The organism is Kitasatospora sp. NPDC004723 (genome assembly GCF_040609255.1).
Lineage (GTDB): Bacteria > Actinomycetota > Actinomycetes > Streptomycetales > Streptomycetaceae > Kitasatospora.
Genome location: NZ_JBEXJT010000024.1, coordinates 53621 through 109933 on the forward strand (window position 1 = coordinate 53621; position 56313 = coordinate 109933).

The 56313-nt window shown below is 75.1% G+C and carries 46 protein-coding genes and 2 tRNA genes (1 of these 48 running past the window's edge); 26 read left to right on the forward strand and 22 right to left on the reverse strand.

What is annotated here, in order from left to right; translation table 11 throughout:
- Window positions 1–42: 42 nt before the first annotated feature.
- Complete coding sequence (locus tag ABZW10_RS22605; protein WP_355368729.1) at window positions 43–1575, forward strand: AMP-binding protein; 1533 nt, start codon at window positions 43–45, stop codon at window positions 1573–1575.
- Window positions 1576–1593: 18 nt separating this feature from the next.
- Here the strand turns inward: ABZW10_RS22605 and ABZW10_RS22610 are convergent, their stop codons facing one another.
- A complete protein-coding gene (locus ABZW10_RS22610) occupies window positions 1594–2379 on the reverse strand; it encodes a LuxR C-terminal-related transcriptional regulator (protein ID WP_355368731.1) in 786 nt (261 codons plus the stop codon).
- Between the two features lie 215 nt (window positions 2380–2594).
- Here ABZW10_RS22610 and ABZW10_RS22615 point away from each other — a divergent pair, with 215 nt between their 5' ends.
- Window positions 2595–3425, forward strand: a complete 831-nt coding sequence (locus tag ABZW10_RS22615) for a TIGR03084 family metal-binding protein (protein ID WP_355368733.1) — start codon at window positions 2595–2597, stop codon at window positions 3423–3425.
- Window positions 3426–3611: 186 nt separating this feature from the next.
- Here the strand turns inward: ABZW10_RS22615 and ABZW10_RS22620 are convergent, their stop codons facing one another.
- The 4 genes from ABZW10_RS22620 to ABZW10_RS22635 all read right to left on the reverse strand — a co-directional run bounded on the left by ABZW10_RS22620 (window position 3612) and on the right by ABZW10_RS22635 (window position 10522).
- Complete coding sequence (locus ABZW10_RS22620) at window positions 3612–4037, reverse strand: hypothetical protein (protein WP_355368735.1); 426 nt, start codon at window positions 4035–4037, stop codon at window positions 3612–3614.
- A gap of 472 nt (window positions 4038–4509) precedes the next feature.
- The gene (locus ABZW10_RS22625) at window positions 4510–7800 is read right to left on the reverse strand and encodes an error-prone DNA polymerase (RefSeq protein WP_355368737.1); all 3291 of its coding nucleotides are present in this window, start codon (window positions 7798–7800) and stop codon (window positions 4510–4512) included.
- 57 nt (window positions 7801–7857) lie between these two features.
- On the reverse strand, window positions 7858–9831 hold the full coding sequence (locus tag ABZW10_RS22630) for a DNA polymerase Y family protein (RefSeq protein WP_355368739.1): 1974 nt from the start codon (window positions 9829–9831) through the stop codon (window positions 7858–7860).
- 1 nt (window position 9832) lies between these two features.
- The gene (locus ABZW10_RS22635) at window positions 9833–10522 is read right to left on the reverse strand and encodes a hypothetical protein (RefSeq protein ID WP_355368741.1); all 690 of its coding nucleotides are present in this window, start codon (window positions 10520–10522) and stop codon (window positions 9833–9835) included.
- Window positions 10523–10934: 412 nt separating this feature from the next.
- On the opposite strand from ABZW10_RS22635, the gene ABZW10_RS22640 reads away from it, so the two are divergent.
- Window positions 10935–13097 carry a serine/threonine-protein kinase gene (locus tag ABZW10_RS22640; RefSeq protein WP_355368743.1) on the forward strand — a complete coding sequence of 721 codons (2163 nt, stop codon included), beginning with the start codon at window positions 10935–10937 and terminating at the stop codon, window positions 13095–13097.
- 142 nt (window positions 13098–13239) lie between these two features.
- Here the strand turns inward: ABZW10_RS22640 and ABZW10_RS22645 are convergent, their stop codons facing one another.
- Entirely contained in the window at window positions 13240–16245 is a 3006-nt protein-coding gene (locus ABZW10_RS22645; RefSeq protein WP_355368745.1) for a BTAD domain-containing putative transcriptional regulator, read from the reverse strand.
- Window positions 16246–16431: 186 nt separating this feature from the next.
- Here ABZW10_RS22645 and ABZW10_RS22650 point away from each other — a divergent pair, with 186 nt between their 5' ends.
- Together ABZW10_RS22650 and ABZW10_RS22655 are read left to right on the forward strand one after the other, a co-directional pair.
- A complete protein-coding gene (locus ABZW10_RS22650) occupies window positions 16432–16863 on the forward strand; it encodes a carboxymuconolactone decarboxylase family protein (protein ID WP_355368747.1) in 432 nt (143 codons plus the stop codon).
- An 85-nt stretch (window positions 16864–16948) separates the two neighbouring features.
- Window positions 16949–17569 (forward strand): DinB family protein, encoded by a 621-nt coding sequence (locus tag ABZW10_RS22655; RefSeq protein ID WP_355368749.1) that lies wholly within the window; start codon window positions 16949–16951, stop codon window positions 17567–17569.
- Here the strand turns inward: ABZW10_RS22655 and ABZW10_RS22660 are convergent.
- A complete protein-coding gene (locus ABZW10_RS22660; RefSeq protein WP_355368751.1) occupies window positions 17560–18588 on the reverse strand; it encodes a WYL domain-containing protein in 1029 nt (342 codons plus the stop codon). The two genes, ABZW10_RS22655 and ABZW10_RS22660, sit on opposite strands and share 10 nt — an antisense overlap.
- Window positions 18589–18704: 116 nt before the next feature.
- On the opposite strand from ABZW10_RS22660, the gene ABZW10_RS22665 reads away from it, so the two are divergent.
- Window positions 18705–19127 (forward strand): DUF3224 domain-containing protein, encoded by a 423-nt coding sequence (locus ABZW10_RS22665; RefSeq protein ID WP_355368753.1) that lies wholly within the window; start codon window positions 18705–18707, stop codon window positions 19125–19127.
- A 44-nt stretch (window positions 19128–19171) separates the two neighbouring features.
- Here ABZW10_RS22665 and ABZW10_RS22670 read toward each other — a convergent pair whose 3' ends face one another.
- Entirely contained in the window at window positions 19172–20008 is an 837-nt protein-coding gene (locus tag ABZW10_RS22670) for a class I SAM-dependent methyltransferase (protein WP_355368755.1), read from the reverse strand.
- Between the two features lie 114 nt (window positions 20009–20122).
- The gene (locus ABZW10_RS22675) at window positions 20123–20524 is read right to left on the reverse strand and encodes a YciI family protein (RefSeq protein ID WP_355368757.1); all 402 of its coding nucleotides are present in this window, start codon (window positions 20522–20524) and stop codon (window positions 20123–20125) included.
- A gap of 168 nt (window positions 20525–20692) precedes the next feature.
- On the opposite strand from ABZW10_RS22675, the gene ABZW10_RS22680 reads away from it, so the two are divergent.
- Entirely contained in the window at window positions 20693–21625 is a 933-nt protein-coding gene (locus ABZW10_RS22680; protein ID WP_355368758.1) for an oxygenase MpaB family protein, read from the forward strand.
- Between the two features lie 211 nt (window positions 21626–21836).
- On the opposite strand, the gene ABZW10_RS22685 is transcribed toward ABZW10_RS22680, so the two are convergent.
- Entirely contained in the window at window positions 21837–22274 is a 438-nt protein-coding gene (locus ABZW10_RS22685; protein WP_355368760.1) for a MarR family transcriptional regulator, read from the reverse strand.
- Between the two features lie 108 nt (window positions 22275–22382).
- Here ABZW10_RS22685 and ABZW10_RS22690 point away from each other — a divergent pair, with 108 nt between their 5' ends.
- The 3 genes from ABZW10_RS22690 (at window position 22383) to ABZW10_RS22700 (ending at window position 26123) form a co-directional block, all read left to right on the forward strand.
- Entirely contained in the window at window positions 22383–23498 is a 1116-nt protein-coding gene (locus ABZW10_RS22690) for an ABC transporter substrate-binding protein (protein ID WP_355368762.1), read from the forward strand.
- A gap of 151 nt (window positions 23499–23649) precedes the next feature.
- Complete coding sequence (locus ABZW10_RS22695; protein WP_355368764.1) at window positions 23650–25107, forward strand: APC family permease; 1458 nt, start codon at window positions 23650–23652, stop codon at window positions 25105–25107.
- On the forward strand, window positions 25104–26123 hold the full coding sequence (locus ABZW10_RS22700; protein ID WP_355368766.1) for an acetamidase/formamidase family protein: 1020 nt from the start codon (window positions 25104–25106) through the stop codon (window positions 26121–26123). The genes ABZW10_RS22695 and ABZW10_RS22700 overlap by 4 nt, the downstream gene beginning before the upstream one ends.
- A gap of 7 nt (window positions 26124–26130) precedes the next feature.
- Here ABZW10_RS22700 and ABZW10_RS22705 read toward each other — a convergent pair whose 3' ends face one another.
- Window positions 26131–26601, reverse strand: a complete 471-nt coding sequence (locus ABZW10_RS22705; protein WP_355368768.1) for an SgcJ/EcaC family oxidoreductase — start codon at window positions 26599–26601, stop codon at window positions 26131–26133.
- 416 nt (window positions 26602–27017) lie between these two features.
- Here ABZW10_RS22705 and ABZW10_RS22710 point away from each other — a divergent pair, with 416 nt between their 5' ends.
- Together ABZW10_RS22710 and ABZW10_RS22715 are read left to right on the forward strand one after the other, a co-directional pair.
- Complete coding sequence (locus tag ABZW10_RS22710; RefSeq protein ID WP_355368770.1) at window positions 27018–28049, forward strand: 2-oxoglutarate and iron-dependent oxygenase domain-containing protein; 1032 nt, start codon at window positions 27018–27020, stop codon at window positions 28047–28049.
- Between the two features lie 134 nt (window positions 28050–28183).
- Window positions 28184–28933, forward strand: a complete 750-nt coding sequence (locus ABZW10_RS22715) for a MerR family transcriptional regulator (protein ID WP_355368772.1) — start codon at window positions 28184–28186, stop codon at window positions 28931–28933.
- On the opposite strand, the gene ABZW10_RS22720 is transcribed toward ABZW10_RS22715, so the two are convergent.
- From ABZW10_RS22720 to ABZW10_RS22735, 4 genes are all read right to left on the reverse strand, one after another.
- Entirely contained in the window at window positions 28934–31111 is a 2178-nt protein-coding gene (locus ABZW10_RS22720) for a 3-hydroxyacyl-CoA dehydrogenase NAD-binding domain-containing protein (protein WP_355368774.1), read from the reverse strand.
- 47 nt (window positions 31112–31158) lie between these two features.
- Window positions 31159–32373, reverse strand: coding sequence for an acetyl-CoA C-acetyltransferase (locus ABZW10_RS22725; protein ID WP_355368776.1), 1215 nt, complete (start codon window positions 32371–32373; stop codon window positions 31159–31161).
- Window positions 32374–32445: 72 nt separating this feature from the next.
- Complete coding sequence (locus tag ABZW10_RS22730; protein WP_355368778.1) at window positions 32446–33588, reverse strand: acyl-CoA dehydrogenase family protein; 1143 nt, start codon at window positions 33586–33588, stop codon at window positions 32446–32448.
- Between the two features lie 29 nt (window positions 33589–33617).
- The gene (locus ABZW10_RS22735; RefSeq protein ID WP_355368780.1) at window positions 33618–34796 is read right to left on the reverse strand and encodes a CaiB/BaiF CoA-transferase family protein; all 1179 of its coding nucleotides are present in this window, start codon (window positions 34794–34796) and stop codon (window positions 33618–33620) included.
- Window positions 34797–35131: 335 nt separating this feature from the next.
- Between ABZW10_RS22735 and ABZW10_RS22740 the strand changes: the two genes are divergently transcribed.
- From ABZW10_RS22740 to ABZW10_RS22755, 4 genes are all read left to right on the forward strand, one after another.
- Window positions 35132–36172 (forward strand): hypothetical protein, encoded by a 1041-nt coding sequence (locus tag ABZW10_RS22740; protein WP_355368782.1) that lies wholly within the window; start codon window positions 35132–35134, stop codon window positions 36170–36172.
- A gap of 113 nt (window positions 36173–36285) precedes the next feature.
- Complete coding sequence (locus tag ABZW10_RS22745) at window positions 36286–37401, forward strand: hypothetical protein (protein WP_355368784.1); 1116 nt, start codon at window positions 36286–36288, stop codon at window positions 37399–37401.
- Entirely contained in the window at window positions 37398–38696 is a 1299-nt protein-coding gene (locus ABZW10_RS22750) for a histidine kinase (protein ID WP_355368786.1), read from the forward strand. Before ABZW10_RS22745 ends, ABZW10_RS22750 begins: the two co-directional genes overlap by 4 nt.
- Before the next feature lie 71 nt (window positions 38697–38767).
- Entirely contained in the window at window positions 38768–39460 is a 693-nt protein-coding gene (locus ABZW10_RS22755) for a response regulator transcription factor (protein ID WP_355368841.1), read from the forward strand.
- A gap of 74 nt (window positions 39461–39534) precedes the next feature.
- Here ABZW10_RS22755 and ABZW10_RS22760 read toward each other — a convergent pair whose 3' ends face one another.
- On the reverse strand, window positions 39535–39906 hold the full coding sequence (locus ABZW10_RS22760; protein WP_355368843.1) for a toxin Doc: 372 nt from the start codon (window positions 39904–39906) through the stop codon (window positions 39535–39537).
- Window positions 39907–39949: 43 nt separating this feature from the next.
- The gene (locus ABZW10_RS22765) at window positions 39950–40162 is read right to left on the reverse strand and encodes a hypothetical protein (RefSeq protein WP_344322900.1); all 213 of its coding nucleotides are present in this window, start codon (window positions 40160–40162) and stop codon (window positions 39950–39952) included.
- A 236-nt stretch (window positions 40163–40398) separates the two neighbouring features.
- Here ABZW10_RS22765 and ABZW10_RS22770 point away from each other — a divergent pair, with 236 nt between their 5' ends.
- On the forward strand, window positions 40399–41862 hold the full coding sequence (locus ABZW10_RS22770; protein ID WP_355368789.1) for a S41 family peptidase: 1464 nt from the start codon (window positions 40399–40401) through the stop codon (window positions 41860–41862).
- Window positions 41849–43279: a S41 family peptidase gene (locus ABZW10_RS22775; protein WP_355368791.1), complete on the forward strand. Its 1431-nt coding sequence runs from the start codon at window positions 41849–41851 to the stop codon at window positions 43277–43279. The genes ABZW10_RS22770 and ABZW10_RS22775 overlap by 14 nt, the downstream gene beginning before the upstream one ends.
- A 66-nt stretch (window positions 43280–43345) precedes the next feature.
- Here ABZW10_RS22775 and ABZW10_RS22780 read toward each other — a convergent pair whose 3' ends face one another.
- Complete coding sequence (locus ABZW10_RS22780; RefSeq protein ID WP_355368793.1) at window positions 43346–44953, reverse strand: ABC-F family ATP-binding cassette domain-containing protein; 1608 nt, start codon at window positions 44951–44953, stop codon at window positions 43346–43348.
- 439 nt (window positions 44954–45392) lie between these two features.
- Here ABZW10_RS22780 and ABZW10_RS22785 point away from each other — a divergent pair, with 439 nt between their 5' ends.
- From ABZW10_RS22785 to ABZW10_RS22800, 4 genes are all read left to right on the forward strand, one after another.
- A complete protein-coding gene (locus tag ABZW10_RS22785; RefSeq protein WP_355368795.1) occupies window positions 45393–46685 on the forward strand; it encodes a hypothetical protein in 1293 nt (430 codons plus the stop codon).
- 109 nt (window positions 46686–46794) lie between these two features.
- The gene (locus tag ABZW10_RS22790) at window positions 46795–48432 is read left to right on the forward strand and encodes an ABC-F family ATP-binding cassette domain-containing protein (RefSeq protein ID WP_355368797.1); all 1638 of its coding nucleotides are present in this window, start codon (window positions 46795–46797) and stop codon (window positions 48430–48432) included.
- 78 nt (window positions 48433–48510) lie between these two features.
- Window positions 48511–49200: a nitroreductase family protein gene (locus tag ABZW10_RS22795; protein WP_355368799.1), complete on the forward strand. Its 690-nt coding sequence runs from the start codon at window positions 48511–48513 to the stop codon at window positions 49198–49200.
- Between the two features lie 73 nt (window positions 49201–49273).
- Complete coding sequence (locus tag ABZW10_RS22800) at window positions 49274–49933, forward strand: GNAT family protein (RefSeq protein ID WP_355368801.1); 660 nt, start codon at window positions 49274–49276, stop codon at window positions 49931–49933.
- A 66-nt stretch (window positions 49934–49999) separates the two neighbouring features.
- Here ABZW10_RS22800 and ABZW10_RS22805 read toward each other — a convergent pair whose 3' ends face one another.
- Together ABZW10_RS22805 and ABZW10_RS22810 are read right to left on the reverse strand one after the other, a co-directional pair.
- The gene (locus ABZW10_RS22805) at window positions 50000–50956 is read right to left on the reverse strand and encodes an aldo/keto reductase (protein WP_355368803.1); all 957 of its coding nucleotides are present in this window, start codon (window positions 50954–50956) and stop codon (window positions 50000–50002) included.
- Window positions 50957–51046: 90 nt separating this feature from the next.
- Window positions 51047–51712, reverse strand: a complete 666-nt coding sequence (locus tag ABZW10_RS22810; RefSeq protein WP_355368805.1) for a GDSL-type esterase/lipase family protein — start codon at window positions 51710–51712, stop codon at window positions 51047–51049.
- Window positions 51713–51918: 206 nt separating this feature from the next.
- Between ABZW10_RS22810 and ABZW10_RS22815 the strand changes: the two genes are divergently transcribed.
- From ABZW10_RS22815 to ABZW10_RS22830, 4 genes are all read left to right on the forward strand, one after another.
- Window positions 51919–53442, forward strand: coding sequence for a carbohydrate binding domain-containing protein (locus tag ABZW10_RS22815; protein WP_355368807.1), 1524 nt, complete (start codon window positions 51919–51921; stop codon window positions 53440–53442).
- 149 nt (window positions 53443–53591) lie between these two features.
- A tRNA-Gly gene (locus ABZW10_RS22820) sits at window positions 53592–53663 on the forward strand.
- A 7-nt stretch (window positions 53664–53670) separates the two neighbouring features.
- Window positions 53671–53743: transfer RNA gene (locus ABZW10_RS22825), tRNA-Ala, on the forward strand.
- A 56-nt stretch (window positions 53744–53799) separates the two neighbouring features.
- Entirely contained in the window at window positions 53800–55197 is a 1398-nt protein-coding gene (locus ABZW10_RS22830; protein ID WP_355368809.1) for an SDR family oxidoreductase, read from the forward strand.
- 19 nt (window positions 55198–55216) lie between these two features.
- Here ABZW10_RS22830 and ABZW10_RS22835 read toward each other — a convergent pair whose 3' ends face one another.
- Both ABZW10_RS22835 and ABZW10_RS22840 read right to left on the reverse strand, forming a co-directional pair.
- Window positions 55217–56092, reverse strand: a complete 876-nt coding sequence (locus ABZW10_RS22835) for a hypothetical protein (protein WP_355368811.1) — start codon at window positions 56090–56092, stop codon at window positions 55217–55219.
- 51 nt (window positions 56093–56143) lie between these two features.
- Window positions 56144–56313: the 3' portion of a DUF6191 domain-containing protein gene (locus ABZW10_RS22840; RefSeq protein WP_355368813.1), read on the reverse strand. 145 nt of this gene lie beyond the right edge of the window; the window shows 170 of its 315 coding nt (coding positions 146–315); the start codon falls outside the window, past its right edge; its stop codon occupies window positions 56144–56146.

Consider the following 56313-nt stretch of genomic DNA (forward strand, 5'->3'; position numbering starts at 1 on the left):
CGGGGGTGTGCAGGGCGAGGCGGGCGGAGGACAGTGGGCCCCATGCAGATTCCACTCTCCGTGATGGACTTCCTCGACCGGGCCGAGCTGGTCTACGGCGACCGGGTCGGCATCGTCGACGAGCCGGTGCAACCCGCCGAACCCTGGACGGATCTGACGTACCGTCGGATCGCCCGACTGGCGCGGGCGCAGGCGGCCGGTCTCGACCGGCTCGGCGTCGGCCCCGGCGAGCGGGTGGCGATCGTGTCGCACAACTCGGCGCGACTGCTGACCTCGCTGTTCGGCGTGAGCGGGCACGGCCGGGTGCTGGTGCCGGTGAACTTCCGCCTCAAGGCGGAGGAGGTGTCGTACATCGTCGAGCAGAGCGGCGCCTCGGTGCTGCTGGTCGACCCGGAGCTGGCCGAGCCGCTGGCCGGGGTGGTCGCCGAGCACAAGTTCGTGATCGGCACCGACAGCGACGCGCTGCTGTACGACTTCGGGAACGCGCCGCGCCGTTACCCGATCGACGAGAACGCCACCGCGACCATCAACTACACCAGCGGAACCACCGCCCGCCCCAAGGGCGTTCAGCTCACCCACCGCAACGTCTGGCTGAACGCGACGCTGATGGCCCTGCACTTCGGGGCGAGCGACCGGGACGTCTACCTGCACACCCTGCCGATGTTCCACGCCAACGGCTGGGGCCTGCCGTTCTCGCTCACCGGGCTGGGCGCGCAGCACGTGGTGCTGCGGAAGGTGGACGGCGCCGAGATCCTGCGCCGGGTCGAGCGGCACGGGGTGACCTTCCTGTGCGGCGCGCCCGCGGTGGTGCAGATGGTGCTGGACGCGGCGGCCGAGTGGGACGGCCCGGTGCCCGGCCGGGACCGGGTGCGGATGGTGGTGGCCGGCGCGCCGCCGCCGACCTCGGTGGTGCAGCGGATGGAGTCCGAGCTCGGCTGGGAGTTCATGCAGATCTACGGCCTGACCGAGACCTCGCCGGTGGTGACGGTCAACCGCACCCGCGCCGAGTGGGACGAACTGCCCGCCGAGCGGCGGGCGGAGAAGCTGGTGCAGGCGGGCGCCCCGGCGATCGGCAACCAGGTGCGGGTGGACGAGCAGGGCGAGGTGCTGGTCCGCTCCAACGTCGTGCTGGATGGCTACTGGCAGCAGCCGGAGGCCACCGCGGAGGCGCTGCGGGACGGCTGGTTCCACACCGGCGACGGCGGCGTCCTGGAGGACGGCTACCTGACCATCTCGGACCGCAAGAAGGACGTCATCATCAGCGGCGGGGAGAACGTCTCCTCGATCGAGGTGGAGGACTGCCTGTACGACCACCCGGCGGTGGCCGAGGTCGCGGTGATCGGCGTGCCGGACGCCAAGTGGGGCGAGACGGTCAAGGCGCTGGTGGTGCTGAAGCCGGGTGCGGAGCTCACCGAGGCGGACCTCATCGCGCACTGCAAGCAGCGGCTGGCCGGCTACAAGTCGCCCACCTCGGTGGAGTTCCGGGACGCGCTGCCGCGCACCACCACCGGGAAGCTGCAGAAGTTCCGGCTCCGCGAGCCCTACTGGTCGGGGCGGGAGCGGAAGGTCAACTGAAACGCCTGGTACGGGGGTTCAGTCGAGCAGGCCGGACTCCCGGGCCGTGACGGCGAGTTCGGTGCGGTTGCGGACGCCGAGCTTGTGCATCGCGCTCTTCAGGTAGCCGGTCACCGTGTTGCAGGTGAGGCCGAGCTGGGCGGCGATCTCCGGGTTGGTCCGGCCGGTCGCCGCCCAGCGGAGCACTTCGTGCTCGCGCCGGGTGAGCGGGGCGGGCGGGGTGCACGGAGGTCTTCGCGCACCGGTGGGACCCACCGCGGGCGCCCCCGTCCCGCGCCAGGCGTCGGCCCCGGCCAGGGCCCGGGTGGCGGCCTCGGCGAGCCTGGCCACGGCGGCGATCCGGACGTCCCCGAACGGGACCACCGCGCGCAGCGAGGCGTACACCACGCCGTGCACCATGCCGCCGTGCAACAGCGGCACGGTGAGCATCGCGTAGAGGTCCTCGGCGATGACCGCGGCGTCGTAGTGGTGCGAGATGGTGGTGTCGGCGCGGTAGTCGGGCGCCCAGCTCGGCGCCCGTTCGGCCAGCGCCCGGCCGCCGAGACCGGTGCCGGCCGGCACCGGGAGGTCGTGCAGCAGCTCGGCCCGGGTGCCGGCCCAGTGCCGCAGCACCATGCCCTCGCCCCCGGCCGCCGCCACGCCCGGCTCGGGCACGCCGACCAGGCCGACGTCGGCGCCGCAGTCGGCGACCACCCGGCGGGCGAGGTCGCCGAGCACGGCGTCCCTGACCAGCTCGGCGGCCCGGTCGGCGAGGTCGTCCGGGGCCTCGGCACCGCGCTTCGGCGCGGTCGGGGCGGTCGTCATCGCGCGATTGTCACACGAGGTCGCGGCGCTGGGGAGGGGTCGCGAACGGGTTCGGTGTGCGTGTCCCGGGGAGTTGTGCGGAGTTCCGGGTGGAGGCGCACGCGGCGGCGTAGGGTGCGGGCGCGAGGTTACCGGCGGGTCACCACGCGGACCGCTGCGGACCGCCGGGGTTTCCGATGTTTCCCAGGTTTCCGAGCATGACGAAGGGGAGATCCATGGTGGATCCCAAGGTTCCCGGGGGCTCGTCCGTTCCGGCCGGGCTGCTGGCCGACCTGCGGGCCGAGAGCGAGGCGCTGGACGGGCTCGTCGCCGGGCTGGAGCCGGACGGCTGGGCCCTGGACACGCCCGCGCCGGGGTGGACGGTGGCGCACCAGATCGCCCACCTGGCCTGGACGGACGACTGGTCGGAGCTGGCCGCCCGCGATCCGGAGGCCTTCGTCACGGAGTCCCGCCGGGTGTTCGGCGAGCTGGTGGCGGCCGGCACCGACCCGGTGGAGGACGGCGCGGCGCGCGGAGCGGCCGAGGAGCCGGACGCGCTGCTGGCCCGCTGGCGGGCCGGCCGGGAGCGGCTCGCGGACGCGCTGGCGGCGGTGCCGCCCGGCGCCCGGCTGCCCTGGCTGGGCCCGCCGATGAAGGCCGCGTCGATGGCCACCGCGCGGCTGATGGAGACCTGGGCGCACGGGCAGGACGTGGCGGACGCGCTCGGCGCCGTCCGGGAGCCGACGGCGCGGCTGCGGCACGTCGCGCACCTGGGGGTGCGGACCCTGGGGTTCGCGTTCACGGTGCACGGGCGGCCCGCTCCGCAGGCCCCGGTACGGGTGGAGCTGACCGCCCCGGACGGCGGGTCGTGGACGTGGGGGCCGGCCGACGCGGCGGACCGGGTGACCGGCCCGGCCCTGGACTTCTGCCTGCTGGTCACCCGGCGCCGGCACCGGGACGACCTCGGACTGACCGCCGTCGGCGAGGTGGCGACGGCGTGGCTGCCGATCGCCCAGGCCTTCGCGGGCCCGCCCGGGACGGGCCGGGAGGCGAGGTCGTCCCGCTAGCCAGGCGGGGCCGTCGCGCGAGGTGCACCGGCCGCGGAGGCTGGTTCCCTGTCACCAACCTCCGCGGCCGGTACGCCGGTCACCCGGTCGGCCACGAGCCGGACCGCGGCCGGAGGCCGGGGCGCGGCTTCGTCCGCACGGTGGCGGCATGAGCGTCGGCCCGGCCGGGCGGACCGACCGGGCGGCTCAGCAGACGGCCGGCACCGTGACCGTGGCGCTCGCCACCGGCTGACCCATCCTGGTGGTGACGAAGCTCGCGATGATGCCCTCGCCGCACGGGACGGTGCTCACGATCGGACCGACCGTGATCCCCTTGGACCCCACGACGGCGCCGAGGCTCTCGCGGTCCAGGCTGTGGCCGGCGGTGGTGCCGAGATCCAGCACGAACGAGGCCATCTGCGGGGGGCCGCCGGCCGATCCCACCCAGCCGGTGGCGGACGCGACGCGGCCGTTGAGCGTCAGGCAGACCTGGGTCCCGATGCCGTAGCCGCAGGTGGTCGTCGACGAGATCGTGGTCGTGCCCGAGGGAAGGGCGGTGGCCTGGGTGGCGCCCGCGACGCCGAGCCCGGACAGCGCGGCACCGACCGCGAGGATCGCAACGAAACGCTTCATCGGAGTTCTCTCCTTCGAGGACAGGAGGTGCTGGAAGGTTGTGCCATGTCACGCTTCACATGGCAGATGCTTCCACGCACTCCGGCCGGTATTCCCGACCGGACCGCAATCCCTTCAGGCGCACCGGAATTGACCCCTCGATGGCGCGAATCCATACGGCGGGCGCGACAGGCGTCCAGGACAATCGGGCGACTCTACCGATTCAGCCGACTATTCGTCAAATAGTCCAGGTTATCCGGCAAACCACACGTTTCAGCGATATACAGGATTCGTCGGCGCATGATGGACTTCGGACATGACGCGGATGAACCACGCGATCCGGGCGATCTGCGGATCGTCGAGCTGAACGACCGGCCCGGCACGGACTCCGGCGCGGCGCAGGCACCCCCCACGACTGCGCCGCGCCGGCCACTTCCCGCCGTCGCGCAGGAGCAGCAGCCCGCGGCCCCGCTCCAGGGCGCCCGCCGTCCCGTCACAGCCCGATCCGCAGCGGGGTGAGCCGGGTGGCGACCAGATTGGTGGCACCCCGGTCCCGTTCGACGTGCCCGTGCACCAGCAGCCCGGCCCGGTCCAGGGCGGTGCGGCGCTGGGACTCCCAGACCGGCCGGCCGCAGATCACATTGATCAGCCCGGTCTCGTCCTCCAGGCTGAGGAAGAGCACCCCGCCCGCCGTCGGCGGCCGCTGCCGGTGGGTGACCAGGCCGCCGACCACCACCGCCGTCCCCGGCGGCACGTCCGGGAGTTCGGCGGCCGAGAGCGCGCCGCCGCGCTCCAGGTGGGCGCGCAGGTGCTGGAGCGGGTGGCTGGTCGCGGACGTCCCGGTGGCCCAGAGGTCGGCGATGGTCTCCTCGACCGGGGTCATCGCGGGCAGCTCCGGCGCCTCGGTACCGGGCGTGGTGCCCGGGATGAGGTCCGCCGAGACGCCCGCGAACGCGCCCGCCGCCCAGAGCGCCTGCCGCCGGCCGAGCCCGAAGCAGCCGAACGCGCCCGCCGCGGCCAGCGCCTCCAGACCGGCCGCGGGCAATCCGGTGCGGCGGGCGAAGTCCTCCAGGTCCGCGTACGGCTGCCCGGCCGCGACGGCCTCGGCCTGCGCGGCGCCGATGCCGCGCACGGTGTCCAGGCCGAGCCGGATCGCGGGCTGCGGCTTCCCCGCGGTCAGCGGCGGCCTGGGCGTCGGCCCCCGGTACGGCTCCAGGGTGGGCCCGGCGCCGCTGGCGTTGACGTCCACCCCGCGCACCCGCACACCGTGCCGCCGGGCGTCCGAGATCAGGCTGAGCGGCGAGTAGAAGCCCATCGGCTGGTTGGCCAGCAGGGCGCAGGTGAAGGCCGCCGGGTAGTGGTACTTGAGCCAGGCGCTGGCGTACACCAGGTAGGCGAAGCTGATCGCGTGGCTCTCCGGGAAGCCGTAGTTGGAGAAGGCCTCGATCTTGGTGTAGACGTCCTGCGCCACCTCCTCCGGGATGCCGCGCTCGGCCATGCCGCCGAGCAGCCGCTCGCGCAGCCGGGCGACCCGCTCGTGCGAGCGCTTGGCGCCCATCGCCTGGCGCAGCCGGTCCGCCTCGGCCGGGGTGAACCCGGCGCAGTCGATGGCGAGTTGCATCATCTGCTCCTGGAACAGCGGCACCCCGAGGGTCTTGCCGAGGGCGTTCTCCATCAGCGGGTGCGGGCAGCCGGCCGGCTCCACCCCGGCGCGGCGCCGCAGGTACGGGTGGACGGAGCCGCCCTGGATCGGGCCGGGCCGGATCAGCGCGACCTCGACGACCAGGTCGTAGAAGTGGTCCGGCTTGAGCCGGGGCAGGGTGGCCATCTGGGCGCGCGACTCGACCTGGAAGACGCCGACGGTGTCGGCCCGCCGCAGCATCGCGTACACGCCCGCGTCGTCGTCCGGGATGGTCGCCAGGTCGTAGCGCTCGCCGTGGTGCCGGGCGACCAGGTCGCAGGTGTCGTGCAGCGCGGCGAGCATGCCGAGGCCGAGCAGGTCGATCTTGACCAGCCCGGCGCCGGCCACCGACTCCTTGTCCCACTGCAGCACGGAGCGCCCCGGCATCCGGGCCCACTCGGTCGGGCAGATCCCGGCGATCGGCTCCCGGGTGAGCACCATGCCGCCCGAGTGGATGCCCAGGTGGCGCGGCAGGCCGTGGAGCTGTCCGGCGAGCGCGAGCACGTCGGCGGGAACGACGGCGTCCGCGCCGGGCGGCGAGCGGAAGTCGGCCTGCCGGCTGAACGCGTCCACCTGTCCCTGCGGATAGCCGAGCACCCGGGCGGCGTCGCGCAGGGCCAGCCGGGGCCGGTAGGTGATCACATTGGCGACCTGGGCGGCGTGCTCGCGCCCGTACCGGCGGTAGACGTACTGGATGACCTCCTCGCGGCGGCGGTTCTCGATGTCCAGGTCGATGTCCGGCGGCCCGTCGCGGGCGGTGGAGAGGAAGCGCTCGAAGAGCAGCTTGTAGTGCACCGGGTCGACGGCGGTGATCCCGAGCGCGAAGCAGACCGCGGAGTTGGCCGCCGAGCCGCGGCCCTGGCACCAGATGGACTCCCGGCGGCAGAAGTCGACGATGTCGTGGACGATCAGGAAGTAGCCGGCCAGGTCGAGTTCCTCGATGACGTCCAGCTCGCGGGCGAGCTGGCGGCGGGCCGGGCCGTTGCCGGGCCCGAACCGGGCCGGGCCGCCCTCGGCGACCAGTTCGCGCAGATGGCTGATCTCGGTGTGGCCGGGCGGGACGGGGTAGCCGGGCAGCTCCGGGTCCAGGGTGGCGAAGTCGAAGGCGCAGGCCCCGGCGAGGTCCACGGTGGCCTCGCGGACGCCCGGGAAGCGGGCCAGCCGGGCCGCCATCTCGCGGCCGGAGCGCAGGTGGGCGGTGCCGGCGGCGTGGGTCCAGCCCACCGCCTCGGCGAGGGTGCGGCGGTCGTGCAGGGCGGCCAGGCTCTGGGCGAGGCGGCCCTCGGCGGGGCTCGCGTGGTGGGTGTTGGTGGAGGCGACGGTGGCCAGACGCAGCCGGGCGGCGAGCGCGGCGAGGGCGTCGTTGCGCAGGTCGTCGCCGGGGAGCCACTGGTCGATCAGCTCCACGTGGACGTTCTCGCGGCCGAACGCCTCGCTGAGGGTGCGGAGTTGGTGCTCGGGGTCGACGGCTGGTCCGGCGCCGGGGGCACCCGCGGCGGCGGCCAGGGCGGCGGGCACCCGGCCGAGGCGGCAGCCGGTGAGCACCGCCCAGTGGCCGTCGTGCGCGTCGGCGAGGGCCTCGAAGTCGTAGACCGGATTCCCCTTGGCGCCGCCCGCGAGCTGGGCCGCGCCGATGACGGCGGAGAGGCGGCGGTAGCCCTCCGGGTCGCGGGCCAGTACCAGCAGGTGCTCAACGCCTCCCCGCTCATGACGGAGTGTCAGTTCGGCTCCGAAGACGGTGGACACGCCCGTGCCGCGGGCCGCCTCGGCGAACCGGACCGCGCCGTAGAGGCCGTCGTGGTCGGTGAGCGCCAGGGCCTCGACGCCCAGCCGGGCCGCCTCGGCGACCAGCGCCTCGGGGTCGCTGGCGCCGTCGAGGAAGCTGAAGGCGGAGTGGACGTGCAGCTCCGCCCAGGGCGGTCCGGCGGGCCGCTGCCCGGCGGGGCGCCCGGCGGGCCCGTCCGGACCGTCCGATCCGTCCGGTCCGTCGCCGGGGCGCAGCGGGACGACGTCGCCGCCGACGTCGCCACTGCCGCTGCCACTGCTGGACAGGCGCCGGTGCAGTTCGCTCCAGGGGAGGGAGGGATGACTGGTGAATCCCATCGGGGTGGTGCCTTCGGTCTCTCGCTGGTCTCCTACCCCCCTCGGTCCTGCCGGCCGTCAGTCGTATCCGGCCTCCACGAACCAGGCACCCCCCTCCACCGTGAGCAGCAGCGCCCGCCCGTCCGCCACCGTCACCTGGAACCGGGCCCGGCGGCGGGCGCGCGCCTGGTCCCACCAGTACTCGACCGCCGGCCAGGGACCGGTCCAGCCGTCCACCGCCAGTTCCCGCCCGCGCACCGCCACGGTGGACGGCCGGGCCGACACCCCCGCCCGGCCGTCCACCGTCACCGGCCGCCCGTCCGCGTCCAGCACCGCCGCCGGCACCGGGACGCGGTGCACCACGGCCGGCCAGACGTCCCGCAGCCCGCCGACCCGCCCCGGCCAGGGCGCGTCGGCGGGCGCCGCCGGGTCGTACGGCTCGCCCCACGGCACCCGGACCACCTGGTCCTCCGGCCCCCGGCCGCCGGCCGGCTCGATCCGGCGCAGCCCGGCGTGCCCGAGCACCGCCTGCACCCGGGCCACCGCGCGCTCCACCCGGTCGTCCGCCACCGCCTGCCCCCAGAGGGCGAGTTGACGGCCCTGGTCGGGAGTGAGGTCGTCGGGGACCAGGCGCAGCGCGGTGAACCCGCCCGGCTCGGGGTCGTGCGGTCCCCCGGCTCCGCCGCTCCGGTCGAAGGTGCCGGTGCCCTGCCAGGCCTGGAGCTGCCAGCGGACGCGTTCGGCGAGCGCCGTCGCCGAGAGCCGGCCCTCGTGCCGCCAGAGCCGCGCGACCGTCCGGCCGTCGGCGCACTCCACCTCGACGGCGACCCGCTGACAGGTCAGCCCCGCCCCGGCGAGCCGCTGGTGCAGCCGCTCGGCCAGGGTGCGGGCGACGAACACCAGCGGCTCGGCGAGCGGCTCGGGCGGGTCGAAGCGCTGCTCGACGGAGAGGTCCGGCCCCTCGGTGCGCGGCACCAGCGGGCGCGGCTGGAGACCCCGGGCCAGCCGGTGCGCCACCGCGCCGGCCGGGCCGAAGCGGTCGGCCACCGACTCGGCGGGCAGCGCGGCGAACGCCCCGACCGTGGGCAGGCCCAGCCGGTCCAGCAGTTCGGCCAGCTCGGCGTCGCCGAGCGCGGCCACCGGGTAGGGCGCGAGGAACTCCGCCGTCCGTCCGGCGGGGACCAGCGCCCCGGCGCGGGCGGCGAGCACGGCGGCGAACAGGCCGTCGGCCACGCCGACCTGGCCCAGCGGCGGCGGCGCGGCGGCCGGGGACGCGGCCCCGGGGCCGGGGGCCGGCGGGTAGGCGGGCGGGCGGGCGAAGCCGCCCCGGGCGCCGTCCCGGGCGGCGGGTGCGGCGGCGAACAGCTCGTCCACCCCGGCGGTGCGGCGCCGGGCGGCGGGCCGTTCGGCATCGGCGGGGTGCAGCGGGACGACCTCGGCCAGGCCCGCGCCGTTCCCGGTCCCGGTCCCGGTTCCGGTGCTCCCGGTGCCACTCTCGGCGTTCCCGTCGCCGTCATGGCTCCGGGCCCGCTCCGCGTCCGCCGGGTCCGCCGGGTGCGCCTGAGCGGCTGCGGCCGCGGCCTCGGCCTCGGCCGACACCGCCAGGGCGGCCGTGACCGCCCCCTGGACCTTCGCCGCCAGGGCCTCCTCCCCGCCGAAGTAGCGGGCCGGCCCCTTCACCGGGATCGCGCACAGCCCCGGACGCAGCACCTCCACCCGGGGGGTGAACGCCTCCACCGCCGCGACCACCGGTTCGAACCGCCGGACCTCCGCCTCCGGGTCGCGGTCGCGCAGCTCCAGCGCCGGGCAGAGCCGCTGGGCCAGCTTGAGCCGCTGCCCCTGCCGCACCCCGGCCGCCCGGGCCGCCGTCGAGCAGGCCAGCACCCGGCCGCCCTCGACCACCGCCACCGGAATGTCCCGCTCCTCGCCCTCCCGCCCCTCCGCCGGGCGTTCGACGGCCACCACCGGCCAGTCCGGACACCACACCACCAGCACCCGGGGGGTGACCGCGCCACCCGCCCCGGTGAACCCGGCAACCTCGCCGCCGGTCATCTCACACCACCGCCATGCGGTCGAGGCCCGCCCCGGCCCCCGACACCGCGCCCTCCCCCACCGCGTCCACGTCCACCGTCCCGGCGCCGACCGTCTCCTCCACGGTCCGCACCGCGCCGTGCGCGTCCGGCAGCCAGAGCCGGGCCGTCCGCCCGCGCCCCGCCGATCCGCGCCCCTCGGCCACCACCTCCACCTGCCGTCCGGTGAGCTGCCCGTGCCCGTCCCCCAGCCCGAACCAGCGCCCGGAGCGCACGCCCAGCCGCAGCCCGGCCCCCGGCCACGGCCCGGCCACCAGCAGCACGCAGCCGCTGCGCCGCAGCACGGCGGCCAGCCGGGCGGCCAGGTTCGGCGGGACCGGGCCGTCCGGGCGCAGCATGATCAGTTCGACGGCGCCGGCCAGGACGGAGACCACCTCGGCCCAGTGCGGTCCGGGGTCGTCGGCCACCAGCAGCCGCCGCAGGTCGAGCCCGTACCCGGCGGCCGCGGCCAGCCCGAGGTCCGGCAGCCCGACCGCCGCGGCCCAGCCGCCCTCGGTCTCCCGCACCCCGGCGGCCAGCGCCAGCAGCAGCCCGGCGTCCCCGCCCGCCACCGACACCGCCGCGCCCCGCCGCAGCCCGCCCTCCGGCAGCAGCCCGCTCAGCGCGGGCACCACCGGCAGCAGCCCCCGCGCGGGGGCAGCGGTCGACGCCACCGGTCGGAGCGCGGGCTTCCGCTCGACGGTGGATTCGAAAACAGATTCGAAAACGGGCACACCCCCAGGATCGAACATCCGTTCGTAAAGATTCAAGTCCGAATCGTCCGCTTCCGTGTTGTCACTCTCCGTGTTCGACCGGAGAGGCGCGTCCGCATGCGCGCCGGACCGCGGCGACACCGGCGACCCGCCCCCGTCCGGGCGGAGACCGCCACGGCCTGATGCCGCGTCACCGTCCCGCTGCACCCAGGGTGTCGATAGTCCGTTGAACGGAGTGTTGGCGCCCGGGCGGGGGTTTCAGTGCCCACGCCAAGCCGTCGTTTATTGCCGGCTGGCAGGGTCTGCCGGTGCGACCGAGGGCCCGTCCGGCCCCGGCGGCGGTCGCGACGAGGAAACGAGGTCGAGGAGAATCATGCGTGGCACCACGCTCGGTGACCGCTACCGTCTGGACGAGTGGCTCGGCGGCGGCTCGATGGGCGATGTCTGGCTCGCCCGGGACCAGGTGCTCGACCGCCGCGTCGCCGTCAAGGTCCTGAAACCCGCGCTGCTGGACGAGCCCGGCTTCGCCGAGCGGTTCCACGACGAGGCCCGGGTGATGGCCAGGGTGCAGCACCCCGGCATCGTCGGCGTGTACGACTTCGGGCCCGGCCGCACCACCGACGACGTCCCCTCCTGGGGCGCGCCGCAGACCCCCGCCGCCCACCCGGTCGCCTACCTGGTCATGGAACTGATCGAGGGCGATCCGCTGAGCGCCGTCCTGGAACGGCGGGGCCCGCTGACCGTCCCGGAGTCCCTCGGCCTGGCCATGGAGGTGCTGGCCGCCCTCCAGGCCGCCCACGAGGCCGGGATCGTCCACCGGGACGTCAAGCCGGCCAACCTGATGATCCGCGGCGACGGCCAGGTCGTCGTCACCGACTTCGGCATCGCCCGCCCCGGCTGCGACCCCCGGCTCACCGTGCCCGGGATGGTGCTCGGCACCGCCGCCTACCAGGCGCCCGAACAGGCCTCCACCGGCACGGTCACCGCCTCGGCGGACCTGTACGCGCTCGGGGTCGTGCTCTACGAATGCCTGTCCGGACGGCTGCCGTTCGAGGGCGAGACCGCCCTGGAGCTGATCCTCAAGCACCTGACCGACCCCGTGCCGCCGCTGCCGGACGACGTCCCCGCCCCGGTCCGGGCCCTGGTCGAACGGGCCCTGGCGAAGGACCCGGCCCTGCGCTGGCCGGACGCCGCCGCCATGGGCGCGGCCGTCGTGGCGGCCCTCGCCGGCGAGTCGGCCGAAGGCCCGGCGGGCGGGCCGTCCTGGGCGGCGGTGGTCCGCTCGACCGGTGCGCTGGCGGCGCTCCGGTCCACCGGATCGGCGGCACGGCCGGTGGTCGTGACAGGGGGCGGGGGCGGGGCCGCCGCTCCGTCGCCGCGGCGCGCGGGCGGGTGGCGGGCGGCGCTGTTCGGCAGCCGGCGCCGGACCCTGCTCGTGGCGGGCGCGACCGCGCTCTGCTGCGTCGCCACCGCCACCGCAGCCCTTGTGCTGCACCGGCCCGGTGAGCCGGTCCGGTCCCGGACGGCCGACGTGGCGGTGGCGGGCGTACCGCTGACGGCCCCCGTCGGCCTGCTCCCCGAGGCGGGCGCACCGTCCCCCTCCCCCGACGCGCCGACCCCGTCCGGGGCCCCCTCGCCGACCGGGCCGGTGGTCCCGGGCGCGCCACTCCCCGGCGGCGGGAGCGTCGGCGGCGGGGAGATACCGGGCGGCGGGACGGTGGGCGGCGGAGGTGCCCCGGGCGGTCCGACCGGCCGGGACGGCGCGGCATCGGGCTTCCCCGCGAACCCTCCGGCCGCCGCGCCCGCCCCCGGGGGCGCGGACACCCCCGCCGGCTCCCCGGCCCCGGGCGGCCCGGCCGTCCCGCCCGGCCCCTCACCGGCACCCGGGCAGCCGTCGACGCCGGGCGACCCCGTCTACACGGCCGCCCCGCCGCCGGGCGTCCCGGCCTACACCGCCGCCCCCTCCCGAACGGTGCCCCCGGCCCCGGACTACACCTACGCGCCCAAGCCGACCTACACCGCCTCCCCTCCGCCGTACACCGCCTCGCCGCCCCCGCCGCCGCCGCCCGGCACCATCCCGACGGATCCGCCCATCAAGCCCCCGACCCAGCCGGGCCCACCGCTGCCGCCGCTCGCCCGGCTGTCCAACGGCGGGGCCGTGCTGTACGACCAGGCCTCGCTCAACCGGCCGGGCAACCCGGTGGTCCTGTCCTCGGACGACGGCGGCCCCGGCGGCGTCTGGCAGCTGACCCCGTACACGGAGGGCGGGTACGCCCTCTCCAACGGCGCCACCGAGTACTCCAAGGTCCTGAACCTGGAGGAGGCCCGCGCCCAGACGCAGCTGGCGTACCGGCCGGTGCCCCCCGCCACCGCCCCGACCCAGGTCTGGTCGTTCTTCCCGGTACCGGGGGGCTACGTGGTGACCGTCGCCCGGGACCCGCGGCGCTGCCTGTCCGCCGTCGGCCCGGGCGCGCCCGCCACGGTCCGCACCTGCGCGGGCACGGCCGACCAGGTGTGGACGGTCTCCGCCGCCTGACCGGCCCCTGTGCGGACGGCCGGCCCCGGCCGTCCGCACAGGGGCCGGGGCCGGGACGGCCGGCGTCGAGCAGAGGCGGCGGACGCTCCGCCTCCGCCGAACCGACCAGGGACCCCGGTGCCCGGCCGCTCCACCCGCAGGCTCAGGCCGGGAGCCAGGACGGCCAGCGCTGACGAGCCGGCCCCGCCGGGTGGCCGGCGCCGAGCAGGGGGGCCAGGCGCTCGGCCTCCGGTGAGCCGATCGGGGCCAGGATGCCGTGTGCCTCGGCCCAGCAGGCGCGGGCGCGTTCCGGGTCGCCCGGGGGGTGGTCCGCCAGGGCGTCGCCGAGTGCGGCCAGGGCCAGGCCGCGGCCCCGGTGGTCGCCGTCCAGGGTCAGCGCGTCGACCGCGCGTTCCGCCGCCTCGGCCGCCTCCGGGCCCCGCCCGGCCGCGCGCAGCGACTCGGCGAGCCGCAACAGGATGCGGCCGGTGCGCCGGTGGTCGTCCGGGTCGGTCAGGGCGAGGGCGGCCCGCCGGTGGGCGACCGCCTGGTCGTGGCGGCCGAGGTCGTGGGCGATCGAGCCCAGCGAGTCGCGGGCGCGGGCCTCCAGCTCGTGGTCGGCCAGGTCGTGGCCGATGAGCAGCGACTGGTCGACCACCCGGCCCGCCGCGCCGAAGCGGCCCTGCCGGGCGAAGGCTCCCGCCAGTTCCAGCAGTTCGGCGGCCAGGGCGCGCCGGTCGCCGATCCGCTGCCAGACCGCGACGGCGGCCGAGAATCCGGCCACCGCCTCGTCCGGGCGGCCGAGTTGGACGAAGCAGGCGGCGAGCGAACCGTGCGTGAGCGCGAGCAGCGGTTGCGGCAGTGCGTGCGCGGTGCACAGGTCACGGGCCCGGAGCAGCTCGGCGAGGGCCGACGACGCGGAGCCGACCTCGGCCAGCAGCCGGCCGAGCACCAGGCGCGCCCGCGCCTCGGCGGTTCGGTCGCCCTCTTCCAGGGCGGCCCGCAGCAGGGCGTTGGCGGCGTGCCCGAGCGGCCGGGTGGCGCGCCCGGAATCCGCCGACAGACAGACGCCCAGCAGGAGTTCGGCGAGCCGGTCGAGGCCGGGCGCCACCCCCGGGGAACGGTCCGGGAGCTCCGCGCACTGGCGCACCAGCGCCCCGACGGCCACGTAGTCCCCGACGGTCCGGGACGCGGCCCGCGCCGCCGGGGAGCCGGGCGCCGCCGCCACCCCCGCGTGGTGGTGGCCCACCAGCCGGGCCAGCGCGGCCGCCCGCTCGCCGTCGACCTCCGTCTGATCGCGCGGGCCGCCCGGGCAGAACCGGTCGACCCGCTGGGCGAAGGCCCGCAGCAGATCGTGGTAGCGGTAGCGGTCGGGACTCGCCGCGACCTCCAGCATCGAGCAGTCCACCAGGGACTCGGCCAGCGCCTCGGCGGCCGGCTCCGGCCGGTCCAGGACCGCCGCCACCTCCGCCGCCGACAGGTCCGGCACCTCGGGGACGGCCAACAGCCGGAAGGCGCGTGCCTGTTCCGCGTCCAGCAGGTCGAAGCCGAAGCGGAACGAGGAATCGACGGCGAGGTCGCCGCTGCGCAGCGCGTCCAACCGGTAGCGCTCGCCACCCAGTTGCTCCACCAGTCGGGCGACGCTCCAACCGGGCCGGCAGGCCAGCCGCGCCGCGAGGATCCGCACCGCCAGCGGCAACTGCCCGCAGAGCCTGATGAGTTCACGGGCGGCCGGCTCCTCGGCCGCCACCCGCCCGGCGCCGACCACCCGGGTCAGCAGGGTGACCGCCTCCTCCGCGGGCAGCACCGGCAGTTCGGTGAAGCGGGCGTTGGGCAGCGCTCCGATCCGGGTCCGGCTGGTGACCAGGACGGCGCAGCCCGCGCCGCCCGGGATCAGCGGCCGGACCTGCTCGGCGTCGCGCGCGTTGTCGAGCAGGACGAGGACCCGCCGCCCGGCGAGCAACGACCGGTAGCGGGCCGCCCGTTCGGCCGGGTCCGCCGGGATCGACTCGCCGGGAACGCCGAAGGAGCGCAGGAAGACCGCCAGCGCCTCCTCGGGGCGGGTCGGACGACCGTCCGCGCCGTGCAGGTCGAGGTAGAGCCGGCCGTCCGGGAACTCGTCGGCGAGGCCGTGCGCGACGTGCAGGGCGAGCGCGGTCTTGCCGACTCCGCCCATGCCCGCGACCGCCGCCACCGGCACCCGGCCCGGCTCCCGCAGGGCGGCCCGCACCGCCTCGACCTCCGCCGTTCGGCCGGTGAAGTCGGCCACGGCTGCCGGGAGTTGGTCGGGCCTGAGGAAGGCGGCCGGTGGCCCCGCCGCCACCGGGGGCGCCGCGGACGCCGAAGTCGCCGAGGACACGGAGGACACCGCGGACGCGGGAGCGGCCGGAGCCGCCGGGGCGGGCGCCGCCAGGGTCTCGTCCGCCGCGAGGATCCGCCCGTGCAGGTCCCGCAGCCCCGGGCCGGGGGCGACGCCCAGTTCGGTGCGCAGCCGACGGTCCGCCGCCCGGTACACCTCCAGCGCGTCCGCCTGCCGTCCGGAGCGGTACAGCGCGAGCATCAGCAGCTCGACGAGGCGCTCGCGCAGCGGGTGCTCCTCGGACAGGGCCGTCAGCTCGGCGACCGACTCCGCCGACCGGCCGCCCTCGCCCTCCGCCTCCAGACACGCCTCCAGGACCGCGAGCCGGCGCTCCTCCCACTCCCGGCGCTGGCGCCGCACGTAGGGACCGGGCACGCCGGACATCGGCTCGCCCCGCCACAGCTCCAGCGCCGCCCGCAGGACGGCCGCCGCCTCGGCGTGCCGCCCCTCGGCGCGCAGCGCCCGCGCCCGGGCCTGCCGTGCCTCGCACCGCCCGGTGTCCAGGCCCTCGGGGTCGGCGACCAGCAGGTACCCGCCGCCGAGCGAGGTCAGCGCGTCGGGCCCGAGGACCCTGCGCAGCCGGTGCACATAGGTGCGGATGACGCCGTGGGCGCTGGCCGGCGGGTCCTCGCCCCACAGGTCGTCGATCAGCTGGGCGCCGGACACCTGCCGGCCCGCCCGGAACAGCAGGGCGAGCAGCAGCCCCTGCTGCTGCGGCGAACCGAGCGCCAGCTCCACCCCGTCCCGCAGGCCCCGTACGGGCCCCAGTACCTCGAACCGCAGCCCTCCCGGCCGCGCCTCCCGGTCCATCGATCGACTCCCCCATGTCCGTACAACTCCCCCGTCCGCATGATAACCACCGGCATTCCCGCTGCTCAGCTCCGGTGGAGCGGCATCGCTGCGGCCGGGGTGGGAGGGTTTGACTTCGAGTGAACTCCAACTCATAGCCTCGACGGGACGACGCACCACGCACGACCAGCGATCGGAGAACCTCCCATGAGCACCAGCAGGAACGACGACGCCGCCACCACGCGACAGGAGCGGTTCGAGCGGGGGCTGGCCGTCCTCACCTCCGTCGACGGCGAGGCCGGGCAGCGGGTGATCGACTCGCTCGCCGACATCCACCCCGAACTCGCCCACCAGGTCGTGGCCTGGGGCTTCGGCGAGATCTACAGCCGGCCCGGACTGCCGCCGCGCGACCGGCAGTTGGTGACCCTGGGCATGCTCACCGCGCTCGGCGGCTGCGAGCCGCAGCTGGAGGTCCACCTCAACGCCGCCCTCAACGTCGGCCTCACACCCACCGAGATCACCGAGGCCCTGCTGCACTCCGCCGGGTACTGCGGCTTCCCCAGGGCCCTGAACGCCACCTTCGTCGCCAAGAAGGTCTTCGGCGAGCGCGGTCTGCTGCCGACGGACTCCGCGGCCTGAGCCCCGGCCCTGGCCCTGGCCCTGGCCCCGGCCCTGGCCGGAAAAGGTGGTGAAGGACGGGACCGGCGGCGGCAGACTGACCGGCATGACCGAAGAGACGCCGAAGACGCTCGAAGCGTTCAAGAAGGACCTGCTCATCTATCTGCAGGACGCCCGGGACGCCCTGCTGTGGAAGCTCGAAGGGCTCTCCGAGTACGACGTCCGGCGGCCACTGACGCCGACCGGCACCAATCTGCTGGGGCTGGTCAAGCACACCACGGCGGCGGAGGCGATGTACTTCGGCGAGGCCTTCGGGCGGCCGTTCGACGCGCCCCGGCCGTGGATCACGGGGGACGCCGAGCCGAACTCCGACTTCTGGGCGACCCCGGAGGAGAGCCGGGAGCAGATCGTCGACGGGTACCGCGCGGCCTGCGCGCACGCCGACGCGACGATCGCCGCGCTGCCGCTGGACGCGGTCGGCCGGGTGCCGTGGGGCAATCGCGCCCAGGTGACGCTGCACCACGGCCTCGTCCACATGACCGCCGAGACCCAGCGGCACGCCGGGCACGCCGACATCGTCCGCGAACTCGTCGACGGCGCGACCGGCCAGCGGCGGGACGGGGCGAACACGGCCCCCGGTGACGAGGCCTGGTGGGCCGGGCACCGGGCCCGGGTCGAACGCGCCGCCCAGGAGGCGGCCCCGGCACGGCAGAACGCTCAGGCGTAGCGACGGGCCAGGGCGGTGGCGGCGGCCGCGACGGCCTCGCGCAGATCGGGCGGGCCGAGCACCACGGCTCCGGGGCCCAGCCGCAGGAGGTCGCCGACGGCCACCGCCGTGCTCTCGACGGCGAGGTCGACCTCCGCCCAGCCGTCGGCGTCGGGCGGCCCGGCGGTGGCCAGGGCCCGGGCGCCGGCGGCGCCGAACTGCATCGGGAGCAGCCTGCGGGCCTCCGGGGAGAGCCGCAGCCGGGCGGTCTGCTGGTGGAGGGCGGCGGTCAGCCGGCGGGCGGTCTCCGTCCAGTGGGCGGCCAGGTCGAAGCCAGCGGGGCGCTCGAAGGTCTCGTCGGCGACCTCGACCGCGAGGAGCCGGGAGACCCGGTAGGTGCGGGCGGCCGACTCGGGGGAACCGGCTCCGGCCGAACCGACACCGGCCGAACCGGCTGCGGCCGCTGTCGCGGCACCGACCGCAGCCGCGACCAGGTACCAGATGCCGCCCTTGAGGACGAGGCCCAGCGGGTGCAGCTCCCGGTGCACCTCGCCGCGCCAGCGCCGGTAGTGGACGCGCAGCACCCGCTGCTCCCAGACCGCCCGCGCGACCGGGGCCAGGTGGTCGACCGGGTCGGCGTCGCGGAACCAGGCCGGCGCGTCGAGGTGGAAGCGGTCCTGGACGCGGCGGGTGCGGTCGGCGAGTTCGGCGGGCAGCGCCGCCTGGAGCTTGAGCTGGGCGGTGGTCAGCACGGCGCCGAGGCCGAGGTCGCGGGCCGGTCCGGGGGCGCCGGTGAGGAACAGCGCGTCGGCCTCCGCGTCGGTGAGGCCGGTGAGCCGGGTGCGGTAGCCGTCCATCAGCCGGTAGCCGCCGTCGGGCCCCCGGTCCGCGGTCACCGGGACGCCGGACGCGGCCAGCGCCTCGACGTCCCGGTAGACGGTGCGGACCGACACCTCCAGCTCGGCGGCGAGTTCGCCGGCGGTCATCCGGCCGCGGTTCTGGAGCAGGAGCAGCAGGGCGAGGAGCCGGTCGGCGCGCATGGAGCCATTCTGGCGCCCGTACCTGACAGAAGGTGTCAGGTACGGGCGCCAGAGTGATCACCGAGCGCACGGCACACCCGCCGTACGCCGGCCCGGGCACCACCCTGAGGACGACCATGAGCACAACCACCCCGTCCACCACCGTCACCGGCAGCTTCGGCTACGCCGACTGGACGGAGACCGCGATCGGCCCGGCGGAGACCCTGCCCCGGCTGGCCCGGGCCTCCGTCGTCAACGCCTTCACCGGCGGCATCGAGGCGGCGGCGACCGTCTGCGAGTACGTCTTCCTCTACGCCACCGAGAAGACCGGCACCTTCACCGGCCTGCAGCAGCTCACCGGCCGGCTGGACGGCCGCACCGGCGGCTTCACCGTGGAGGAGCGCGGCACCTTCGAGGAGGACGGCACCGTCCGCTGCACCTTCGAGGTGGTCCCCGGCAGCGCCACCGGCGAGCTCACCGGTCTGCGCGGCACCGGCGGCTACCTCTACCACCCCGGCGAGTCCCCCGTCCCGTACACCTTCTCCTACGAACTCGGCTGAGCCCGGCCGGGCGTGGGACGGGGGTCCACGCCCGGCCGGCGGCCCTACGCCAGGCCGGTGAGCAGGGAGACCCGGATGTGCTCCGGGTAGCCGGCGGCGGTGCGCGGGGCGGGGAGGGCGGCGAGCAGGCGGGCGGCGAAGGCCGGCCGCTCGGCGGCGGAGGGGAGCTCCGGGGCGGGGATCGCGGAGTAGAGGGTGCCCAGGAGCTGGTCGGGGGTCAGGACGTCCTCGTACTCCACCACCGTCTCCCGCACGTCGGTGAAACCGGCGTCCGCCAGCGCGGCGGCGTACTGCTCGCGCTCGGCGGCGTCGGTGCCGCAGGAGGCGTTGACCGGACGGCCGAAGTGCTCCTCCAGCCCGGCCCGCAGGGCGCGCGACCAGTCGGTGTCCTGGGCCCAGAGCGGCGCGCCGTTGGCGATCACGGCGACGCCGCCGCCCGGACGGGTGAGCGGGCGCAGCGCGCGGAACAGCTCGCCGGGGTTCATCCAGTGCAGGGCGTTGCCGATCACGGTGAGGCCGAGCGGGCGCTCGCCGGGCGCCAGGGCCGCGAGCCCGGGGACGTCCGCGTCGGTGCCGAGCAGCCACAGGGCGTTGCGCACGCCCGACCGTTCGGCGGCGGCCCGGGCCTGGAAGAGCATGTCCGGCTCCGGGTCCAGGCCGATGACGGTCCGCACGTGGGCGGCGAGCGGGAGGGCGAGCTGTCCGGTGCCGCAGCCGAGGTCGAGGGCGAGGTCGCCGATGCCGGGGTGGGCGTCCAGGCCGAAGGTGCGGTCGAGGACGTCGAGGACGGCCGGCGGATAGCCTCGGCGGTACTCGGCGTAGTGGGCGGCCACCTCGCCGGAGAAGTCCGGGCGGGCGGCGGGCGGGGAGGTTGCGGTCATGGCCGGGAACCTGCCCCACGCCGGACGGGCGCAGTCCGCTGATCGCTGTCGGCGGACGGCCCGCGGCGGGCCGCCGGGGTCCGGGCAGGTCCGGCGCCCGGACCCCGGTGGGCGTCAGACCTCGACCGGCGGCTCGGACATGATCCGGCGCACCTCGACCGGCATGGCGAGCGGCCTGCCCTCCGGGCCGGGGGCGGCGGAGACCTTGGCCGCGATCTCGACGGCGCGCGGCTCGCCGGCGCAGTCCACGATCCACCAGCCGGCCACCCACTCCTTGGTCTCCGGGAACGGGCCGTCGCTGACCACCGGCGCGCCGTCGCCGTGCCCGCGGACGATCCGGGCGGTCTCCGGCGCCGCCAGGCCCTGGGCGTCGACGAGTTCGCCGGTGTCGGCGAGCTCGGCGTTCAGGTCCCGCATGTACCGCACATGGATCCGGACGTCCTCGGGCCGCCACTCCTCGACCTTCGGGAAGTCGACGTCCTTCTCGCCGAACTGCATCAGCAGCATGTACTTCATCGTCGCGCTCCTTCGTCGTCCGCGGGCTCTCGCGGGGAGGTCGGAGCAGGCCTCGCGATCTCGACGTCCCCGGCGGAAATTCCGGGAGGAACGTTAGCGGCTCCTCCGCCGGGCCCCGGGAGGCGCCGCCGTTGACCGGGTCCCGGGCGGCCCCTAGGGTCGGGATCCGTGCAGCGATACGACTGGCTGAAGAAGATTCAGCGCATGGACCCGGAGACCGAGTTCACCGAGATCTACCGGATCAGCAGCTGGTACGAGTTCCCCTGGGACTACACCCAGTCGCTCAGCTTCGCGCTCTACCGCACCTACGCCGTCCCCAGCATCGGCGGGCTGCTCGCCCGGACCGGCGAGTTCACCGGCCGCACCCAGAAGCGCTACGACGACACCGTGCTGATCCTGGAGGCGGTGATCGAGCACGGCTTCGACTCCTCCCAGGGGCGCGAGGCGATCCGCCGGATGAACCGGATGCACCGCCGGTACGACATCACGAACGACGACTTCCGGTACGTGCTCGCCACCTTCGTGGTGACGCCCAAGCGCTGGATGGACGACTACGGCTGGCGCCGTCTGTCCCCGCACGAGATCCGGGCGTCGGTCAACTACTACCGCGAACTGGGCCGGCACATGGGTCTGAGCGGCATACCGGAGACGTACGAGGAGTTCGAGCGGCTGCTCGACGACTACGAGCGCGAGCACTTCGCCTTCGACCCGGGCAGCCGGGCGGTCTCCGACGCCACGCTCGGCCTGATGGCCTCCTGGTACCCGGCGCCGCTGCGGCCGTCGATGCGGACCTCCTCGGTCTGCCTGCTCGACGACCCGCTGCGCGAGGCGTTCGGCTACCCGGCCCCGCCGGCCGCGCTGCGGCGCGCCGTCCGGGCGGGGATGCGGCTGCGCGGGCGCTTCGTACGGCTGCTGCCGCCGCGCCGCAGGCCGCACCTGGCGCGGGACGGCCGGCAGGTGCGCGGCTACCCCGGGTATCCGTACGGCTACCGGATCGGCGACCTGGGGACCTTCGAGGAGAAGGCCGACACCGGGTCCGCCTCCGGCGGCTGCCCGTTCCCGCACGCCGCGGCGGCGACGGGCGACGAGGCCGGCGACTGAACCCTGACGGGGGAACGCGGTCCGGCCTGCGTCCCGGCCCAGGGCGTGGCTAGGGCGTGTCTGACAATTCGCGTCGGATCAGCGGGCGGCGTCAGGGTGCGTGCATCGCAAGGCGGAGGAGGGAGTCCATGCGGAGCATCGGCGACCGACGACAACGCGGCGAGGTGCGTGCCCTGACGCCGCCCGCCCGGCGGGAATTGTCAGACACGCCCTAGGCCCCGGTGAGGTGGCGCAGCAGCGGGCCCGGGTCGTGACTGCCGCAGGCCGTGCGGACGGCGGCGTCATGGGCGGCGGCGAGGGCGTCGAGCCGGGTGAGGCGGGCGTGGCCGACGCGGGACAGGTGGGCGGTGACGCGGCGGCGGTCCCGCTCGTCCTGGCGGCGGTAGACCCAGCCGGCCTCGGTGAGGGCGTCGACGATGCGGCTGAGGCTGGCCTGCGGGATGAGCAGGGCCTGGGCGAGTTCGCCCATCGAGCGGCCGGTGCCCTCGGCGAGGGCGCGCATGACGCGCCACTGGTCGAGGGTGCAGCCCTCGGCCTCCAGGCGGGCGGCGAGGTCACGGGCGAGGCGGCGCTGGGCGACGGTGAGCAACTCGATCAGCAGCGGCTGGTCGACGGAGACGGCCTCGGGGGCGGTGGCTGGTGGTGTCATGGCCGTGTCTCTTTTCCCCGTCGCTGGTCCCGGTCGCCGGTTCCGGCCGTTCGGTCCTCGTTCGGTCCCGTTTGGCCGGATCGGCTGGCATGACGATACTCGCAAGCGATGACCGCCGACGTGAAGCTGCTGGAGCCGCTCGACGCGCGGTACCTCCCCCGGGAGGCGCCGGCGCTGCGGGTGGGCCTGGTCGTGCCGCAGTCCGGCACGCTCGGCCTGACCGGGCCCTCGGCCCTGGACGGGGCGCTGCTCGCCGCGCACGAGGTGAACGCCGGCGGCGGGGTGCGCGGGCTGCCGCTGGAGCTGGTGCTGGTGGACGGCGGCGGCACGCCGGCGGCGGTGTCCCGGGAGGTGGAGCTGCTGCTGGACGCCGGGGCGGTGGACGCGGTGGCCGGCTGCCACTCCAGCGATGTACACCGGGCCCTGGAGGCGGTCACCACCGGGCGGACGGCATACGTGTACACGCCGCCGCACGAGGGCGGGGCCCGGCTGCCGGGCGTGTTCTGCACCGGGGCGGACCCGGCGCGCCAGCTGGACGGGGTGGTGGAGCGGCTCACCGAGCGGCACCGGCTGCGCCGCTGGGCGCTGGTCGGCAACGACTACATCTGGCCGTACGCCATGCACCGGGCGGCCGGGGAGGCGGTGGCCCGGGCCGGGGCGCGGGTGGTGCTGGAGCGGCACCTGCCGTTCGGGACGGCGGACCGGACGCTGGAGCCGCTGCTGGACGCGCTGCGCGCGGAGCGGGCGGACGCGCTGCTGCTGAGCCTGATCGGCGCCGACCTGGTCCGGTTCAACCGGGCGCTGCGCCGCACCGGGCTGGACCGCCGGCTGGTGCGGCTGTCCGTCGCGCTGGAGGAGAACAGCCTGCTCGCGTACGGCGGGGACGGCACCGGCACGCTGTACGCCGCGATGCCGTCGTTCGTCTCGCTCACGGAGGAGCGGCGGATGCGGCTGGCGGAGCAGCACCGGGCGGTGTTCGGGCCGTACGCGCCGGTGCTGGACGCCTACGCGGTCGGGTTGTACGACGGGCTGCACCTGCTGGCGGCGCTGGCCGCGCGCGGGGAGCTGGTCGCGGACGGCGGGCTGGGGCGGTCGGCGGCGCGGCTGCTGCGGGGGGACGGCGCGGCGGTGCGGCGGGCGTGGGCGCGGGCGCCGCTGGGCCCGGCCCGCGACGGGGTGCACCTGGCGCGGGCCGACGGACTCGGGTTCACGGTCCTGCCGTAGCGCCTCCCACCAGGCGCGATGGCCGCCGGGTGCGCTGCCCGCCAGGTGGACTGGATGCGCAAATCCCTTCCATTTGGAAATAACTGGCTCTAGTGTCTCCCCACCACCTCGGGTCGCCCCGCCACGGGTCGTCACGGAAGAGAGCCCCCACATGTCCGAAGCACCCGCCTCACCCACCGGTACCGGCACCGGGACCGGCACCAGCACCGGCATCGAGAGCTACGGCTACAAACAGGAGCTGCGCCGCTCCCTGCGCTTCACCGACCTGCTGGTCTACGGCCTGGTCTTCATGGTCCCGATCGCCCCCTTCGGCATCTTCGGCAGCGTCTTCCAGGGCTCCGGCGGCATGGTCGCCCTCGCCTACGTGCTCGGCATGGTGGCGATGATGTTCACCGCCCTGTCCTACGCCCAGATGTCCCGGGCGTTCCCGATGGCCGGCTCGGTGTACACCTACGCCGGGCGCGGCATCGCGGCTCCGGTCGGCTTCCTGTCCGGCTGGATGATCCTGCTGGACTACGTGCTCGTCCCCGGCCTGCTCTACCTGATCGCCGGCGTGGCGATGAACTCGCTGGTGCCGGCGGTGCCGGTCTGGCTGTGGCTGGTCGGCTTCGTGCTGCTGAACACCGCCGTCAACTACCTGGGCGTCGAGATGACGTCGAAGGTCAACAAGGCGATGCTGATCGGCGAGCTGATCGTGCTGGTGGTGTTCATCGGCTTCGGCCTGGCCGCGCTGGCCTCCGGCAAGGGCCGCGGCTTCGACTTCACCCCGGTCTACAACTCCCAGACGTTCTCCTGGAGCCTGGTCTTCGGCGCGGTGTCAGTGGCGGTGCTGAGCTTCCTCGGCTTCGACGGCATCTCCACCCTCTCCGAGGAGAACCGGGACTCCGCCAAGGCCGTCGGCAGGTCGATGATCGCCGCACTGCTGCTGGCCGGCTCGCTGTTCATCGTGCAGACCTGGATCGCCTCGCTGCTCGTCCCGGACCCGGCCGCGCTGATCGCCGACGGCGACCCGGACGGCACCGCCTTCTACGACGCGGCACGCGTCGCCGCCGGCGGCTGGCTCGCCACCGTCACCGCCGCCGCGACCGCCGTGGCCTGGGGCTTCGCCAACTCCCTGGTCGCCCAGGCGGCCACCTCCCGACTGCTGTTCGCGATGGCCCGCGACCGCCAGCTGCCCGCCTTCCTCGCCAAGGTCCACCCGCGCCACCGCGTCCCGGTGAACGCGACCCTGCTGACCGCGGGCGTCTCGCTCGTCCTCGGCCTCTACACCGCCTCGCGCGAGGACGGCATCACGCTGCTCTCCACGCTGGTCAACTTCGGCGCGCTGACCACCTTCCTCGTCCTGCACGTGTCCGTGGTGGTGCACTACGTGTTCCGCCGCCGCAGCCGCGACTGGTGGCGCCACCTCATCGCCCCCGCCCTCGGCTTCGCGATCCTGGCGTACGTGGTCGTGAACGCGGACATCGCCGCCCAGCGCCTCGGCTTCGTCTGGCTGGCGATCGGCGGACTCGTCCTGACCGGGCTGCTGCTGTCCGGCCGCCGCCCGAACCTCGCCGCGGTGGCCTCCGACGCCACCCCCGATTCCTCCCCCGGCAAGGAGACCCCGTGAACCTGCCCGACGTCGTCACCCTCTCGCCCAAGCCCGAGGACTACGCCTACACCTTCGGCGGACGCACCCCGCTGGTGACCGTCCAGCCCGGCACGGTGGTCGAGCTGACCACCGAGGACTGCTTCGGCGGCCGGGTCCGCGGCTTCGCCGACCTGCCGAGCGCGGTCTGCGAGTTCCCCTACCTCAACCCGGTGACCGGACCGATCGCGGTGGCCGGGGCCGAGCCCGGCGACACCCTGGCCGTGCACTTCGTGGAGATCACCCCGGCCCGCGACTGGGGCGTCTCCAGCACTTTCCCGCACTTCGGCGCGCTCACCACCACCCACACCACCGCGATGCTGCACGCGCCGCTGGAGGAGCGGGTCTGGGTGTACGAGCTGGACACCGCGGCCGGCGTCTGCCGGTTCCGGGCCCGCAACAGCGACTTCACCGCCGACCTCCCGCTGGACCCGATGCACGGCACCGTCGGCGTCGCCCCCGCCGGCGGGGAGACCCTGATGTCGATCACCCCGGGCGCGCACGGCGGCAACCTCGACACCCCCGAGATGCGGGCCAGCACCACCGCCTACTTCGGCGTCAACGTGCCCGGCGGACTGCTCGCCATCGGCGACGGCCACGCCCGCCAGGGCGAGGGCGAGGTCTGCGGAACGGCCGTCGAGGCGGCGATGCGCACCACGGTGGTGGTCGACCTGATCAAGGGCGGCGGCCCGGCCTGGCCCCGCCTGGAGAGCGACCACCACCTGATCTCCACCGGCTCGGCCCGGCCCCTGGAGGACGCCTTCCGGATCAGCCAGCACGACCTCGTCACCTGGAGCGCCGAGCTGCTCGGCCTGGACCTGCTGGACGCCTACCAGCTGGTCAGCCAGGCCGGCCTGGCCCCGGCCGCCAACGTGTGCGACACCAACTACACGATGGCCGCCAAGCTCCCCAAGTCCCTCCTCGGCCGCACCCGCGCCTACGACGGCCTGCACGACCACCTCCGCGCGACCGCCGCCGCCTACCTGAAGGGCCGTTGAAGAGCGGTCAGGATCCCCGGACAACGGTGTTCTGGCAGGCCGTGAGGAGCCATCGGCCGTCCTCCTTCGCCATGACGTAGAGCGGGCTGCCCTCCTCCCCGACCTGCCCGCCGCCGCCGTCGAGGTAGCGCTGGCGCACCTTGACGGCGGCGACGTCGGGGCGGAGGAAGAACACGTGGACCACCTCGTACACGGCCGTGCTGCCGCTGCCCACGACGGCCCCGGGCAGCACCGTGCGGGTGAACTCGGCGATCTCCTCCCGGCCGCGCAGCAGCTTGCCGTGGCCGGTGGTCCAGATCGCGTCGGCACGGAAGAGGCCGACGAACTCCTCGACCAGCTCATTGGCCTGCGCGTGCTGGACGGTGGCGACCACCTGCTGGATCGCGGCGATCTCGGCTTCGGCGGAGCCGGCGTCCAGGAGGGCGTTCCCGGTGCGGGCCGTGCCCGCGGTGATCGTGGTGTTCGCATCGGTGTTCATGCCGACCATGATCGAATCTCAAGTCCGCTTCAGGTCAAGGCCTGCGGCGGTCCGGACTTGAAGCTGCCGCAGCGGCAGCCTCCGACGTCGTGATCAGGGCCGGCGGAACCGGCCCCGGTGGGAGACGTGAGGGGCACCGGATGGTTGCCTGGCCGATCGCGGACATGGCGCGGATGGCCGGGTGATCTAGGCTGGTGGGGTGCCTCTTCTCGTTCGCCGCCGCCACGTGGACCTGCTCCGCGTGACCAGCATGTCCTGTCGACGCTCCGGCTGAACCTCGTACCCCTCCCCTCAGCGCGGCCCGCAGCGGCCGCGTCCCCCTCCCGGCCCCGGGCACAGCCGCCGCACCAGGCGCGTCCCCGGCGTTCCCGGTCACCACCGGAGTCGGCCGGGACGAGACCCAGCGGATGTCACCCATGACCCAGCAGCACCAGCCCACCCTCGAAGCCCCCGTCGACGCGCTTCCGGTGATCGACCTCTCGCTCGCCGACGGCGGCCCGGCGGACCGCACCCGTCTGCACGACGAGCTGCGGACCGCGGCCACCGGCGTCGGCTTCTTCCAGCTCGTCGGCCACGGGATCACCCCGGCCGAGACGGCCGCCCTCACCGACGCCATGCGGGCCTTCTTCGCCCTCCCCGAGGCCGAGCGCCTCGCCGTCGCCAACCTCCATTCCCCGCACTACCGCGGCTACACCCGCACCGGCGACGAGCGCACCGGCGGCAGCCGGGACTGGCGCGACCAGCTCGACATCGGCGCCGAACTGCCCCCGCACGTGCCCGCCGCCGGCGAGCCCCCGTACTGGTGGCTGGAGGGCCCCAACCAGTGGCCCGCCGCGCTCCCCGGGCTGCGCACCGCGGCGCTGGCCTGGATCGACCGGCTCGGCGCGGTCGCCCGCACGCTGCTGCACGAACTCCTCTCCGCGATCGGCGCCCGTCCCGACTTCTACGACCCCGCCTTCGCCGGGCACCCGCACCTGCGGCTCAAGCTGGTCCGCTACCCGGGCACCGCACCCGACGGCGCCGCCCAGGGCGTCGGCGCGCACAAGGACTACGGCTTCATCACCCTGCTCCTCCAGGACACCGTCGGCGGCCTCCAGGTGCAGCGCCCGGACGGCTCCTTCCTGGACGTCCCGCCGCTGGAGGGCGCCTTCGTCGTCAACCTCGGCGAACTGCTGGAGGTCGCCACCGACGGCTACCTCAAGGCCACCAGCCACCGCGTGGTCAGCCCGCCCGGCGCCCGCGAGCGCTTCTCCGTCCCGTTCTTCTACAACCCCCGCCTCGACGCCCACGTCGAACCGCTGGACTTCCCGCTCGCCCACCACGCCCCCGGCGCCACCCAGGACCCGGCCAACCCGCTCTACGCCGACTTCGGCTTCAACGAGTGGAAGGGCTACACCCGCGCCCACCCCGAGGTCACCCGCCGCCACCACCCCGACCTCGCCGCCTGACGCACCCACCGCCCACGGGCCCGCGCTCCCCGCCGGAGCGCGGGCCTGCCCGCGTTCCGCGCGTGGACCCCGGTGGGACAGCGGTGTCACACTCCTGGTGTCACAGTGCTGGTGTTACGAGGTGGGAGGCGGGGGTGGAGGTGCGGCTGACGGTGGACGAGTTGGCGGCGCGGGCGGGGGTGACGGTGCGGACGGTGCGGTTCTACGGGACGAAGGGGCTGCTGCCGCCGCCGGTGCTGGGGGCCCGGCGGGTCGGATGGTACGGGGCGGAGCACCTGGACCGGCTGGGGCTGATCGAGGAGTTGCAGCGGCAGGGGCTGACGCTGGCCGCCATCGGGCGGTACCTGGCGCGGCTGCCGCGCGAGACCACGCCGCTGGACCTGGCGATCCACCGGGCGCTGGTGGCGTCGTGGACGCCGGAGGCGCCGGAGGAGGCGGGCCGCGAGGAGGTGGAGCGGCGGGCCGGGCGGCGGCTGTCGGAGGAGCAGGTGGACCGACTGGCCGCGATGGGGGTGCTGGAGCGGACGGCGGACCCGGAGGTGTTCCGGGTGGACCCGGGGCTGCTGCCGCTGGGCGTGCGGATCCTGGACGTGCCGATCCCGCCGGAGACGCTGGTGGCGGCACGCGCGGTGGTGGTGGAGCACAGCCGGGCGACGGCGCGGGAGCTGCAGCGGCTGTTCCGGGAGACGGTGTGGAAGCCGTACCGCGAGAGCGAGCCGGCGCCGGACGACGTGGAGCGGATGAAGGCGCTGACCGACCACATCCAGCCGATGGTGGCGCAGGCGCTGGTCACGGCGTTCCAGCGCTCCTTGCGGGAGGAACTGGGCGAGGAGCTGGGCGAGGCGTCCGCCGAGGAGCGGCGGACCGCCCCGCCCGAGCGGTGATCAGTCCGTGAAGGTGCCGCCCTCGGCGGCGATCCGCTCCAGCAGGGCGGGCGGCGCGAACCGCTCGCCGTACGCGGCGGCGAGTTCGCGGGCACGGGCCGCGAAACCGGCCGGACCGCCCGGGTAGCCGTTGATGTACTGGAGGACACCGCCGGTCCAGGCCGGGAAGCCGATGCCGAGGATGGAGCCGACGTTGGCGTCCGCGACCGAGGTGAGCACCCCCTCCTCCAGGCAGCGCACCGAGTCCAGGGCCTCGCTGAACAGCATCCGCTCCTTGAGGTCCTCGAACGGCACGGCGGCGTCCGCGCGCGTGAAGTGCTCGCGCAGGCCCGGCCACAGACGGCCGCGCACCCCGTTCTCGTCGTACTCGTAGAAGCCGGCGCCGCCGCTGCGGCCGGGGCGGCCGAACTCGTCGACCATCCGGTCCACCACCGCGTCCGCCGGGTGGGCGGTCCACTCGCCGCCGGCGGCCTCAACGGCGCGCCGGTGCTCGTCACGGATCCTGCGCGGCAGGGTCAGGGTCAGCTCGTCGAGCAGCGAGAGCACCTTGGCCGGGTAGCCGGCCTGCGCGGCGGCCTGCTCGACACTGGAGGGATCGACGCCCTCGCCGATCATGGCGACGCCCTCGTTGATGAACCGGCCGATCACCCGCGAGGTGAAGAAGCCGCGCGAGTCGTTGACCACGATCGGGGTCCGGCCGATCTGGCGGACCAGGTCGAAGGCGCGGGCCAGCGCCTCGTCCCCGGTCTGCGGGCCGCGGATGATCTCCACCAGCCGCATCTTGTCGACCGGCGAGAAGAAGTGCAGGCCGATGAAGTCGGTGGTGCGCTCCACCCCCTCGGCGAGCAGACCGATCGGCAGGGTGGAGGTGTTGGAGCAGAGCAGCGCGTCCGGCGCGACGACACCCTCGATCTCCTGGAACACCTTGTGCTTCAGCGCGGGGTTCTCGAAGACCGCCTCGATCACCGCGTCGCAGCCGGCCAGGTCGGCGGCCTCGGCGGTGGGGGTGATCCGGGCGAGCAGTTCGTCGCGCTGCGCCCCGGTCCGGCGCCCGCGCGCCACGGCCTTCGCCAGCAGGCCCTCGGAGTAGGCCTTTCCGCGCGCGGCGGCCTCGACGGTGACGTCCTTGAGCAGCACCTCGATGCCGGCCTCGGCGCAGACGTGGGCGATGCCGGCGCCCATCATGCCGGCGCCGAGCACCGCGACCTTGCGGACCGTCCGCTTCTCCACCGAAGCGGGCCGTCCGGCACCGGAGTTGACCGCCTGGAGGTCGAAGAAGAGCGCCTGGATCATGTTCTTGCTGGTCTGCCCGCAGGCCAGCTCGGTGAAGTAGCGGGCCTCGACCACCATCGCGGTGTCGACGTCCACCTGGGCGCTCTCGACGGCGGCGGCGAGCACGTTGCGCGGCGCCGGGTAGGGGGCGCCGGCCAGCTGCTTGCGCAGGTTGGCGGGGAAGGCGGGCAGGTTGGCGGCGAAGGCCGGGGTGCTGGGGGTGCCGCCGGGGATCCTGTGACCCTTGACGTCCCAGGGCTGGACGGGGGCCGGGTTCGCCTCGATCCAGGCCCGCGCCCGGGCGGTCAACTCCTCGGGGGTGTCGACGAGTTCGTGCACCAGACCGTGTTCGAGGGCCTGCGCCGGGCGGTACTGGCGGCCCTGCAGCAGGAACTTCAGCAGGGCGTCGGTGATGCCGAACAGCCGCACGGTGCGGACGATCCCGCCGCCGCCGGGGAGCAGGCCCAGGGTGACCTCGGGCAGGCCGATCCGGCTCGCGGGGGTGTTCAGGGCGATCCGGTGGTGGCAGGCGAGGGCGAGCTCCAGGCCGCCGCCGAGCGCGCTGCCGTTGACGGCGGCGACGACCGGCCTGCCGAGCGTCTCCAGGGTGCGCAGGGCCCGCTTGATCCGCATCGACTTCTCGAAGACGGCGGCGGCGTCCTCGGGGCCGGCGGCGGAGAGCATCCGCAGGTCGCCGCCGGCGAAGAAGGTCTTCTTGGCCGAGGTGACGACCACGCCGCGCAGCCCGCCGTCGGCGGCGAGGCCGGCCAGCCGGGCGACGACGGCCTCGAAGTCGGCGGTGAACGCCTCGTTCATGGTGTTGACGGACTGGGTGGGGTCGTCGAGGACGAGGGTGACCACGCCGTCCTGGTCCTGCTCCCAGCGGATGGTGGTGGTGTCGCTCATGGGTTCGGATCTCCGGAGGAGGGTGAGGAGGAGGGCGGAGGACGGGGTCAGACGCGCTCGACGACGGTGGCGATGCCCATGCCGCCGCCCACGCAGAGGGTGGCCAGGCCGTAGCGCAGCTCGCGCCGCTCCAGCTCGTCGACGAGGGTGCCGATCAGCATCGCGCCGGTGGCGCCCAGCGGGTGGCCGAGGGCGATCGCGCCGCCGTTGACGTTCACCTGCTCCGGGGAGAAGCCCATCTCGCGGATGAAGCGCAGGGCGACGGCGGCGAAGGCCTCGTTGATCTCGACCAGGTCGATGTCGGCGGCGGTCAGCCCGGCCTTGGCGAGCGCCTTGCGGGTGGCGGGCGCGGGGCCGGTGAGCATGATGGTCGGCTCGGAGCCGGAGACGGCGGCGGAGACGATCCGGGCGCGCGGCCGCAGCCCGTAGCGCTCGCCGGTCTCCCGGTTGCCGATGGCGACCAGCGCGGCGCCGTCGACGATGCCGGAGGAGTTCCCGGCGTGGTGGACGTGGTCGATGGCCTCCACCCAGTGGTACTTCTGCAGGGCGACGGCGTCGAAGCCGCCGGCCTCGCCGATCGCGGCGAAGGAGGGCTTGAGCCCGGCCAGCGTCTCGACGGTGGTGCCGGGGCGGATGAACTCGTCGCGGTCCAGTACGACCAGGCCGCTGCGGTCGCGGACCGGGACGACCGAGCGGTCGAACAGGCCGTCGGCCTGGGCCTTGGCGGCGCGGGCCTGGGACTCGGCGGCGAAGGCGTCGACGTCGGTGCGCGAGAAGCCCTCGATGGTGGCGATGAGGTCGGCGCCGATGCCCTGGGGCACGAAGTTGGTCTCGTAGGCCGTCATCGGGTCGGCGAACCAGGCGCCGCCGTCGGAGGCCATCTTCACCCGGGACATCGACTCGACGCCGCCGGCCAGGACGAGGTCCTCCCAGCCGGAGCGGACCTTGGCGGCGGCCAGGTTGACGGCCTCCAGGCCGGAGGCGCAGAAGCGGTTCTCCTGGACGCCGGCGACCGTGTCGGGCAGGCCGGCGGCGATGGCGGCGATCCGGGCGATGTCGGAGCCCTGGTCGCCGACCGGGCTGACCACGCCGAGCACGATGTCGTCGATCGCCGCCGGGTCCAGGCCGGGGAAGCGGCGGCGGATCTCGTGGATCAGGCCGACGACCAGGTCGATCGGCTTGGTGCCGTGCAGGGAGCCGGTGGCCTTGCCCCGGCCGCGCGGGGTGCGGATCGCGTCGTAGACGTACGCTTCGGTGGTCACGGTGGGGAGCCTTTCGGGGCAGGGGGTTTGACGCCGGAGAGCAGCGGGAGACCAGCGGAGGACCAGCGGGGATCAGTCGAGCAGGGAGCGGCCCACGATCTCCTTCATGATCTCGGTGGTGCCGCCGTAGATGGTCTGGATGCGGCCGTCGGTGAACGCCCGGGCCACCGGGTACTCGGCCATGTAACCGTAACCACCGTGGAGTTGGAGGCAGCGGTCGGCGGTGCGCTTCTGCAGCTCGGTGGCCCACCACTTGGCCATCGAGGCGTCCGCCGGGGTGAGCGCGCAGCGGTTGTGCTCGGTGATGCAGCGGTCGACGAAGGCGCGGGTGACGGCGCACTCGGTGGCCAGTTCGGCGATCTCGAAGCGCACGTGCTGCAGCTTGGCCAGCGGCCGGCCGAACGCCTCGCGCTGCTTGACGTAGGCGGTGGTGATCTCGACCAGGTGCTCGGCACCGGCGATCGCGGCGGCGGCGATGGTGAGCCGCTCCTGGGCGAGGTTGCGCATCAGGTACAGGAAGCCCTGGTCCGGCTCGCCGAGCAGGTTCCGCTTGGGGACGCGGACGTCCTGGAAGAACAACTCGGCGGTGTCCTGGGCCTTCTGGCCGATCTTGTCGAGGTTGCGACCGCGCTCGAAGCCGGGCATGCCGCGCTCGACGACCAGCAGGCCGAGGCCGTGCGCGCCGCCCTCGGGGGTGGTGCGGGCGACCACGACCACCAGGTCGGCGAGGATGCCGTTGGAGATGAAGGTCTTGGCGCCGTTGAGCAGGAAGTGGTCACCCCGGTCGACCGCCCGGGTGCGGATGCCCTGGAGGTCGGAGCCGGCGCCGGGCTCGGTCATCGCGATGGCGGTGATCAGCTCGCCGGTGCAGAAGCCGGGCAGCCAGCGGCGCTTCTGCTCCTCGGTGGCGAGCGAGGTGAGGTAGGGGCCGATGATGTCGTTGTGCAGGCCGAGCGCCAGGCCGGAGGCGCCGGCCCGGGTGAACTCCTCGGCCAGCACGGCGGCGTAGCGGAAGTCGGCGGTGCCACCGCCGCCGTACTCCTCGGGGACGGCGAGGCCGAGCAGGCCCTGCCGGCCGGCGGCCCGCCAGGCCTCGCGGTCGACGATGCCGGCCTTCTCCCAGCGGTCGTAGTGCGGCAGCACCTCCTTGGCGAGGTAGGCCCGGACGGTGGCCCGGAAGTCCTCGTGCTCGTCGGTGAAGAGGTCGCGTTGCACGGCAATCTCCTTGGCGGGGTGAGGGGGGGTCAGGCGGTCGGCGGCGAGGCGAGGCCGGGAACGCCCCAGTCGGCGGCGACCTCGGCGGTGTCGGCGCCCGGCCGGCCGGGCGGGCGGCGCAGCGCGCCGGGGGTGGCGGAGAACCGCGGGGCGGGGGCGGGTTGGGTCACGCCGTCCACCTCGACGTACGTCCCCCGGGCCGCCAGGTGCGGGTGGGCGTGCGCCTGACGTATCGTCAGCACCGGTTCCACACAGGCGTCGGACCCGGCGAAGACGGCCTCCCACGCGGCGCGCGGCCGGGTGGCGAAGCGTGCGGCGATCCGGGCGCGCAGTTCGGGCCAGCGGGCGGTGTCCCACTGGCCGGGCGCGTCCGGGCCCAGCTCCAGCAGCCGGGCGAACTCGGCGTAGAACTGCGACTCCAGGGCGCCGACCGCGAGGTGGCCGCCGTCGGCGGCCGGGTAGACGGCGTAGAACGGCGCGCCGCCGTCGAGCAGGTTGACGCCGCGCCGCTCCTGCCAGCGCCCGCCGGCCAGCAGGCCCTGGAGGACGGCGGTGAGGTGGGCGGCGCCGTCGACGACGGCGGCGTCGACGACCTGGCCGGCGCCGGTGGCGCGGGCGTGGTGCAGGGCGGCGAGCAGGCCGACGACCAGGTAGAGCGAGCCGCCGGCGTAGTCGCCGAGCAGGTTGGCGGGGAGGGCGGGCGGCTCCTCGGGGACGTCGGCGGCGGTGGCGGGCGCGGCGGGCGCGACCAGGCCGAGCGCGCCCGACACCGCCGTGTACCCGATGTCGTGCCCGGCCCGGGCGGCCAGCGGTCCGTCCTGGCCCCAGCCGGTCATCCGGCCGTACACCAGCGCGGGGTTGCGGGCGAGGCAGGCCTCGGGCCCGACGCCGAGGCGCTCCGCGACGCCGGGCCGGTAGCCCTCGATCAGCAGGTCGGCGCGGGCGGCCAGGTCGAGCACCAGGCCGGGGCCGCCGGGGGCCTTGAGGTCAACTACCACCGAGCGCTTGTTGCGGCCCGCGACGTCGTACGCCGGCTCGATGCCGAGCGGCGAGGGTTCGGGCCGGTCGACCCGGACGACGTCGGCTCCGAGGTCGCCCAGCAGCATCGCGGCGAACGGCCCGGGGCCGATCCCGGCGAGTTCGACCACCCGGACCCCGGCCAGCGGGCCGCCGCGCCCGGCCCCGACGCTGTCACGTTCGGACGCCACTTCCCCTCCGGGGGTCCACGAAGTCTGACAGTAAAGCTGTCACACTCGCGATAATAGGGAAGCGACCGTTCAGTAACAAGACCCTCGCCTCCGACGCACCCCTGGTGACGCGTCCGCGCCGGCTCGACCACGGAGGGTGCGTCGGTACACCGACAGACCCTCCGGGTACCGTCGTGCCCGGCGGGGGGCTGCTGACCTTCCGTCGTATCCGGAGGCGGCGTCACCACGGCACTGCTGAACGAGGTCGACAAGAGCTACCGGACCGGCGTCGACAACGCCTACCGCCAGGCACTCGGACGGGACTGATGAACGAACCGACGAAGGAACACCAGCCCGTGAGCGACCGGGTCGACGCGGCACTGAGCAGGCGCGGGTTCACCACCCGGGCGCTGCGGCTGCGGGCGGCCGGGGTGCTGCTGGCGATCACGGCCGGGGTGTCCGGGGTGCTGCTGTCCAGGTACACCAACGTCCTCGGGCCGGACAGCGTGTGCGGGGGCGCGGCAAGCGCCGACGCCGTGCACGCCGCACTGGGGCCGGGGCGGATCAGCGAGGAGAAGTCCGCTGACTACTCGCCCACCGCGGTGGACCGGAACCAGTACTGCAGCGCCAAAGTGAGCTTCGGCCTGTTCGGGGACACCGAGCAGAGCGTCAGCTTCGGGATCTCCGTGGTCCGGAGCGTCGGTGCCGAATCCCGCCCCGGGGCGCGGCTCTTCGCCGAGCACGGTGCGGTGGGTGCGGTGACTCCGGGTGGCGCGTGGGCGCTGCTTCCGGAGGGCTGCCCCGCCGGCTTGCGGGCCTCGGTCGGCACCGGCCACGACGGGAAGGACGGCGACCACGCGGAAGGTGTCGCCCGCCTCGCCGTCGGGCTCGCCGGCCTCGCCGCGAAGGACCGCAACTGCGGCAGCACCCCGCCCGCGCCGAGCACGCTGTCCCCGGCGGGCGCGGAGCAGCCGGTCGACTGGAACAACCTCTGCGGCCTGCCCGGCATGACGGTCACCAGGGCACCCGACGCGGACCACGAGGACTGGTACCGCCAGCAGGCCACCACGGCCTTCTCCCCCGTCTGGTCCTGCGACGTGACCGACAAGCCGACCGGGAGGCCCGTGGCATCGTTTGCCGTCGTCACCGATCCCCGGGCGGTGGACCTCCCGCCGGAGGGGGAGCACTCCACGGCGTTCGGCCGGAGCACGTGGGCCGGCAGCTCGAACGAGGACGTGGTGGCCCTCTGCCAGGGCCGGAGGACGTACTTCCACTACGAGGAGCGCCCCGCCCCGGCCCTCAGGAGCCAACGCCTGCTTCCCGACACCGAGGCCGTCTGGACGCGGTTCCTCTCCGCCGCCGGCACGGCGATCGGCTGCGAGCCGATCATCCCCTAGCCGCCCCTCCTCCCCGAGGACCGCCGCCTCCCCCTCCGGTTCCCCCCGGCGGGGGAGGCGGATCCGGTTGGCGGAGGACGTGCGGGCGGGCGGGTGCGCGGGAGTGTGGGCGCATGACCTCGACGCTTCCGCTCCTGCCCACGGCCCCGACCGCCCCGACCGCCCCGGCCGCCGTCCCACCGGTACCCGCACCTGTCGGCCGGGTGCGGACCGCCGCGGCCTGGACGGCTGTCGCGGCGACCGCCCCCTACCTCACCCTCAAGCTGCTCTGGCTGACCGGCCACCCGGTCGGGGCCGGGGACGCCGAGGCCATGGACGACCTGTGGCTCCTCAACCTGCTCACCTTCGGCATGGACGCCATCGCCGTCGTCCTGGCGCTCGCGTTCGTCCGGCCGTGGGGGCGGCGCGCGCCGGCCGGTCTGCTGGCCTTCCCGATGTGGGTCGCGACCGGACTGCTCGGCACCATCCTGGTCGCCCTGCCGCTCTTCCTGCTGTCCTCGCTGGTGCTCGGACCGGAGGCCGCGCGGCCCGGAAGCGACGAAGGGCCGAGCGGCTGGGTGTTCACCGTGGTGTACGGCGGCTTCGCCGTCCAGGGGCTGGCGCTGATCACCGGGTTCCTGCTGTACGCCCGGGAGCGCTGGGCCGGGCTGCTGCACCGCGACCGGATCGGCGACCTGCCGCACTCCCCCACGCTGACCACCCAGCGGGCCTTCGCCTGCGTCGCCGCGCTGCTCGCCGCCGGGGTCGCGGCGGCCCGGCTGTACTGGGCGTTCGGCGGGGCCGCCGGGCTGCCGGTGACCTGGCAGGAGCAGCGCGGCCGGAGCGTGGCGATCATGGACGCCGTGACGGCCGTGATGGCGGTGACCGCGGTGGCGGCGCTGCTGGTGCTGGTGTTCCGGCGCCGGCCGGAGTGGCGGCTGCGCGGCCCGCTGGCGGTGCTGTGGACCGCGGCCGGCTCGGTGTTCGCCTGGGGCTCCTGGCAGTTGGTGGCGTTCGGGACGTCCGTCACGGCCCCCGCCGACCCGCGCGCGGCGGTGCCGGGGCTGCTGCCGCTGGTGGAGTCGGTGCAGGTGGTGACCGGGCTGCTGGTGCTGGCCGTGGGCGCGGTCGCGCTGGTCGAGCGGGCCGCGGCGGGCGCCGTCCGGGACACCGCCTGGGCCGCGGCGACCGGCCCGGCCTCCGGAACCCCCGAGGCCCCCGGCGGCGCTGACGTAGAGTCTGGGAAATGATCACGGGGGCGGGTCGGGAACCGGACGGGAGCGGTGGCGCGCTGCGGCGGGCCGCGGGTGCGCTGTTCGGGCGGCGGGCCCGGCTGCGCTGGGTGCACCTGGTGCTCGGCGGCGCGCTGCTGATGCCGTACTGGATGCTGGCGACGGTCGTGCTGGGCGCGCTGGACCCGCGCAAGGGCTCGCTGCTGCAGCTGCTGCTCTACTTCGCCGCGCTCGCCGTCTCGCTCCCGATGGCCGCCGTCACCGCCCTGGTCCCGACCGTCCGGGCGTTGGAGGGCGCGGCGGCCCTGGCGCTGTGCACGCCCCGGCGGGCGGCGGAGGTGGTCACCGGCCCGGCCCGGTCCTGGGCGGCCCGGCGGCGGACGGCCGCGTGGTTCGTCCTGCACCTGCTGTTCGGCGGCGTGGTCAGCGGGATGACGCTGGCCGGTACGCCGTTCGCGGTGGTGCTGATCCTGCGGCCGACCGGCTTCGAGGAGGCGGTGCGGTTCTGGGAGGACCGGGGTGTGCCCGGCTGGCTGCCCGGTCCGCTGCTCGGCGCCGCGCTGCTGGCGCTGATCGTCGGCACCAGCGCCGGCCTGGGCGGGCTGCTGGCACGGTGGGCGCCGGTACTGCTCGGCCCGACCCCGGACGAGCGGCTGGCCACCGCCGAACGGCGGGCCGCCGTACTCGCCCAGCGCAACCGGCTGGCCCGTGAGCTGCACGACTCGGTCGGCCACGCGCTGAGCGCCGTCGGCATCCAGGCCTCGGCCGCCGCCCGGGTGCTGCGCTCCGACCCGGAGTTCGCGGCGGAGGCGCTGGCCGCCATCGAGGAGACCGCGCGCGGCGCCGTCGCCGAACTGGACGCGGTGCTGGGGCTGCTGCGCGAGGAGGACGGCGACGCGGCCGGGCCCGCCGGGCCGACCCTCGCCGGGCTGGACGACCTGCTGCGGCAGCTGGCCCGCACCGGGCTGGCGGTGGACGCCGAGCTGGCCCCCGGGCTGGACCGGCTGCCGGCCGCGTTCTCCCGCGAGGCCTACCGGATCGTCCAGGAGGGCCTGACCAACGTCCTGCGGCACGCCGGCCCGGACGGCTCCGAGCCCGCGCGGCTGCGGGTCGCGCCGGCCGGCGGGCGGCTGGAGATCGAACTGACCAACCCGCTCGGCCGGTCGCGGCCCAGCCGGCCCGGCGGCGGGCGCGGGCTGCGCGGGATCGGCGAACGCGCGGCGGCGCTGCGCGGGGGCTGCGAGGCCGGGCCGGCGGACGACGGGACGACGTGGCGGCTGGCCGTCTGGCTGCCGGTGGGAGGAACGCGGTGAACGACGGGGGCACGGTGAACGAGGGGGGCGTGGTGAACGACAACGGGAACGTGGCGGAGGCCTCGGGGGCCATGGCCGGCGGTCCGGTCCGGGTGGTGATCGCCGACGACGAGCGGCTGGTGCGCACGGGTCTGCGGGTGGTGATCGACGCCGAACCGGACCTCACCGTCGTCGGAGAGGCGGCCGACGGCGCCGAGGTGGTGCCGCTGGTGCGCGAACTGCGGCCGGACGTGGTGCTGATGGACGTCCGGATGCCGGGGATCGACGGCATCCGGGCCACCGAGCAGCTGGTCGGCGGGATGGCCGACCCGCCCCGGATCCTGGTGGTCACCACCTTCGAGCACGACGACCACGTGTACGACGCGCTGCGGGCGGGGGCCGCCGGGTTCCTGCTGAAGCGGGCGCGGGCCGAGGAGATGGTGCAGGCGGTGCGGCTGATCGCGCGCGGCGACTCGCTGCTGTTCCCGGCGGCCGTACGCGAACTGGCCCTGCGGTACGCGGCCCCGGGTGGCGGGCCGGGCGCCGCCCGGGCCGGCCGCCAGGCGTCCGACCGGGGCCCGATCGGACGGCTGACCGGGCGGGAGGCGGAGGTGCTGCGGCTGATGGCGGTCGGGCTCAACAACGGGGAGATCGCCGCGGAACTCGTGGTCAGCCAGGAGACGGTCAAGACCCACGTGGGCGGCGTGCTGGCCAAGCTGGGCGCGCGGGACCGCACCCAGGCGGTGATCACGGCGTACGAGTCGGGCTTCGTACTGCCGGGCTGAGCACCGCCCCCGAACCCCCGACACCCCCGGGCCCCCGACACCCCCGCGCTCAGGGGCTTCCCGGCGCCCGGTGCTCAGATCCGCCAGAGGCGGATCCGGTCGGCCGCCGCGAACACGTCCGCCCGCCCCTCGGCGATGTCCCGGGCCAGCTCCACCAGCGCCCCGTACGGCGGGTCGATGCCCTCCCCGGCCGCGTGCATGTACGCCGCCGTCGTCATGCAGGCGTACAGGTTGTTGCGCACCGGGAGCGGCCGCAGCAGCACGATCGTGTGCATCAGGGTGGCCGCGCACCAGGCCGGATCGGCGTCGTGGCCCAGCTGCGCGGTGTTCACCCGGTGCCGGGCGACGGCCGCCTGCAGCGCCGAGTAGTCCCGCACGCTGAGGTCTTCCGGCGAGGCCAGCTCCTGGACGTCGAGCAGCCAGCGCAGATCGACCCGCAGCAGCATCATCGCGGCACCCTCATCGCCCCCGCCCCCGCGTCCGCCCCGTTCAGGCGGCCGGCGCGTCCTCCGGGAACTCCCGGTCGAACTCCTCGCGGTGCGCGTTCCAGAATGCCACCGCGTGGGAGACGAACACCCGGCGCTGCTGCTCCCGCACACTCAGGTCGTGCACATAGGCCTTGACGCTCTTGCCGTCGGCGGCGGCCGCCTCGCGAATGGCGGCGAGTTCGTGCTCCGTGTACTCGATGTTGAGTGCTGGCATGGCGCCGATGGTACTGGAGCACAAGGGAGTTGGACACCGAGATGGCATGCCCGAGACCACCCCGGGCGGGCGTACGCCGCCGGTCGGATCCGGGCCCCGCCGGTGTACCTCCCTGGTCGGGGTACGGACCGCTCCACAGGCTGACGTCCGGTGGCCGGACCGCTCCGTACCGTCAACTCATGGGCGGCGGAGGGGTTCCGCGGGGGAGGCCCGGAGCTGGAGGCACAGGACACGGCATGGGCATCGGACACAGGACATCGATCGGCCGCGCGGCGGGCGTCGCGGCGGTCGCGCTCGCACTCACGGCGGGGACGGCGGGCGCGGCCGGGGCGGTCGGCGGCGCGCCGGACGGGGACGGCGCGGCGCGACGGCCGGGCGTCAACCGGCTGGAGGGCGTCTGGCAGACGGACGGGTACGGCACGATCGTCGAGATCCACGGGGCCACCTTCACCACCTACGACGTGACCCGGATCAGCTGCACCCCGGGCTTCCTGAGCGGCACCCAGGTGGGCGCGCCCGGGCACGACGGCGCCGTCCGCTACGGCCGGGCGGGCAAGACGTACGCGGAGCTGACGCTCACTCCCCAGGGGCGCAACCGGGCGGTGTACCGGGAGGACTCCTCCGTCGGGACCAGGAACCTCTCCCGGCTGCCCGGCGGACTGCCGGCCCGGTGCACGCGGCCGGCGCCGCAGGACGCGCTCGCGGTCTTCGACCGGTTCTGGGCGGACTTCGAGGAGAACTACCCCTTCTTCGCCGCCAAGGGCATCGACTGGCAGGCCCGGGGCGCGCAGGCGCGGGCGGGGATCACCCCGCAGACCGACACCGACACGCTCCAGGGGATCCTCACCGGCCTCCTGGAACCGCTCGGCGACGCGCACACCGTGCTGGGACGCAAGCGCGCCGACGGCGGGTTCGGCCTGGTCTTCGGCGGGCAGCGCCCGGGCACTCAGGATCCCGACGACGAGACCCGGGAGCAGGCGGGGCGGGCGGTCGCCGCCCAGCTCGTCGCCCCCGAGCAGACCTTCGGCCGCGGCCGGCTGGGTGTCGGCGAACTCCCGGGCGGCATCGGCTACCTGCGGGTGAGCGCCTTCGACGGGTACGTCGCCGACGCCCCCTACCAGGCCAAGGAGGCCGAGCTGGACCGGGCACTGGACGCCCTGCTGGCCCACCCCGACCGGCTGAACGGCCTGGTGATCGACCTGCGGCTGAACGGCGGCGGCTCGGACGCGCTGGGGCTGCGGATCGCCTCCCGGCTCACCGACCGGCCGTTCCTCGCCTACCGCAAGGTGGCGCGCAACGACCCGGCCGACCCGACCGCCTACACCCGGCCGGACCCGCTCACCGTCCGGCCCACCGCCGGGGCCACCCGCTACACCGGGCCGATCGCCCTGCTCACGGCCGGCTCGACGGTGAGCGCGGGCGAGACCTTCACCCAGGCGATGGCCGAACGGCGCCCGGCGCCGGTGCGGATCGGCGAGAACACCCAGGGCGTCTTCTCCGACATCATGATCAAACTTATCTCCGACGACCTGCTCATCGGCCTGCCGAACGAGAAGTTCCTCACCCGCGACGGCAGCACCTTCGACGGCCCGGGCATCCCGCCGGACGTCCGCACCCCGGTCTTCACCCCGGAGGAGCTGAGCCAGGGCCGGGACTCCGCTCTGACCGCGGCCCGCGGGATCCTCGGTGCGCAGCGCTGACCGGCCGGCCCGTGCCGCGGCCGTGCTCGCCGTCGCCCTCGTGGTGACGGCGGGCACGGCCGTGCCCGCCCTGGCCTCCGGGGGCGGCGCCGGCCCCCGGCTCGACGGGGTCTGGCGGATGGACGGGTACGGCACCCTGCTCACCGTCTCCGGCACGCGGCTCACCTCCTACGACGTCACCAGGAACAGTTGCACGCCCGGGGTGACCTCCGCCGACCGGTTCGGCGCGCCCCTGCCCGGCGGCGCCGTCCGCTACGGCACCCCCGGGTCACCCTTCGGCCAGCTGACCATCACCCCGCACGGACGCCACCGGGCCGTGTACACGAGGGACGGGGCCACCGGCACCCGCGCGCTGGAACGGCTGCCCGACGGGCTGCCGGCGCAGTGCACGCGGCCGGTCTCCGACGATCCCCTCGCGGTGTTCGACAGGTTCTGGGACGGCTTCGAGGAGAACTACCCCTTCTTCGCCGCCAAGGGTGTCGACTGGCACGCCGCGCGGGCGACGTACCGGCCGACGGTCACCGCGGAGAACCTGGTGGACACGATCATCACCATGGTCGCGCCGCTCCAGGACTCGCACGTCGCGCTGCTCCGGGCGAGCCCCGACGGCGGGTACACCACCTTCTTCCGGGCGATGCGGGACGGCACCGTGGCGCCGACCCCGGAGCTTCTGGGCACCGTGCTGCCGCCGATCGGCGCCCAACTTGCCGCCCCCGAGCAGCCGTTCGGGGGCGGCATCCTCGGGGTCGGCGAACTCCCGGACGGCATCGGCTACCTGCGGGTGAGCGCGTTCGGCGACTACGTCGACCAGGGCGGCCAGCGGGAGCAGGAGGCCGAGCTCGACCGGGCCGTCGACGCCCTGCTCGACCGGCCGCGCGCCAGGCCGCTGCGCGGGGTGGTGATCGACGTCCGGGTGAACGGCGGTGGTTCGGACGCGCTGGCCGTGCGGCTCGCCTCCCGGTTCACCGACCGGCCGTACCAGGCCTACCGCAAGGTGGCCCGCAACGACCCGGCCGACCCGACCGCCTTCACCCGGCCCCAACCGGTGACCGTCCGCCCCGCCGCCGGGGCGAGCCGCTTCACCGGGCCGGTGGCGCTGCTCACCTCGGGCTCGACCGTGAGCGCGGGCGAGACCTTCACCCAGGCGATGATGGGCCGCAGCCCGCACGTCACCCGGATCGGCGAGAACACCCAGGGCGTCTTCTCGGACCAGCTGCCCCGACGGCTCTCCTCGGACCTCCTGCTCCTCCTTCCGAACGAGGAGTTCCTCACTCCCGCCGGCACCACCTTCGACGGGCCGGGCATCCCGCCGGACGTCCGCACCCCGGTCTTCACCCCGGCCGAACTGGCCGGGCTGAAGGACTCCGCCCTGACCGAGGCCCGGCGGCTGCTCACCGCCGGGTCCGGCCCGGGCTGACCGGCCCGGGCCGACCGGCCGGCGCAGGAGCGCCGGTGCTGCTCGGCGGTGCCGCACCGGCCGGCGCTACATGGGCTCCACCGCCCGCAGCGCGCCGTCCAGCTCCAGCCAGCGGGTGGCACCCAGGCCGCGCAGGAACGGCACGTCGTGGCTGGCCACGATCAGCGCCCCCTGGTAGGCGGCGAGCGCCTGGGTGAGCTGGCGGACGCTGGCCAGGTCGAGGTTGTTGGTCGGCTCGTCGAGCAGCAGCAGCTGCGGCGGCGGGTCGGCCAGCAGCAGCGCGGCCAGGGTGGCCCGGAACCGCTCGCCGCCGGAGAGCGTGCCGGCCGGCTGGTCGGCCCGCCCGCCGCGGAACAGGAACCGGGCCAGCCGGGCCCGGACCGCGTTGTCCCCCGCGCCCGGCGCGAACAGCTTGACGTTGCCCACGACGGTCAGCCCGTCGTCGAGCAGGTCGAGCCGCTGCGGGAGGTGGCGCACCGGCACCGGGGTGACGACCTCGCCCTCCAGCGGGGCGAGTTCACCGGCGATGGTGCGCAGCAGGGTGGACTTGCCCGCGCCGTTGCGGCCGACCAGCGCGATCCGCTCGGGCCCGCGCAGGTCGAGGTCGGCGGTGATGCCGTGCGGCAGCCGGACCTTGTCCAGGGTGAGCACGGTGCGCCCGGCCGGCACCGCGGTGCGGGGCAGGTCGATCCGAATCTCCGCGTCGTCCCGGACGGCCTCCTCGGCGACGGTCAGCTTGCGCCTGGCCTCCTCCAGGCGCTCGGTGTGCATGCCCTGGATCCGGCCGGCGGTCTCCTGGCCCTGGCGTTTGAGCTTGCCTGCGAAGATGTGCGGATCGTTGCGGGTGACCGAGCGCTTCCTGCCGTAGCCGGCGCTGCGTTCCAGTCGCATCCGGGCCTCGGCGAGGTCCCGCTTCTGGCGGTGGACGTCGGCCTCGGCGTTGCGCAGCAGCCGCTCGGCGGTCTCCTGCTGGGCGGCGACGGTGCGTTCGTACTCGGCGAAGTTGCCCCCGTACCAGGTGACCTGGCCGTCCCTCAGTTCGGCGATCTGGTCGACGTGCTGGAGCAGTTCGCGGTCGTGGCTGACGATCACCATCACGCCGCCCCAGCCGGCCACCGTCTCGTGGAGCCGCTGCCGGGCGGAGCGGTCCAGGTTGTTGGTCGGCTCGTCAAGCAGCAGCACGTCGGGGCGGCGCAGCAGCAGGGTGGCCAGCCGCAGCAGGACGGCCTCGCCGCCGGAGAGTTCGCCGGTGGTGCGGTCGAGGTCGAGCCGGTGCAGGCCGAGCCGGTCGAGCAGGGCGCGGGCGCGCTCCTCGACGTCCCAGTCGTCGCCGACCGCGTCGAAGTGGCGCTGGTCGGTGGAGCCGGTCTCGATGGCGTGCAGGGCCTCGCGGGCGGCCCGGACGCCGAGCGCCTCGTCGACCCGCAGGCCGGTGTCCAGGGTGAGGCCCTGCGGCAGGTAGCCGATCTCGCCGGCCGCCCTGACCGCGCCCGCGGTGGGGGTGAGTTCGCCCGCCAACAGGCGCAGCAGGGTGGACTTGCCGGCGCCGTTGAGCCCGATCAGCCCGGTGCGGCCGGGGCCGACGGCGAGGTGGAAGCGGTCGAGGACGGGCCTGCCGTCCGGCCACTCGAAGGTGAGGCCGGTGCAGAGCAGTGAGGTGGTGGGTTGTGCCATGGAAAGCCTCCCGAAGGTCGCCGACGTGGTCGTGGAGCAACACGGGGAGACACCGCGGGTGCGGGTGGGGACCGGGAGGGAGGGCCGGGGATCGTCAGAAGGACGGGGGACGCCGGGCCGGCTCACCACTGAGGTCGGGCACACGCACACTCACGGACCGCGTGCAGCGACACGGCTGCGATGCGGCGGGGGCGGTGTCTCGGGACCTCAGTAGATCAATGGCCTTCTCCTGTTCTGGCGACTGGCAGGCATCACGCTACGGAGGGCCCCCGAGGCGTGCAACCGGTTTTTTCGGTGCCGATCACGTGCCGATCCGGTGACGGCCGCGCCCCGGAACGCTCCGGGGACGGAGGCCGTCCGCGGCACATGGCAGACTCCTCCCCTGCCACCCGCTCGACACTCGCGGCCGTGGCGTGCATTCACAGGGGGAACAGAACAGATGTCACCGATATCCCGGGCGACGCGTGCCGCGCTGGGCGCTTCCGTCGTCGCGCTGACCATGGTCGTCGCGACCGCGTGCGGCCCGGACAACAGCGACCCGGTCGCCGACCCGTCCGGCGCGCAGACCGCCGCCGCGACCACCGCGGCCACCGCGGGCTCCACCGGCAAGCCGGGCGGCCTGCCGCCGATCAAGCTGCCGACCGCCGACGAGCTCAAGAAGTGGAGCTTCGACGACTGGGACAAGTGGGCCCAGCAGAACGTCATCACCCCGGCGGTCAAGGGCTTCTGGGACCTCCAGAAGATCCTCAAGGCCAAGCCGGCCAAGCCCGGCCCGGGCAACCAGCCCACCGGCCAGCCGACCGCGCAGCCCACCGCACAGCCGACGTCGGCGGCCCCGACGGCCCAGCCGACCAGCGCCGCACCCACCCAGCCGGGCGGCACCGGCGGCGCGACCGGCGGCACCGGCGGCACTGGCGGCACCGGCGGCGGCCAGAACGACCCGCAGCCCAAGCCGGTCGAGATGAAGCCCGTCTCCCACCCGTACGCCAAGCCGGCCCACGTCAACGGCAAGCTGTTCTTCCAGGACGGCAACCAGGACTACGTCTGCTCCGGCACCGTCGTCTCCGACCCGGCCAACCCGGGGAAGAGCAACCTGGTCTGGACGGCCAGCCACTGCCTGCACGGCGGCAAGGGCGGCAAGTACCACACCAACATCACCTTCGCCCCGGCCTTCAACAGCACCGGCGCGGTCAGCGGCGGCAAGCAGGGCTCGCTCGCCGAGGCCGAGCCGTACGGCGAGTGGGGCGCCGTCGCGGGCATGGTCGCCCCGCAGTGGACGGCCGAGGCCGACCCGGAGAACGGCGGCCCGTGGAGCCAGTACGACTTCGGCATCCTCAGGGTGGCCAACCCGGACGGCAGCGCCAAGTCGCTGGAGGAGGTCGTCGGCGGCTCGGTGCCGGTCTGGTTCAATGCCCCGCGCGAGCAGATCGCCACGGTGAGCACCTACGGCTACCCGGCCGGCAAGCCCTTCGACGGCATGGAGCTGGAGCACTGCGAGGCCGGAAAGCCGGCCCGCCGCTCGATGGACCCGGCCCGCCCGACCATGCTGATGACCGGCTGCAACGGCACCGGCGGCGACAGCGGCGGCGGCTGGTTCACCACCAAGGACGGCAAGCAGGTCCTGGTGTCGGACACCTCCATCGGCGGCTTCGACAACACCTGGGAGGCCGGCCCGTACCTGGACGACGTCGCCCAGCACGCGCTGGACTACTTCTCCAAGAAGAGCAAGTGACCCCGGTCACGGCCTGACCCGCTCCGACCTCCCCGCCGGGGGCGGCGGCGCCCCCGTGTGCCGGCGCCCCCGGCGGCGTCCGTGCCCGCCCGCCTAGAATCGGGGCATCATGAGCGCCACACTCGTCGTCAAGGACCTCGCCGCCGGCCACGGCGAGCGCACCCTCTTCTCCGGCCTGGACCTGGTCGTCGCCCCCGGTGACGTGATCGGCCTGGTCGGTGTCAACGGAGCCGGCAAGTCCACCCTGCTGCGGCTGCTGGCCGGCCTGGACGCCCCGGAGGGCGGTTCGGTGCGGCTCAGCCCGGCCACCGCCAACGTCGGCCACCTCCCGCAGGAGCCGGAGCGCCGCCCGGAGGAGTCGGTCCGCGACTTCCTGGCCCGCCGCACCGGGGTGGCCGCCGCGCAGGCCGCGCTGGACGAGGCCACCCAGGGCCTGGTGGACGGCGTGCCCGGCGCCGACGACGCCTACGCGGTGAACCTGGACCGCTGGCTGGACCTCGGCGGCGCCGACCTGGAGGAACGGGCCGAGGAGGTCGCCGACTCGCTCGGCCTCAAGGTCTCCCTGGACCTGCCGATGACGGCCCTGTCCGGCGGCCAGGCGGCCCGGGCCGGCCTGGCCTCGCTGCTGCTCTCCCGCTACGACGTCTTCCTGCTCGACGAGCCCACCAACGACCTCGACCTGGACGGCCTGGAGCGGCTGGAGGCCTTCGTCAAGGGCCTGCGCGCGGGCACCGTGGTGATCAGCCACGACCGCGAGTTCCTGGCCCGCACCGTCACCAAGGTGCTGGAGCTGGACCTGCACCAGGGGCAGGTCAACCTCTACGGCGGCGGCTACGAGGCGTACCTGGAGGAGCGCGCCACCGCCCGCCGGCACGCCCGCGAGGAGTACGAGGAGTACGCCGACACCAAGGCGGGCCTGGAGGCCCGGGCCCGGATGCAGCGCGGCTGGATGGAGAACGGCGTGCGCAACGCGCGCCGCAAGTCCAGCGACAACGACAAGATCGGGCGCGCGATGCGCACCGAGTCCACCGAGAAGCAGGCCGCCAAGGCCCGCCAGACGCAGCGGATGATCGAGCGCCTCGACGTGGTCGACGAGCCGCGCAAGGAGTGGGAGCTGCGGATGGAGATCGCCACCGCGCCGCGCTCCGGCTCGGTGGTCGCCACCCTGCGCGGGGCCACCGCCCGGCGCGGCGACTTCACGCTCGGCCCGGTCGACCTGCAGATCGACTGGGCGGACCGGGTGGCCATCACCGGCGCCAACGGCGCGGGCAAGTCCACCCTGCTGGCCGCCCTGCTGGGCCGGCTCGAACTCGACGGGGGCAGCGCCGCGCTGGGCTCCGGCGTGGTGGTCGGCGAGGTGGACCAGGCCCGCGGGCTGTTCCTCGGCGGGGAGCCGCTGCTGGAGGCGTTCGCCGCCGCCGTCCCGGAGCTCGCGCCGGAGGAGGTGCGCACCCTGCTGGCCAAGTTCGGCCTGAAGGCGGTGCACGTGCTGCGCCCGGCGGACACCCTCTCCCCCGGCGAGCGCACCAGGGCGGCGCTGGCGCTGCTCCAGGCGCGCGGGGTGAACCTGCTGGTGCTGGACGAGCCCACCAACCACCTGGACCTGCCCGCGATCGAGCAGCTGGAGTCGGCGCTCGGCTCGTACACCGGCACGCTGCTGCTGGTCACCCACGACCGGCGGATGCTGGACACCGTCGCGGTGAACCGGCGGATCGAGGTCGGCGGCGGCCGGGTCCGCGAACTGTAGTCGAGGAGACGGCGGCGGGCCGGGAGGGGAGGTCCAGACCTCTTCCCCGGCCCGCCGTCATGTGCTGTGCTGTCGCCCATGGTTGACAGCACAGCGCTCGACAGCGCGGTGGCCGACGCGTCCTACCCGACCGTCCCGCTCACCCCCATGACCGTGCCCGCCCACGAGGCCGAGGCCCGCAGCAAGGCGTTCCACGACGTGATGGACCAGCGCCGGACCGTCCGCGACTATGCGACCCGCCCGATCCCGGAGGGCGTCGTCGAGTGGGCCGTCCGCACCGCCAACACCGCGCCGAGCGGCGCGCACGTGCAGCCCTGGCGGTTCGTGGTGATCACCGATCCGGAGCGCAAGCGCCTGCTGCGGGAGGCCGCCGAGGCCGAGGAGCGCGAGTTCTACGCGCACCGGGCCTCCGAGGAGTGGCTGGCCGCGCTGGCGCCGATCGGCACCGACTGGCACAAGCCGTTCCTGGAGGACGCGCCGGCCGTGATCGTCGTCTTCGAGGTGCACAAGGGCCCCAACTCGCCGCGTCCGTACTACACCAAGGAGTCGGTGGGGATCGCGGTCGGCCTGCTGCTCGCCTCACTGCACCAGGCGGGGCTGGCGACGCTCACCCACACGCCGAGCCCGATGAAGTTCCTCAACGAGGTGTGCGAACGGCCGCAGGAGGAGCGGGCCGCGTACGTCATTCCGGTGGGCTACCCCGCCGAGGGGGCGCGCGTGCCGGACCTGCGGCGCAAGGAGCTCGACGAGGTGCTGATCCGGCTCTGACGCGCCCCCGGCGGGGCCGGCGCGCGGCGGCGGCCGGTGGTGACGGGTCCAGGGCGTCGACATAATCGCCGTCATGGACCACGTCATGCCGCCGCCGCGCGGGGACGCCTCCGCGCCCGGTGCGCCGTCGGCCGGCCGGCGCACCCCCGGCACACCCGCCCCCGGCCGGCCGCCCGAACTGCTGCGGCCGGCCGAGGGGATCACCCTGCGGCGGCGCTCCCCGGCCCAGGCCACCGCGCTCAACGCCGCCGTCCGGGCCAACCTGGAGCACCTGCGCCCCTGGATGGAGTGGGCCGCCGAGGCGCCCACCCCCGCCCGGACCGTCGCACTCGCCGTGGCCGGCGTCGCCGCCTGGGACGCCGGCACCGACTTCATCTACCTGGCCGCCCTGGACGCCGAACCGGACCGGGTGATCGGCTCGTTCGGCCTGCACCGCAGGATCGGCCCGGACGCGCTGGAGATCGGCTACTGGGTGAGCGCGGAGCACGGCCGCCGCGGCATCGCCACCGCCGCCGCCCGGTCGGTCACCGCGGCGGCACTCGCCCTGCCCGGGATCCGCCGGGTCGAGCTCCACTGCGATCCGGCCAACACCGCCAGCGGCGCGGTGGCCCGCCGGCTCGGCTTCCGGCTCGACCGGGTGGTCGACGCGCCGGTCCGGGCGCCGGGCGAGACCGGACGCAAGCAGGTCTGGATCCGGGAGCGCCGCCCGCCCGGCCCGTGCGCCGTCTGGTGACGGTCCCCGGGGTCCGCGGGGTCCGCAGGATCCCCAGGGTCCGGACCGTCCGCGGGGCCCGGACGGTCAGTACCGCTCGCCGGCCGCCGCCGGCAGCGCGTCCAGCTCGGCGAGGTCGGCCGGCGAGAGCACCAGATCGGCCGCCGCCGCGTTCTCCTCCAGGTACTTCGGCGTCTTGGTCCCCGGGATCGGCAGCACGTACCGCCCCTGCGCCAGCAGCCAGGCGAGCGCCACCTGCGCGGGCGTCGCACCGTGCCGCGCCGCGACCGCCCGCACCCGCTCCACCAGCGCCAGGTTGGCCTTCAGCGCCTCCTGCTGGAAGCGCGGCAGCTGCCGGCGGAAGTCGTCCGCCGGCAGCTCGTCGAAGGAGGCGATGCCGCCGGTCAGGAAGCCCCGGCCGAGCGGGGAGAAGGGCAGGAACGCGATCCCCTGCTCCTCGGTGTACGGCAGCACCTCGGCGAGCGAGTCCCGGGTCCAGAGCGACAGCTCGTTCTGCACCGAGGCCACCGGGTGCACGGCCTGCGCGCGCCTGATCTCCTCGACGTCCACCTCGGAGAGGCCGATCCGCCGCGCCTTTCCGGCCGCCACCGCCTCGGCGAGCGCGCCCCAGGACTCCTCGACCGGCACCTCCGGGTCGATCCGGTGCAGCTGGTACAGGTCGACGTGGTCGGTGCCGAGCCGGCGCAGGCTGTCGTCGATCGCCCGGCGGATGTGCTCGGGCCGCCCGTTGCGCAGCACCCGCTCCTCGGCGTTGCCCGGCACCAGGCCCACCTTGGTGGCCAGCACCGCGCGCTCCCGGTACGGCCCGGCCAGCGCGGCGCCGACCACCTCCTCGTTGGTGTAGGGCCCGTAGATGTCGGAGGTGTCGATCAGCGTGACGCCGAGGTCCAGCGCCTGCCGGATCACCTGCACCGACTTGTCGTCGTCGCGGTTGTGCACGTCGTAGGCCCAGGTCATCCCCATGCAGCCGAGGCCGACGACCCCGACCTCGGGACCCTCGCTGCCGAGCGTGGCGTTGCGCATGACGGTACTCCTCACTGATGCCGGCCCGGCGTGGCGCCGACCGCGGTCGGATCAACTCAACGGGGAACAGCCTCTCCCTTCGAGTGCGCTCTAGGTCAAGCCCGTTCCCGCCACCGGGTGACGCTGTGCCAGCCAGTCCCGGAATCCTCCCCGCAGCACCAGGTCCGCGAGCCGCCGGTACCCGCCCGTCCCCGGGTGCGCGCCGTCCCCGGCCAGCGCCTCCGCCGTCCAGACCCGGTCCGCCGCCAGCTCCCGGGTCACGCCGACGAACGGCACCCCGCGCCCGGCGCAGATCCCGGCGATCCCGTCGGCCAGCGCCGACACCCGCTCCAGGTGCGGCGCGCCCGCGCCGACCACCGGCGGCGGGCCCACCACCAGCGGCGCGAGGCCGCGCTCGCGCGCCCCGTCCAGCAGCGCCGCCACGTTGGCCAGGCACGCCTCCGGCGCGACCCTGGGCCGCCCGTCCTCCTCCACCGCGTCGTTGCTGCCCACCGACAGCACCAGACGGTTGTCCGCGCCGGGCAGCGCCCGGACCGCCGTCTCACCCCAGCAGCGGGCCAGAACGTCCGCCGAAGTGCTGCGCCGCACGCCCAGGTTGAACGCCGTCACCGCCTCCGGTCCCACCCCGAGCCCGGCCAGGCAGTCCGCCACCGCCCGGCCCGCCCAACCGCGGTACTCCGGGTCCCCGACCCCCTGGACGAACGAGTCGCCGAAGAAGACGATCCGCACGTCCCTGCCGTCCAAGTCCTTGGTCATGGTGGAACCTTAAGGTCCGCGTAAGGCTTGCTACGAGGTGCCTTTGCTGCACCGGAGGTTCTTGACGTGCCCAGGTGGTCTAGTCCAGGTTGATGCTCAGCACCGCGCAACTCCCCCACCGGACCACCCCTCCACCGCCGCCCGCCCCGCGTCTCCTCCCCCCGCGCGGGCCGGGCGGCGGCCCCCGTCCACCGAGAGGCACCCCCATGCCACGCGCGCCCCGCGACACCGCTGCCCGGCACCGCCGCCCGGTCCTCCGCACCAAGGTGCTCGGCCTCGCCACCGCCGTCGTCCTGGCCGGCGGCGGCCTCGCCACGATGGCCGGGAACGCCGGCGCCGCCGACGGCAACCTGCTCGGCAACCCCGGATTCGAGAGCGGCTCGCTGGGCGCCTGGAGCTGTACCGCCGCGACCGGCGGCGTGGTCGGCTCCGGCGCGCACAGCGGCTCGTACGCACTGCGCGGCGAGGTCTCCGGTGCGGACACCGCGCAGTGCGGCCAGAGCGTCACGGTGCAGCCCAACACCACGTACACGCTGAGCGCCTGGGTCCAGGGCCAGTACGTGTACCTCGGCGCGACCGGCAGCGGCGTCACCGACCCGGCCGTCTGGACGCCCGGCGGCTCCGGCTGGCAGCAGCTGACCGCCACCTTCACCACCGGCGCGGCCACCACCAGCGTCAACGTCTACCTGCACGGGTGGTACGGGCAGGGCGCCTACCTCGCCGACGACGTCACGCTCACCGGCCCCGGCGGCACCCCGAGCACCCCGCCGCCCACCACCACGCCCCCGACCACCACGCCGCCCACCACCACGCCGCCGACCGGCGGGCCGACCACCCCCGCGCCGAACGTCGCCCTCCCGGTCGCCCCGTACATCGACATGGGCGCCTGGCCCACCCCGTCGATGCCCGCGATGGCCAAGTCCGGCAACCTCAAGGGCTTCACCATGGGCTTCGTCACCGCCGTGGGGTGCAAGGCCAGCTGGTTCAACGCCTACGACCCGCGCACCGGCTGGGCCAAGGACCAGATCGACGCGCTGCGCGCGGCCGGCGGCGACGTCAAGCTCTCCTTCGGCGGCGCCAGCGGCACCGAGCTCGCCGCCGCCTGCACCAGCGTCGACTCCCTGTTCGCCGAGTACGACGCCGTGGTGAACGCCTACAACCTGCGCTACGTCGACTTCGACATCGAGGGCGCCGCGATCGCCGACACCGTCGCCAACGACCGCCGCTCCGCCGCCCTCGCCAAGCTGCAGAAGGCCCACCCCGGCCTCAAGGTCTCCTTCACCCTGCCGGTCCTGCCCGAGGGCCTGACCAGCGAGGGCGTCGCCATCGTCCGCTCCGCCCGGGACGCGGGCCTGGACGTCGACGTCGTCAACGTCATGGCGATGGACTACTACCGCACCGGCACCGACTACGGCGACGCCGCCGTCCAGGCCGCGCAGTCCCTGTACGGCCAGCTCAAGGCGCTGTACCCGGCCAAGGGCGACGCCCAGCTGTGGGCCATGGTCGGGGTCACCCCGATGCTCGGCGAGAACGACGACCACCAGATCTACAACCAGGCCGACGCCCAGCAGCTGGTCGCCTTCGCCCGGCAGCACCACCTCGGCGTGCTGGCCTTCTGGGACGCCACCCGGGACGCCAACGCCTGCACCGGCGGCGGCCTCTTCAAGTGCACCAACATCCCGCAGCAGCCGTACGAGTTCGCGAAGATCTTCGCCCAGTACACCGGCTGAGCCCCGGCACTCGCCGAGCCCCGACAAGCCCTGACGCTCGCTGAGCCCGGGCACCGGACGGCGCCGGCGGCCCCCTTCCCGGGGGTCGCCGGCGCCGCCGTAATTCGCGCGCGCGTTCCCCGCCGGGCGACTACAGTCCGGGTCACTGCCCAGGGGTGGCGCAGAGGCAGGCGCACCGCCTTGCCAAGGCGGACACGTCGGTTCGAATCCGTCCCCCCGGACAGGGCCGGTCCCGTAGCGCAGAGGCAGGCGCGCCACTACCGCATGGTGGAGTACGCCGGTTCGAATCCGGTCGGGGCCGGCCGTACCGAACGGCACGGCGCGGCACGGCACGGCACGGCACGCAAGGGGGCGGACATGACGGACACGGTGATCGAGGAGCCCACCGCCGAGGAACTGGCCGCGTTCAGCCGCACCCTGGGCCGGCTGCGCGCCCTGCCCGAGGGCCACCGCACCCGGCTGCACGCCGAACGGCAGCTGGAGTCCTTCGTCCGCGAGAGCCGCAAGCGCCGCCGCCAGGGCCGACGCGCCGAGATCCGCGTCGCCGACGCCGAACTGCTCGCCGCCACCGCCACCGGCGCCCTCGACCGCCGCGAGGACGCCCCGCTCGCCGCCCCGACCGCCCGGACCGTCCCGGTCGGCGAACTCCGCGGCCGCCGCCGTTGCTACGTCTGCAAGCAGCCGTACCGCGAGGTGGACGCCTTCTACCACATGCTCTGCCGCCCCTGCGCCGCGCACAGCGCCGCCCGCCGCGCCCTCTCCACCGACCTGCGCGGGCGCCGCGTACTGCTGACCGGCGGCCGGGTGAAGATCGGCTTCCAGCTGGCCCTGATGATGCTGCGCGACGGCGCCGACCTCGTCGTCACCAGCCGGTTCCCGCACGACACCGTGCGCCGGTTCCGGGCCGCCGAAGGCAGTGCCGACTGGTGGGAGCGGCTCACCGTGGTCGGCATCGACCTGCGCGACCCGCGCCAGGTCCTCGGCCTCGCCGAGCAACTGTTCGCCGACGGGCGCCCGTTGGACATCCTGGTCAACAACGCCGCGCAGACCCTGCGCCGCCCGCCCGAGTCCTACGCGCTGCTGGCCGCCGGCGAGCGGTCCGCGCTGCCCGCCGTCGACGCCGCCACCGTCGCGCACGCTCCCGGCTTCCGGCCGATGCCGGCCCTCGCCCCCGCCTGGCCGGCCACCGAGCTCGCCGCTGTCGACACCGTCCCGGCCCCTGCACCGGCCCCCGGCGGGGCCGACGAGGCGGGCCTGCTGCCCGACCTCGCGGTCGCCAACTCCTGGTCCACGCGGCTCGGTTCGCTCGACCCGGCGGAGGTGCTGGAGGTCCAGCTGGTCAACGCGCTCGCCCCGGCCCTGCTCTGCGACCGGCTGCTTCCGCTGCTGCTCGCCTCCCCGCACCCGCGCCGCTACATCGTCAACGTCACGGCGGTCGAGGGCCGGTTCGCCGTCCGCAACAAGACCGCCGGCCACCCGCACACCAACATGGCCAAGGCCGCGCTGAACATGCTCACCCGCACCAGCGCCGAGGAACTCGCCACCCGGGGCGTGCACATGTGCGCCGTCGACACCGGCTGGATCACCGACGAGAACCCGGCCCCCAAGAAGGCCCGCCTCGCCGCCGCCGGCTTCCGTCCCCCGCTCGACGTCGTCGACGGCGCCGCGCGCGTCTACGACCCGATCGTCCGCGGCGAGGCCGGTTCCCCCGTCTCCGGCGTCTTCCTCAAGGACTACCGCGAGGCCGCCTGGTGACCCCGCCGCCGTCCAGGCGCTACGCCGGGGCGGTGATCCGCTCCACCGGGCCGAAGTCGCGGAAGGTCCCGTGGATGCGCATCGGGATGCCCTTCAGCTCGGTCTTCCGGTCGAAGCGGACGGTGCGGCCCTGGGCGTCGATCCACTGGTCGAGGTGGAAGCTCGTGACGCCCTTGCCCTTGAGGATCTTGTAGCTCTCGGGCTCCACCGCCTTCATCCGCTCCAGGTCGACGGTGCCGGAGAGGTGGAAGCACGGGGTGCCCTCGCAGTCCTCCATCCCCTGGCGGGCGGACCGGCCGAGGTCCAGCAGCGCCTTGGCGTAGCCGTGGTAGTCGGCGATCCGGTCGCCGAGCGGGGACTTCCGCCAGCTGCTGCCGCTCTTGATGTAGGTGGTGCCGTCGTCGGTCACCACGGTGGTCGGGCCGCTGTCGGCGGCGCCGCTGACGAGGTCGCCGCCGCTCGCGCTCATGGATTCGCTGAGCCGGCCGGAGCGGACGGGCCCGTTGAGGTTGACCCGGCCCTTGGTGACGGCGCTGAGCGGGCCGCCCTCGGTCGTGAAGTCCTGGGTGGCCGCGTACGGCGTCCTCTCCGCCAGCGCGAGCGCCTTCTCCGGGTCGATCACCCCGCCCGCCGTCGTGGCGACGGCGGTGGCGGTGGGCGTTGCGGGGACGGTGGGCGCCGGCGTCGACGTCGGCGTCTCGACGGCGGCGGGGGTCGGCGTGGCGGTCGGCGGGGCGGTCGGCGCGGCCTCGGGCGCGCCCGCGCCGGTCACCGACGCGGACGGCGGGGCGGACGACGACGCGGACGCGGCCGGCGCCGCGTCGTCGTTGCAGCCCACCAGGCCGACGAGGGAGACCGCCGCGGCGGCGACAGCGAGGACAGTGGAACGACGCATGGTCAGGAGAACCCCCCGGTCGAACAAAGAGACGGGGCGCATCCTGACACATCATCTGGTCCGTGGTCGAACCGTTTCCCCTCGGCCGCGGACCACCGCGACGCCCGCGTCCAGGTCGACCCCCGCCCCGGGCGGGGCGCCGGCGTGCTCGTCGTCACGCAGGACCAGCTGAGCCTGGCGCTGCTCGATCTGAACGCGCTTGTTGGCGTTGAAGAACGCGT

What these genes read in the sequence shown, in the direction of transcription:
- ABZW10_RS22605 (WP_355368729.1), top strand. Translation starts at nt 43, where the DNA reads ATGCAGATTCCACTCTCCGTGATGGACTTCCTCGACCGGGCCGAGCTG.
- ABZW10_RS22610 (WP_355368731.1), bottom strand. Translation starts at nt 2,379, where the DNA reads ATGACGACCGCCCCGACCGCGCCGAAGCGCGGTGCCGAGGCCCCGGAC.
- ABZW10_RS22615 (WP_355368733.1), top strand. Translation starts at nt 2,595, where the DNA reads ATGGTGGATCCCAAGGTTCCCGGGGGCTCGTCCGTTCCGGCCGGGCTG.
- ABZW10_RS22620 (WP_355368735.1), bottom strand. Translation starts at nt 4,037, where the DNA reads ATGAAGCGTTTCGTTGCGATCCTCGCGGTCGGTGCCGCGCTGTCCGGG.
- ABZW10_RS22625 (WP_355368737.1), bottom strand. Translation starts at nt 7,800, where the DNA reads ATGGGATTCACCAGTCATCCCTCCCTCCCCTGGAGCGAACTGCACCGG.
- ABZW10_RS22630 (WP_355368739.1), bottom strand. Translation starts at nt 9,831, where the DNA reads ATGACCGGCGGCGAGGTTGCCGGGTTCACCGGGGCGGGTGGCGCGGTC.
- ABZW10_RS22640 (WP_355368743.1), top strand. Translation starts at nt 10,935, where the DNA reads ATGCGTGGCACCACGCTCGGTGACCGCTACCGTCTGGACGAGTGGCTC.
- ABZW10_RS22645 (WP_355368745.1), bottom strand. Translation starts at nt 16,245, where the DNA reads ATGGACCGGGAGGCGCGGCCGGGAGGGCTGCGGTTCGAGGTACTGGGG.
- ABZW10_RS22650 (WP_355368747.1), top strand. Translation starts at nt 16,432, where the DNA reads ATGAGCACCAGCAGGAACGACGACGCCGCCACCACGCGACAGGAGCGG.
- ABZW10_RS22655 (WP_355368749.1), top strand. Translation starts at nt 16,949, where the DNA reads ATGACCGAAGAGACGCCGAAGACGCTCGAAGCGTTCAAGAAGGACCTG.
- ABZW10_RS22660 (WP_355368751.1), bottom strand. Translation starts at nt 18,588, where the DNA reads ATGCGCGCCGACCGGCTCCTCGCCCTGCTGCTCCTGCTCCAGAACCGC.
- ABZW10_RS22665 (WP_355368753.1), top strand. Translation starts at nt 18,705, where the DNA reads ATGAGCACAACCACCCCGTCCACCACCGTCACCGGCAGCTTCGGCTAC.
- ABZW10_RS22670 (WP_355368755.1), bottom strand. Translation starts at nt 20,008, where the DNA reads ATGACCGCAACCTCCCCGCCCGCCGCCCGCCCGGACTTCTCCGGCGAG.
- ABZW10_RS22675 (WP_355368757.1), bottom strand. Translation starts at nt 20,524, where the DNA reads ATGAAGTACATGCTGCTGATGCAGTTCGGCGAGAAGGACGTCGACTTC.
- ABZW10_RS22685 (WP_355368760.1), bottom strand. Translation starts at nt 22,274, where the DNA reads ATGACACCACCAGCCACCGCCCCCGAGGCCGTCTCCGTCGACCAGCCG.
- ABZW10_RS22690 (WP_355368762.1), top strand. Translation starts at nt 22,383, where the DNA reads ATGACCGCCGACGTGAAGCTGCTGGAGCCGCTCGACGCGCGGTACCTC.
- ABZW10_RS22695 (WP_355368764.1), top strand. Translation starts at nt 23,650, where the DNA reads ATGTCCGAAGCACCCGCCTCACCCACCGGTACCGGCACCGGGACCGGC.
- ABZW10_RS22705 (WP_355368768.1), bottom strand. Translation starts at nt 26,601, where the DNA reads ATGAACACCGATGCGAACACCACGATCACCGCGGGCACGGCCCGCACC.
- ABZW10_RS22710 (WP_355368770.1), top strand. Translation starts at nt 27,018, where the DNA reads ATGACCCAGCAGCACCAGCCCACCCTCGAAGCCCCCGTCGACGCGCTT.
- ABZW10_RS22720 (WP_355368774.1), bottom strand. Translation starts at nt 31,111, where the DNA reads ATGAGCGACACCACCACCATCCGCTGGGAGCAGGACCAGGACGGCGTG.
- ABZW10_RS22745 (WP_355368784.1), top strand. Translation starts at nt 36,286, where the DNA reads ATGACCTCGACGCTTCCGCTCCTGCCCACGGCCCCGACCGCCCCGACC.
- ABZW10_RS22750 (WP_355368786.1), top strand. Translation starts at nt 37,398, where the DNA reads ATGATCACGGGGGCGGGTCGGGAACCGGACGGGAGCGGTGGCGCGCTG.
- ABZW10_RS22755 (WP_355368841.1), top strand. Translation starts at nt 38,768, where the DNA reads ATGGCCGGCGGTCCGGTCCGGGTGGTGATCGCCGACGACGAGCGGCTG.
- ABZW10_RS22760 (WP_355368843.1), bottom strand. Translation starts at nt 39,906, where the DNA reads ATGCTGCTGCGGGTCGATCTGCGCTGGCTGCTCGACGTCCAGGAGCTG.
- ABZW10_RS22765 (WP_344322900.1), bottom strand. Translation starts at nt 40,162, where the DNA reads ATGCCAGCACTCAACATCGAGTACACGGAGCACGAACTCGCCGCCATT.
- ABZW10_RS22770 (WP_355368789.1), top strand. Translation starts at nt 40,399, where the DNA reads ATGGGCATCGGACACAGGACATCGATCGGCCGCGCGGCGGGCGTCGCG.
- ABZW10_RS22780 (WP_355368793.1), bottom strand. Translation starts at nt 44,953, where the DNA reads ATGGCACAACCCACCACCTCACTGCTCTGCACCGGCCTCACCTTCGAG.
- ABZW10_RS22785 (WP_355368795.1), top strand. Translation starts at nt 45,393, where the DNA reads ATGTCACCGATATCCCGGGCGACGCGTGCCGCGCTGGGCGCTTCCGTC.
- ABZW10_RS22790 (WP_355368797.1), top strand. Translation starts at nt 46,795, where the DNA reads ATGAGCGCCACACTCGTCGTCAAGGACCTCGCCGCCGGCCACGGCGAG.
- ABZW10_RS22795 (WP_355368799.1), top strand. Translation starts at nt 48,511, where the DNA reads ATGGTTGACAGCACAGCGCTCGACAGCGCGGTGGCCGACGCGTCCTAC.
- ABZW10_RS22800 (WP_355368801.1), top strand. Translation starts at nt 49,274, where the DNA reads ATGGACCACGTCATGCCGCCGCCGCGCGGGGACGCCTCCGCGCCCGGT.
- ABZW10_RS22805 (WP_355368803.1), bottom strand. Translation starts at nt 50,956, where the DNA reads ATGCGCAACGCCACGCTCGGCAGCGAGGGTCCCGAGGTCGGGGTCGTC.
- ABZW10_RS22810 (WP_355368805.1), bottom strand. Translation starts at nt 51,712, where the DNA reads ATGACCAAGGACTTGGACGGCAGGGACGTGCGGATCGTCTTCTTCGGC.
- ABZW10_RS22815 (WP_355368807.1), top strand. Translation starts at nt 51,919, where the DNA reads ATGCCACGCGCGCCCCGCGACACCGCTGCCCGGCACCGCCGCCCGGTC.
- ABZW10_RS22830 (WP_355368809.1), top strand. Translation starts at nt 53,800, where the DNA reads ATGACGGACACGGTGATCGAGGAGCCCACCGCCGAGGAACTGGCCGCG.
- ABZW10_RS22835 (WP_355368811.1), bottom strand. Translation starts at nt 56,092, where the DNA reads ATGCGTCGTTCCACTGTCCTCGCTGTCGCCGCCGCGGCGGTCTCCCTC.